Origin of the sequence: Pontibacter aydingkolensis, assembly GCF_019443125.1 — a bacterium.
GTDB lineage: Bacteria > Bacteroidota > Bacteroidia > Cytophagales > Hymenobacteraceae > Pontibacter > Pontibacter aydingkolensis.
Genome location: NZ_JAHYXK010000026.1, coordinates 1 through 42,309, shown reverse-complemented (window position 1 = coordinate 42,309; position 42,309 = coordinate 1). Strand labels below are relative to the sequence as shown.

33 protein-coding genes and 1 pseudogene are annotated in these 42,309 nt (G+C 44.5%); 13 read left to right on the top strand and 21 right to left on the bottom strand.

Going from position 1 to position 42,309, the window contains the following annotated elements; translation table 11 throughout:
• Positions 1–336: 336 nt before the first annotated feature.
• The 4 genes from K0O23_RS18655 to K0O23_RS18640 all read right to left on the bottom strand — a co-directional run bounded on the left by K0O23_RS18655 (position 337) and on the right by K0O23_RS18640 (position 5,940).
• Positions 337–849 (bottom strand): FKBP-type peptidyl-prolyl cis-trans isomerase, encoded by a 513-nt coding sequence (locus tag K0O23_RS18655; protein ID WP_219878972.1) that lies wholly within the window; start codon positions 847–849, stop codon positions 337–339.
• A 92-nt stretch (positions 850–941) separates the two neighbouring features.
• Positions 942–2,885, bottom strand: a complete 1,944-nt coding sequence (locus K0O23_RS18650; RefSeq protein ID WP_219878971.1) for an AAA domain-containing protein — start codon at positions 2,883–2,885, stop codon at positions 942–944.
• Positions 2,886–3,017: 132 nt separating this feature from the next.
• The gene (locus K0O23_RS18645) at positions 3,018–3,617 is read right to left on the bottom strand and encodes a hypothetical protein (RefSeq protein ID WP_219878970.1); all 600 of its coding nucleotides are present in this window, start codon (positions 3,615–3,617) and stop codon (positions 3,018–3,020) included.
• 55 nt (positions 3,618–3,672) lie between these two features.
• Positions 3,673–5,940, bottom strand: a complete 2,268-nt coding sequence (locus K0O23_RS18640; protein ID WP_219878969.1) for an efflux RND transporter permease subunit — start codon at positions 5,938–5,940, stop codon at positions 3,673–3,675.
• A 114-nt stretch (positions 5,941–6,054) separates the two neighbouring features.
• Here K0O23_RS18640 and K0O23_RS18635 point away from each other — a divergent pair, with 114 nt between their 5' ends.
• The 5 genes from K0O23_RS18635 to K0O23_RS18615 all read left to right on the top strand — a co-directional run bounded on the left by K0O23_RS18635 (position 6,055) and on the right by K0O23_RS18615 (position 11,496).
• Positions 6,055–6,318, top strand: coding sequence for a hypothetical protein (locus K0O23_RS18635; RefSeq protein ID WP_219878968.1), 264 nt, complete (start codon positions 6,055–6,057; stop codon positions 6,316–6,318).
• Positions 6,319–7,173: 855 nt separating this feature from the next.
• Entirely contained in the window at positions 7,174–7,968 is a 795-nt protein-coding gene (locus K0O23_RS18630; RefSeq protein ID WP_219878967.1) for a thymidylate synthase, read from the top strand.
• An 87-nt stretch (positions 7,969–8,055) separates the two neighbouring features.
• Entirely contained in the window at positions 8,056–8,706 is a 651-nt protein-coding gene (locus K0O23_RS18625; protein ID WP_219878966.1) for a tetratricopeptide repeat protein, read from the top strand.
• A 191-nt stretch (positions 8,707–8,897) separates the two neighbouring features.
• On the top strand, positions 8,898–9,692 hold the full coding sequence (locus K0O23_RS18620) for an MBL fold metallo-hydrolase (RefSeq protein WP_219878965.1): 795 nt from the start codon (positions 8,898–8,900) through the stop codon (positions 9,690–9,692).
• A 394-nt stretch (positions 9,693–10,086) separates the two neighbouring features.
• The gene (locus K0O23_RS18615) at positions 10,087–11,496 is read left to right on the top strand and encodes a hypothetical protein (protein WP_219878964.1); all 1,410 of its coding nucleotides are present in this window, start codon (positions 10,087–10,089) and stop codon (positions 11,494–11,496) included.
• Positions 11,497–11,587: 91 nt separating this feature from the next.
• Here the strand turns inward: K0O23_RS18615 and K0O23_RS18610 are convergent, their stop codons facing one another.
• The 4 genes from K0O23_RS18610 to K0O23_RS18595 form a co-directional block, all read right to left on the bottom strand.
• Positions 11,588–14,701, bottom strand: coding sequence for a M4 family metallopeptidase (locus K0O23_RS18610; protein ID WP_219878963.1), 3,114 nt, complete (start codon positions 14,699–14,701; stop codon positions 11,588–11,590).
• Between the two features lie 330 nt (positions 14,702–15,031).
• Positions 15,032–15,856, bottom strand: a complete 825-nt coding sequence (locus tag K0O23_RS18605; protein WP_219878962.1) for an aminotransferase class IV — start codon at positions 15,854–15,856, stop codon at positions 15,032–15,034.
• 137 nt (positions 15,857–15,993) lie between these two features.
• Entirely contained in the window at positions 15,994–17,118 is a 1,125-nt protein-coding gene (gene dprA, locus K0O23_RS18600; protein WP_219878961.1) for a DNA-processing protein DprA, read from the bottom strand.
• A 23-nt stretch (positions 17,119–17,141) separates the two neighbouring features.
• The gene (locus tag K0O23_RS18595) at positions 17,142–17,489 is read right to left on the bottom strand and encodes a MerR family transcriptional regulator (RefSeq protein WP_219878975.1); all 348 of its coding nucleotides are present in this window, start codon (positions 17,487–17,489) and stop codon (positions 17,142–17,144) included.
• A gap of 201 nt (positions 17,490–17,690) precedes the next feature.
• Between K0O23_RS18595 and alaS the strand changes: the two genes are divergently transcribed.
• Genes alaS through K0O23_RS18575 form a run of 4 tightly spaced genes read left to right on the top strand, consistent with a single transcriptional unit; the run spans position 17,691 to position 23,274 of the window.
• Positions 17,691–20,321 carry an alanine--tRNA ligase gene (gene alaS, locus K0O23_RS18590; protein ID WP_219878960.1) on the top strand — a complete coding sequence of 877 codons (2,631 nt, stop codon included), beginning with the start codon at positions 17,691–17,693 and terminating at the stop codon, positions 20,319–20,321.
• 15 nt (positions 20,322–20,336) lie between these two features.
• Positions 20,337–20,660: a hypothetical protein gene (locus K0O23_RS18585; RefSeq protein ID WP_219878959.1), complete on the top strand. Its 324-nt coding sequence runs from the start codon at positions 20,337–20,339 to the stop codon at positions 20,658–20,660.
• A gap of 31 nt (positions 20,661–20,691) precedes the next feature.
• On the top strand, positions 20,692–22,149 hold the full coding sequence (gatB, locus tag K0O23_RS18580; RefSeq protein ID WP_219878958.1) for an Asp-tRNA(Asn)/Glu-tRNA(Gln) amidotransferase subunit GatB: 1,458 nt from the start codon (positions 20,692–20,694) through the stop codon (positions 22,147–22,149).
• A gap of 9 nt (positions 22,150–22,158) precedes the next feature.
• Positions 22,159–23,274 (top strand): TlpA disulfide reductase family protein, encoded by a 1,116-nt coding sequence (locus tag K0O23_RS18575; protein ID WP_219878957.1) that lies wholly within the window; start codon positions 22,159–22,161, stop codon positions 23,272–23,274.
• 443 nt (positions 23,275–23,717) lie between these two features.
• On the opposite strand, the gene K0O23_RS18570 is transcribed toward K0O23_RS18575, so the two are convergent.
• The 3 genes from K0O23_RS18570 to K0O23_RS18560 form a co-directional block, all read right to left on the bottom strand.
• Entirely contained in the window at positions 23,718–24,398 is a 681-nt protein-coding gene (locus K0O23_RS18570) for a hypothetical protein (RefSeq protein ID WP_219878956.1), read from the bottom strand.
• A gap of 6 nt (positions 24,399–24,404) precedes the next feature.
• Positions 24,405–24,938, bottom strand: coding sequence for an acyl-CoA thioesterase (locus K0O23_RS18565; protein ID WP_219878955.1), 534 nt, complete (start codon positions 24,936–24,938; stop codon positions 24,405–24,407).
• A gap of 202 nt (positions 24,939–25,140) precedes the next feature.
• Positions 25,141–25,803 carry a protein-L-isoaspartate(D-aspartate) O-methyltransferase gene (locus K0O23_RS18560; RefSeq protein WP_219878954.1) on the bottom strand — a complete coding sequence of 221 codons (663 nt, stop codon included), beginning with the start codon at positions 25,801–25,803 and terminating at the stop codon, positions 25,141–25,143.
• 198 nt (positions 25,804–26,001) lie between these two features.
• Here K0O23_RS18560 and K0O23_RS18555 point away from each other — a divergent pair, with 198 nt between their 5' ends.
• On the top strand, positions 26,002–26,586 hold the full coding sequence (locus tag K0O23_RS18555) for a riboflavin synthase (protein WP_219878953.1): 585 nt from the start codon (positions 26,002–26,004) through the stop codon (positions 26,584–26,586).
• A gap of 138 nt (positions 26,587–26,724) precedes the next feature.
• On the opposite strand, the gene K0O23_RS18550 is transcribed toward K0O23_RS18555, so the two are convergent.
• The 4 genes from K0O23_RS18550 to hemF are packed head-to-tail and all read right to left on the bottom strand — an operon-like array spanning position 26,725 to position 31,568.
• Positions 26,725–27,660, bottom strand: coding sequence for a DUF4249 family protein (locus K0O23_RS18550; protein WP_219878952.1), 936 nt, complete (start codon positions 27,658–27,660; stop codon positions 26,725–26,727).
• A gap of 1 nt (position 27,661) precedes the next feature.
• On the bottom strand, positions 27,662–30,037 hold the full coding sequence (locus K0O23_RS18545; protein WP_246597214.1) for a TonB-dependent receptor: 2,376 nt from the start codon (positions 30,035–30,037) through the stop codon (positions 27,662–27,664).
• 51 nt (positions 30,038–30,088) lie between these two features.
• A complete protein-coding gene (locus tag K0O23_RS18540) occupies positions 30,089–30,661 on the bottom strand; it encodes a phosphatase PAP2 family protein (RefSeq protein ID WP_219878951.1) in 573 nt (190 codons plus the stop codon).
• Between the two features lie 7 nt (positions 30,662–30,668).
• Positions 30,669–31,568 carry an oxygen-dependent coproporphyrinogen oxidase gene (gene hemF / locus K0O23_RS18535; RefSeq protein ID WP_219878950.1) on the bottom strand — a complete coding sequence of 300 codons (900 nt, stop codon included), beginning with the start codon at positions 31,566–31,568 and terminating at the stop codon, positions 30,669–30,671.
• Between the two features lie 306 nt (positions 31,569–31,874).
• On the opposite strand from hemF, the gene K0O23_RS18530 reads away from it, so the two are divergent.
• The gene (locus K0O23_RS18530) at positions 31,875–33,941 is read left to right on the top strand and encodes an alpha-ketoacid dehydrogenase subunit alpha/beta (protein ID WP_246597213.1); all 2,067 of its coding nucleotides are present in this window, start codon (positions 31,875–31,877) and stop codon (positions 33,939–33,941) included.
• A gap of 400 nt (positions 33,942–34,341) precedes the next feature.
• On the opposite strand, the gene tamL is transcribed toward K0O23_RS18530, so the two are convergent.
• Positions 34,342–36,804, bottom strand: coding sequence for a translocation and assembly module lipoprotein TamL (gene tamL, locus K0O23_RS18525; RefSeq protein ID WP_219878948.1), 2,463 nt, complete (start codon positions 36,802–36,804; stop codon positions 34,342–34,344).
• Between tamL and K0O23_RS18520 the strand changes: the two genes are divergently transcribed.
• Positions 36,795–37,565: a TrmH family RNA methyltransferase gene (locus K0O23_RS18520; protein WP_317195712.1), complete on the top strand. Its 771-nt coding sequence runs from the start codon at positions 36,795–36,797 to the stop codon at positions 37,563–37,565. The two genes, tamL and K0O23_RS18520, sit on opposite strands and share 10 nt — an antisense overlap.
• Before the next feature lie 68 nt (positions 37,566–37,633).
• Here the strand turns inward: K0O23_RS18520 and K0O23_RS18515 are convergent, their stop codons facing one another.
• The 4 genes from K0O23_RS18515 to K0O23_RS18500 form a co-directional block, all read right to left on the bottom strand.
• Positions 37,634–38,761: an outer membrane beta-barrel protein gene (locus K0O23_RS18515; protein ID WP_219878947.1), complete on the bottom strand. Its 1,128-nt coding sequence runs from the start codon at positions 38,759–38,761 to the stop codon at positions 37,634–37,636.
• Between the two features lie 12 nt (positions 38,762–38,773).
• The gene (locus K0O23_RS18510) at positions 38,774–39,646 is read right to left on the bottom strand and encodes a hypothetical protein (RefSeq protein WP_219878946.1); all 873 of its coding nucleotides are present in this window, start codon (positions 39,644–39,646) and stop codon (positions 38,774–38,776) included.
• A 15-nt stretch (positions 39,647–39,661) separates the two neighbouring features.
• On the bottom strand, positions 39,662–40,195 hold the full coding sequence (locus K0O23_RS18505) for an RNA polymerase sigma factor (RefSeq protein ID WP_219878945.1): 534 nt from the start codon (positions 40,193–40,195) through the stop codon (positions 39,662–39,664).
• Between the two features lie 308 nt (positions 40,196–40,503).
• Positions 40,504–41,223: an arylesterase gene (locus K0O23_RS18500; RefSeq protein WP_219878944.1), complete on the bottom strand. Its 720-nt coding sequence runs from the start codon at positions 41,221–41,223 to the stop codon at positions 40,504–40,506.
• Between the two features lie 142 nt (positions 41,224–41,365).
• On the opposite strand from K0O23_RS18500, the gene K0O23_RS18495 reads away from it, so the two are divergent.
• The gene (locus K0O23_RS18495) at positions 41,366–42,064 is read left to right on the top strand and encodes an ABC transporter ATP-binding protein (protein ID WP_219878943.1); all 699 of its coding nucleotides are present in this window, start codon (positions 41,366–41,368) and stop codon (positions 42,062–42,064) included.
• Between the two features lie 143 nt (positions 42,065–42,207).
• On the opposite strand, the pseudogene K0O23_RS20630 reads toward K0O23_RS18495, so the two are convergent.
• Positions 42,208–42,309 (bottom strand): annotated as a pseudogene (locus tag K0O23_RS20630) (IS982 family transposase); the annotation flags it as partial.

Genomic DNA, 42,309 nt, shown 5'->3' with positions numbered 1-42,309 from the left:
CTCTTGCTGAGCTCAACGGCCATCAGCTTGAACTCCTTGTCAAATCTTCTTCTCTCTTGTGACATAGCGTTAAGGTATTAAATTTTCGCTTAACTTAATGTCCGGATAAAGGTAGCAACTCCAAAATGAGGCTATTGAATTGGCAGTATGAGTGGTAAGTAAAGTTCCCCGCCTTGGATAAGGAGGGGTTAGGGGTGGTTGGATACGTTACTGTGTAAAAACAAAAAGCACAGGCATTAAACCTGTGCTTTTTGTTTAAAATATTAACCAAGAGAAAATCCCACAAATCAATTTAATCCTGATTAATCTGCGGTCAAATCACTTTAATCCTAGTCCTTAGTGATGCACACCGCCTTCGCCGTGTACGTGGCCGTGGTCTAGCTCTTCCTGAGTTGCCTCACGCACTTTGGCTACTTTGCCCTTAAAGTATAACTCTTTACCAGCAAGCGGGTGGTTAAAGTCCATGGTAATGGCATCATCTTTCACTTCTTTCACGCGGCCCTGTAATTGGTTGCCTTCGCTGTCAGTCATAGGAATAAAATTACCTACTTCCAGCATGTTATCAGGTATAGCGCCTTCCACCTGGAAAACTGATAACGGAAGGTCAACAATAGCATCAGCGTTAACATCACCGTAACCTTCTTCCGAATCCAGTTTAAAATCAAATTCATCGCCTTCGCTCATGCCGGCAAGGCTGTCTTCAAACTGATCAGGCAAGCCGCTCATGCCATATATAAATACCATCGGATGCTCTTCATTGGCTGTTTCAACCAGGCTCTGCTCACCGTTCTCGTCTAAAATTCTTAGCTCGTAGGTGAGCGAAACCACTTTGTTTTTCTCTATTTTCATCTTTTAGAGTTTTGATTTCACGATTTCAGAAAGGTACTAAAAATATAGGCCTTCGTCTAATCTATATTATACTTTCCGGGTAATTGATATCGCTATGGCATTAATTCTGTTAATTCCCAGGCACTGCGATAAGCGTTTATACTTTCTGCATACGCCAGGAAGGCGGCATAGAACGGGTGCTGGCTTAGGGTCGCACTGTCGCCAACAATAACCAGCTTTTTCTTGGCACGAGTCATGGCTACATTCATGCGTCGGATATCAGCCAGAAATCCGATTTCGCCCTGCTCGTTGCTGCGCGTCATGCTTATGTAAATAATATCGCGCTCCTGCCCCTGGAAACTATCTACCGTACCAACCGACAAATGCCGCTTTTGCCTTAACTCGTGCAGGTGCGGAATATGCTCTACTTTATCCTCCAGGTAATTTATCTGGGCACGATAAGGCGCAATTACACCAATACGCAGGTGCTCTACTTCTTCATCGGCATGGGTGTAGTTTTTAAGCAGATGCACCAGGTGGTTCAGCAGCAGGTCGGCCTCGTCCGGGTTGGCAGAGCTTTGGGCCTCTGGGTTTAGTACTTCGTTATAGCCACAACCGGCAGTGTCTACAAATTCTACAGCCAGGCCGGGAGGGAAGTGTGCGTTAAATTCATGCAAATCGCTGCTGTGCACGCTTTCGTGGGCCATTAACTCGCTGTGGTAAAATTGCTGGTTAGAGAACTCCATAATATGGTGGTGCATGCGATATTGCGTTTTCAGCATCACGGCTACGTTGGACTGGCGATCAATGCATTTTTCAAAAAGTGTTTTACCTAAGCCACCTTTCTCGGCCTCAAACGATTTTACAGTAGGCGGCAACTGGCAATGGTCACCGGCCAGCACTACACGCTTTGCCCGGGTTATCGGAACCCAGCAGGCCGGCTCCAGGGCCTGTGCTGCTTCATCAATAAAAACGGTATCATACTCCAGGTGGCGGATGGCTTTATTTGCTGCGCCTACCAAAGTACAGGTAATTACCTGCACATGATTTAGCAGGTCCTCGGTAATGTATTCCTCAATACGATCCGCTTCTACCAGCATACGATGGCTTTCAGCTTTAAAGAACTGGCGCTGGGCACGCTCCTCACGTCCGAACTGGCGCTTGTACTGGTAGGCCATTCGCTTATATTCTTCGGCTGTTTTGCGGTAATCTTTCAGGCTTTTGTAAGAACGGTGACTCATGATCTGGGCATCCAGCGTATGCTCCAGCAGCACGTCAGACACCCTCGACGGATTACCAATACGAATGACGTTAACCCCTTCGTTAGCCAGTTTCTCCGTGAGCAGGTCTACAGCTGTATTGGAGGGGGCAGTTACTAAAAGTCGCTTCTGCGTTTCCAGTGTTTTAAGTATGGCCTGCACCAGCGTGGTGGTTTTGCCTGTACCCGGAGGCCCGTGTATGATCACCACATCCTTAGCCTGTACTATTTTGCGCACCGCCTCGTTCTGCGACGGGTTTAGTACAGGAATCGAACTCATGGTGTCGTCTGTAAAGCGGGCAGTGGAGTCGCCTAAAAGTATATCACGCAGTTCAGCCAGCCTGGTCTTGTAAGCTTCCATCACTTTACGCATGGCTATCTCCATTTCCCGATAGCTCATTTCATCAAAGGTCAGGTCAAGGCCCAGACGGCCGTCATCTACCCAGTCGGGAAGGTCTTCGCGGTTGGTGGCAAGTATAACTTTGTTGCGCTTTATACCTACAATCACACCATTAAGTGTTTGGCGCTCGCCGGTGTTACTGAACAATGCCGCCGTTTTACCCGCCTGAAACAGGTGCAGTTGGTCCCGGTCTTTGGTACGCTCCAGTTCAATGACCACTTTGCTGCCAAAGCCGATCTCTTCTTTGGCAATGGTAACAGGATACCAGCAAAAGCCCATGGCCTTACGCTCGGCAATCGTGCTTTTAAGGCTTTTGATCTTGTATTGCTGGCGATCTTCTTCCTGCTCTATCTTAAGCAGTTCCTGTACCTGCTTTAACTCTAATAATATTTCGCTCATGTATCCTAACAAAAAAAGGCTGGTTTGTAAACGCCAGCCTCTTTAACATTTTTTTTCTTGAATTGTGCTATTAATCTGCGATCAAAGTATACCAAAGCCGCCGCTAACAGCATTCAGCTTAGCAGTTTATACTTATACTTTTTTGCGTGCTCTTGGTTTTACAGCGGCAGCTTTTGCTTTACCTAAACGCACCTGCAGAAAAACAGCGTACAGCAGCAGTATAAAACATGCCACTGCCATTATAGATATAACCTTATCTTTACCATAACGCAGTTCTGATGATGATGCCAGTTGCTCTTCCAGATCCTTAATGGTGCGTTCACGCTTCTTTATCTGGGATTGTACGGTTTTTACCTGGCTCTGCAGGTTAGCAAAGCGGGCATCGATGATGCGCTGGTCTTCGCGTACTATTTTTCCTTCGCGCTGCGTTTCTACGGTGCTGGCAGCAATCTTTTTTATACTTGCCTCTTTAATGGCGGCAATAAGCTCGGTGTCTTTGTTAATGATTTTTTTGAGGGTTTCGATAATGCTCAGCAGGTCGTTCTTGGACTTTTTACCCCAGAAATTACTGTTCTGCTGGTTGTAGTACTGGTATTCCATAACCAACTGCTCTCGCTCTTCCATCAGGCGCGTCAGTTTATCGTCCTGTACCTGTTTTTTCTCCTGGTCCTGGGCCTGTACACTTACTATACTAAAGCAAAGCCATACTGCAACAAAAAACCGCTTCATCATACACTCCAAAAAATAAGTCTCACAAGTAACACGCAAATATGGGCATCTTATTCTGTTAACGCTCCTCTTTTTTGCGCGGATTGTAAAAATACAAAATCAGAACGGGCAACAAATATAAATCTGCCACAACTGCAAAAAGTAAGGTAAGGCTTACAAACAATCCAACATAATAAGTGGCATCGAAAGTAGAGAGCACAAGCGTCATGAAACCGCCCATAAGTATACAGGACGTAATGATGATGGCTTTACCGGCGGAGATTGTGGTTCGCTTAATAGCATACAGTAACGGACGGCCAGCGCTGAGCTCCAGTTTTAATTTGCTCAGGTAGTGGATGGTGTCATCTACGGCAATACCAAAGGCTATGGTAAACACAATAGATACTGAAACGGTCATGTTAATACCCATAAAACCCATTATACCGCCTATCATTAGCAATGGAATCAAGTTGGGCACCAGCGAAATCAACACCATCTTAACTGACCTGAATATAAAGCCTACTATCAGTGCTATCACCCCAAAGGCAATCAGCAGGCCCTGCATCATGTTTTTGGTTACGTATTCGTTGTTCTTGTCCAGCAGAAGAGCACTGCCTGTCAGGCGTGTCTGTAGATAGTTTGGGTTTATGTTCTGGTTGATAAAGCTTCTGAGGGAGTCGTTCAGCACGGTGGCTTTAGCGCTTCCGATGTCGGTCATTTTGCCGGAGAGGCGGCCTTCTGTGGCATCAGGAGTTATCATGCTGCGCAACTCGCTGCGGTTTTTGAAAGCCTGCAAGCGCCGCTTTATACTTTGCATCTGCTGCGGGCTTGCGGGTAATGTGTAATACTCGTTCAGTCCGCCGCTCTGAGCACGGTTTATGGTTTTTACAACAGTAGCAGGTGAGGTTATAAAATTTAGGCCATAGGTGTTGTAAAGATAAGTCTCCAATTTATCGATCTCCTGAAGTACCTCATAATCATATAAAGTATGTCCCGGGGCGGCCATCAGGTGTAACTCAAAAGGGCGTACGCCGGAGAATTTGTCTTCGAAGTACTTAAAGTCAAGTATAATGGGGTCTTCGTCGCCGAGGTCTTCCAACAGTGTTGTATCCACCTTTATCATACTAATGCCAACCAGGCTGACGATTGTAACCAGTGCACTAACTGAAAGTATAAACCCAGGTTTCCGGAAAACAAACATAAGCATGCGGCTAAGCAGCACAGGCCATGAGAGATTTACTTTGCGTGCTTTAACAGGGTTTGGCTTTTTGATGAGTAGCAAAATGGCAGGCAATACTGAAAAAGCGAGTATAAACGCCAGCCCGATAGAAATGGCCGTAAACAAACCAAAGTTGCGAATTGGTGTAATGGCAGTTGTAAGCAGCGTTAAAAAGCCGACAGCCGTGGTAACAGAAGTTAGCAGCGTAGCCAGGCCAACTTCTTTCAGGGTTACCTTGAGGGCAGGTATTTTCTCGGCTCCGTGGCTTATCTCGGTCATGTACCGCGATAGGATATGGATCACGTCTGACATGCCCACCACAAACATGATGGTAGGCAGCAGCACCGTCATGATATCAATAGGTTTATCAAAAAGGCCCATCACGCCCAGGCTCCAGATAACAGAGAGCAGCACAACCACCAACGGGACCAGCACACCCCAAAACGTCCGGAAAGTGATCCAAAGAAAAATTATAACCAGCAGGATAGAAGCCGACATGAAAATGGCCAGTTCTATTTTCATCTTCTCCACAAACACAGACTGTGCCAAGGCCTTACCTGCAATATGATGATCAGGTAAATCCAGTTGGGCCAGTTTCTGGTTAAGTGCGGCCATTAAGGTGTCGCTGTCCGGCTTGCTCAGGTTATCGGATGTCTGCACAAATAGCGATACTGATCTAGCATCTTCCGAAAAGATCGTACCGACCAGCTCCTTGGAAGTATAGATCATTACAGAATCCTGCGCATAACGCTCTGGCTCTTCTACGTGCAGGTATGGGATCTCAAAATAGCCAAACGCTTCGATTACCGGGCTCTTAACAGTAGTAGGAGAAAGCACCGACTCGACGTGCGGCTGGCGCTGCAAAAAGTAGGTAAGGCTGTCTACTTTGGTCAGAAACTGCTGGTCGAAAAGGCTTGAATTGTTGTTGTCCAGGCCGATCAGTAGGTAGTCGTTATCGTTGCCAAACTTATCGCGGTACTCAAAATAATAAGACAGGTCGGGGTCGCCTTTCGGGAAAAAGTTATCGAAATTATAATCGAAGCGTAACCGGGAGGCAAAGTATACACTTGCCACCGTAAGTATGGCTACGGCGAGCAGTACCAGGTAACTTAGTTTTCGGTAGTTCAAGGTAATTTAATAACTTATATTTATCATTTGGCGAAATGCACAATGTTTGTACATTTACGAATGAGAAACTAAAGGTAGTTTGTTTTGTTTAAAGGATATTTAACGCCTGCACGTATGAAGAAAGTTATTTTAGCATTAGCGGTAGTTGGTTTGCTAGGATCAGCTGCACCTGCCATGGCCTGTGAAGGCGGTAAATGCACTATGGAACACGCCACTAAAAAATCTAAAAAAGGCAAAAAAGCAGCTGCCAAAGATGAAAGCTGCCACATGACAAAAGAGGCGACAGCATCTACTGGTGCAACACCTGCAAAGTCTTGCTGCGTAAAGCCTGATGCTGCTAAAGCTGATGCAACGAAAGAAGTTAAAAAAGCGCAGTAGTTTATACTTTGATGCTATATGAGAAGCCTTTTGCCAAAGCAGAAGGCTTTTTTGTTTTTAGCTGTTGTTGCTGCTTCGTGTATAGTTTTCCTGCCTTCATTTCTAGCAGCCGCTGTTCCTCAGTCTTACTTGCTTATAGTTTTATAGCTGCCTTGGCTTGCTCCTGGGCCGCAAGGCCCCGTCTTTGGGCATCGCGCTGTGTATCTTTCCTTTGCTCCTAACGTCGCAATGCCTAGCGGCACCGGAAACCTACAAGGCGCTTAACCCATAGACTGATAGATTTCGATAGCTTGTTTATTAACTAAATTGAACCGACAAGCTTCGACTTTTTTTCGCAATAAATTTCAGTAGGGACAGGTCGCGACCTGTCCGCTCAATACAGTGAACTATAAAAATGTAAGGTTGCTAAAGCAACAGCAGAAAATTCCCCTCTTGAGAGTAGGGCCGTTTCATTCTGATAAAAAGAGGTCAAAAACTTCTGACATTCTGTAAAGAAAATTGGTTGCTAGGAGGTTAAGCTATACTCCCAGCAACCAAGATCCTTTCAGGATGACAGAATAAAAGAGAATGAAACGGCTCTGCTCTTGAGAGGGGTAGGGTTGTGTTAAAACTGCAACTATAGAACTCTATGCACCAGCTAAAGCAACGGTAGAATGTCCCCTTTGTAGGGGGCGAAGAGGGGTGTTTAACAGTTGCTAACAAACCCAAACTTTGGCAACAGGCTAACTTCTTATCCTCCACTGTTATTAGGGGAGGGCTATGGTAAGATAAGAAAACCTGCCCATACTCTTTTAATCCTGCTAATACTGGTCTATCTTTAACGTCTCACAAAAAACTTAACCCAGCAATAAACACATGAAGCAGTATTTAGACTTGATGCAGCACATTCTTGATAACGGAGTGAAGAAGGAAGACAGAACAGGAACGGGTACATTAAGTGTTTTTGGCTACCAGATGCGCTTTAACCTCGCTGATGGCTTTCCGTTGGTAACCACAAAAAAGGTGCACTTAAAGTCTATTATACATGAGTTGCTCTGGTTTTTGAAAGGAGACACAAACATAGCTTACCTGAAAGAAAATGGTGTAAGCATTTGGGACGAGTGGGCAGATGAGAATGGCAACCTAGGTCCTGTTTATGGCTCGCAGTGGCGTAGCTGGCCAACCCCTGACGGCCGCCACATAGACCAGATCACGCAGGTAGTCAACCAGCTAAAGAACAACCCTGATTCACGACGCATAATTGTAAGTGCCTGGAACGTTGCCGAGATCGAAAACATGAAGCTGCCGCCTTGCCATGCCTTTTACCAGTTTTATGTAGCTGAAGGTAAACTGTCGTGCCAGCTGTACCAGCGTTCTGCTGATGTGTTCCTGGGTGTGCCGTTTAACATTGCTTCATATGCCTTACTGGTACTGATGATGGCGCAAGTAACAGGCCTGGAGCCAGGCGAGTTTATCTGGACGGGCGGAGATACCCATTTATACTTAAACCACCTGGAGCAGGCACAACTACAGCTTACCCGTGAGCCACGCACTTTACCAACCATGCTTATAAACCCAGAGGTAAAGAATATTTTCGGATTTAAGTTTGAAGATTTTGAATTGGTAAACTATAATCCACATCCGGCAATTAAGGCACCAGTGGCGGTGTAGGTTTAAATAGATTGATTAGTACTCACATGGTTCAGATAAACATCATAGTAACATTTATACAATAAATTTAAAACAGCATTTATTAAAATGAAAAATAAACGCAATGTTGTAATTGGACTAATGATTTCATTAGGTATTGTATACCAAATCTATAAATATCCTGAAAAACAAAAGAAAAAGGAAATTGTAGAATTGTATTACAAAGGTGAATTTGAACAATGCAAAAAAGAGCTTGAGACATATTTAGAAGAAAATCCAAAAGCAGAGGGAATGAGGACATTCCTTGGATCAGTTAATATAGAATTGTATGACACCATCAATGCAGAGATAGCCTATATAAAAGGTCTTGAAATAAATCCAAATGATGATAGAGCATTAGTTGGGCTTGGTGTAATTGCTAGAATGAGGGGGGAATACGATAAAGCTAGAGAAAAATATTATGCTGCTTTAAAACTAAATCCTACAAACCCAGAAGCTTATTCGAGTCTGTTAATACTTGAATTAAAAGAAAAAAACTATTCAAAAGCTGTTGAATTAGGCGAAAAAGCAAAGCGCTCAATTAAGCCTAAAAGCTCTCTTGGGATTCTAGGTAATTTGGCTATTGCTTACCATTATAATAATCAAATAACAGAAAGAGATGAATTAATAAATCAGCTTGAAGAGGTGAATTATAAAGATTTATTATACCTAAAAATGATATTGAATGGTACAATTGAAATAGACGAACTATTTGAATAAGCTCTACATAAACTATATTGATATTAAACTATCGGCAGATACATTGATATAATGCTTAATCAAACTTTAAGAAATGAAGATATTTTAATTTCCTTTATACTTTTCTCTTTTTAAACTTATACTTACCGATATCTCCCTAAACTTTACGCTTAAATACCAGTTTAAGAGTATAAACTATACTTGATGTAACTATGAAGTTAAAAGCATTTTTATCGGTTATACTTCTGCTGGCTTTTATGCAGTTAAATGCCCAGAAGCCGCAAGCGCAGCAGCAAAAGAAGCCCTCTCCAGACCAAATAAAAACGAACAAAGGAGCCCTTTTGGTACAACCCATCACACATGGCTCGGTTGTACTTAAGTGGAATGGCAAAACCATTTACGTTGACCCTTATGGCGGAGCTGAAATGTATAAGGGCATCAGCAAACCAGACCTTATACTTATCACCGACATCCACGGCGACCACATGGACCCAAAGACACTGGATGCGATAGAAACATCCGGGGTAAAAATAGTAGTACCACAAGCAGTGGCCGATAAGCTACCTGAAAAGTATAAAGATCAGGCTGTTGTTATCAACAATGGCGAAACAACTTCGCAGCACAATATCCAGATTAAAGCCATACCCATGTATAACCTGCCCGAAACCGAGGATTCACGCCATCCGAAAGGCAGGGGTAATGGGTATATACTAACTATAGGAGGTAGGCAGGTATACATCTCCGGCGACACCGAAGACATAAAGGAAATGCGCGAACTGAAGAACATTGACGTGGCCTTTGTAAGCATGAACCTGCCCTATACCATGGACATTAACCAAGCAGCCAGTGCTGTGCTGGAGTTTAAGCCTAAAATTGTTTACCCATACCATTATCGAGGTACCGAGGGTCTGGCAGACGTGGCAGATTTCAAGAAAATGGTGAATGAAAAGGATAAGAATATTGAGGTGAGGCTAAGAGAGTGGTATCCGCAGAAGCAGAAGAAGTAAGCAAGTATTTTAAATTATACCAAAAGAGGCAGAGGGCTTATCCTTTGCCTCTTTTGGTTTTAATATAAGTAAGAGATTTCCGAAGCAATCATGGTCTATACTTCATACTTTAAATAACTTGTAACAGGATTAGGCTAATTTCTTATCTTCGAAGAATTTTTATACCAACTATCAGGGGAGTGAATCTTAAAGCGTACAACAGTCAAACTACATGTAAAGATTACATTATACTTTTTGGCTTCTTGCTACCGCAATAAATTTATTTAAGCCTTTCCACATCGACAATACCTTTCAGAGGCAGCCCAGTGGATAAAGCAAAATCTTGTAATAGTGTTAGATACACCAAAACAGCCAGAGCTTATAATTCTACCCATATTTATAAGTACACCTAAAATTGACAACTCTTAAGCAAACATTCCCATTCATTCTGTTCTTCATAGTCTTAACTTTTTTAGTCAGGAACAACGGGTTTTTCTGGGACAGCATCGTACTTGGCTCCGGCTATGCAAACTGGTACTATACTACAGATTTTAAGCACCTGTTTGTACCGGATGAACTGGCTGGTTACCCGCCTTTATTTGGTATGTACCTGGCTTTGGGTTGGAAACTTTTCGGCAAAACGCTTTTGGTTAGCCATGTGCTTATACTTCCTTTTCTAATAGGTATCGTTTTACAGGCTTATATACTTGTCAGCAGGTTTGTGAAACCACGTTATACTTTCTGGGTGTTACTGCTGGTGTTGCTGGAGCCTACGTTACTGGCGCAGGCCACCCAGGTTGCCCCCGATGTGATCCTTGTCTTTTTATACTTGTTGTGCCTTAATAGCATACTTGGTGGTAAAAGAGCAGTACTGGCTTTGGCTCTTATTTTTATTGCCATGATAAGCCCAAGGGGCACCATATTGGTAATAGCCTTGTATACTTCTGATGTGCTGGCAGGCCTTATAGGCAAAAAAGAACGTTTTACATTTAAACTACTGCTCTCTAGAATACCGGCCTATATCCCTTCCTTTATAGTTACGTGCATTTGGCTATTACTGCACTATCAGCATTTTGGCTGGATATTCTACAACAAAGATTCCGACTGGGGACAGGGCTCTCAACTTGTGTCGCTGGGCGGGTTTATTAAAAACCTGGTAGTTATCGGGTGGCGTTTTGCCGACTTTGGCAAGGCTGTGATGCTAATCCTACTTGCTATACTTTTAATAGTGGCCTATAAGTATAAAAAAGTGCAGCGTGATACCGTGCTGCTGTTGGCACTTATTTTTACTCCTCTGGTTATACTCAGCGGTGTGGTGGTGTTCTATCAAAACCCTATTGCGCACAGGTATTATATTGTTGTGTTTATGCTGATGTTGTTGCTGCTCGGACATCTGCTTCAGTTTATTTCATCAGTTAAACGCTTGGTTGCCTATAGTCTTACTGTTATATCGCTTTTGGCAGGCCATTATATTGTCGCTCTGTATCCGGATTGGTTATCTAAAGGCTGGGATGGGACGCTGGCTCATTTGCCATACTTTCACCTTCGGGATAAAATGATCAGCTATATCAAAGAGAATGATATTGCGGTGTCAGAGGTAGGTTCTGCTTATCCCAACCTCCGCACTTTTGAGCTAACCGATCTAAGCAACAGTTCTGAGAAGTTTGAGCCAAAAGATCTGAGTACACAAGACTACATTTTCTACTCAAATATCTTCAACGATTTTACCGATGAGGAACTAGAAGAATTAAATAGTAACTGGGTAGTTATAAAAGAGTTCAAGGATGAGGCTGTTTTTATCAGGCTATACAAGCGGAATAAATAACAATTCACAAGTTGTACATACAGTTTAAAACAAAACTCCCCAACCTGCATGGCCGGGGAGTTTGCTCATTAGCTTATACTTTTAATCAGGGTTATTCCTTCACAATTCGCTGATAAGTTTCCTTCTGGCCATCATGTATACTTACCATGTAAATGCCTGTTGGAAGTTTAGAAATATCCAGTCGTTGCTCACCGCCTTTTATATCGGCACGGATAAGCTCAACACCTGTTACACTCATCACCTTAACGGTAGCTTGTGCTGCAGGCGTGTTTACGCGGATATATGAGCTGGCAGGGTTTGGATATACTATCACCTCATTTCCGGACTCATCTCCAAGTGTTTCAGCTTTCATCACGTTGTTGGCCGTAGAAGCTGTAAGGGCATTCACGATATTTACGCTATAGTCCTCTACCTCGCCGTAGCTAAATGTTTCGCACGAAGTTTGGGCAGCGTTATACTTCATGGAAACTCGCATGTGCGTTTTGCCAAGCAGGGCAGTAGTTGGTACACTCACAGTAGCGCTTAGGGTACCGCTGCTCGAAGATGAACCACTCACAACTAACTCGCCGGCATCATCGAAGCTTCCGTTCTGGTTAAAATCGATCCATACTTTCCAGTATTCTGTGTAAGCAGTTCCGGAGAAGCCTGCGCTGATGTAAATAGTACTGCTGCCACCACGCGTGGCTGTTCCGGTTAAAGCAGTATTGTCTTTATAACCGCCATCGCTGCCGGAAGAATTGTTTATACCACCAAACTGAACCAGGTCTATCCATTCGTAACTGGCGTTGCTTCCTTTAGATGCACAGTAAGTTACCGAGGCCGCAGTGGTTGTAAAGGTAGCTGAAGCTGAGTAGGCAGAGCTGCTCCCGGAGCAAACGGTGCTAACCTGGAACTCATACTGTGTACTTGCTGCTAAACCAGTTGCATTGGCTGATGTGCTTGTAACGCTGCCCGTCGTCCAGGTAGAAGTACCTGTTGGTCTGAAACGCACGTTGTAGCTTGATGCACCCGACACAGCACCCCAGTTAAGCGTAGCTGAAGATGAACCAACGTTAGAAGCTGAAAGACTACCCGGAACGGCACAGGTTGCAGTTGCACCCGAGATGCTAATAGTGTAATCCTCTACCTCGCCGTAGCCAAACGATTCGCATGATGTCTGGGCACCATTATACTTCATAGATACACGCATGCGGGTTGTGCCTGATGCAGTGGACGGGATAACTATGGTACCGCTAACTGCAGTTTTGCTAAGCGCACCGGCATTAAACACCAGTTCGCCTGCATCATCAAAATCACCGTCTTTGTTATAGTCGATCCAGATCTTCCAGTACTCGTTATAGGCTGTGCCTGAAAAACCCGGCGTTAATGTAATGGCATATGAACTGCCTGCGTTAACGCTTACAGTAGTACCCGTAAAATCAGAGTATCCTGAAGCAGTGGATGTCTTGGTGAAGCTTCCTACTTTTACACTGGCGATCCACTCATAAGACGAGTTATTGCCCTGAGAAGTACAGTAGGATATTTCGCCATACTTGCCACCAATACCAACGGCATGCCAGGCGTTCGTAGTCTGAATTACTTGTGCAGAACCTGCTCCATAAAGGTCTATGGCAGCCTGTATAGAGTAGGTGCGGGCATCAGCATACACTGAGTTGGAAGTAAGGTAAACTGTTTCGGTGCGGTAAGCAATTCTGGCAGCCGCATCAATACCTATACCGGTCACGCTGTAGCTGTTTCCGATATCGTTGGTGCCTGACTTGCCTACAGAAAGTACGTAGAACCAATGGTTAAGTACACCGCTATTGTAGTGCACCCCGCCGTTGTCTCCCGTACCACTGTACCACATGTCGCCTTTGTAAGTATCCGGCTGGCCTTCTGAGTTAGGATCACTCATAGAGCGAAGGGCAGGGCGCTGCTTATCTATGTCTTCGCCTATCAGCCAGATTGATTTTTCAGGCGCGGCATAATATTCAACGGCAGCTCCCCAGATATCGGAGAAACCTTCGTTCATGGCGCCTGACTCGTTCTGGTATACCAGGTTGGCACTATTAGAGCAAACGGCATGGCCAATTTCGTGGGCACCCACATCCAGACTGGTTAACGCATCAAAGCGTGTGGCACCGTCGCCATAGGTCATTACAGAACCATTCCAGAACGCATTCTCGTAGTTTTTGTCGTAGTGTACATAACTTTTGATCTTGGCACCAGCATTATCAAAACTGTTTCGATTGTGCTTTAGCTTAAAGTAGTCGTAGGTCATCTGAGCAGCCCAATGTGCATCGAGTGCGGCATTGTCTTTGGCTGTGTTGTTAAACTCGCCGGATGTCCAGTTATTATCGTTATCGGTAAAGTCTACAGCCGAGGTATAGCTGGTACCTGTTTTACAGTTGTACGTTTCGATACCGTTGCCACGGGTAAACTCACGCAGGCGGTAAGATCCGTTGTAACTGTCCGTGGTAATAGACCTTGAGCCGCTGTAGCGCGTTGCAGCTGTACCTGTTGCGGTGGCGTGCTTGATGATAGCATCTTTGAAAACCACTTCACCGGTCTGCGCATTTACATACACATAATCGCGGCTTACCGGCTTATGGGCATAAATGTCAAACTTGTAAGCCAGCACAGGTTTGCCTTGCTTCTCTTTGGTATTGGCAAAATCATTCTTAATGATCACCAGTTCACCTTTTGGATAGAAGGTGGCGTTCGGATCGTTAGCGAGTTGTTTAGCCCATGCTTCCTGCTCCGGTACCTGCCACATGTACGTTTGGGCATTAACATACTGCAAAGCATTAGCCAGTGCAGCTTTTTCAGACAGGGTAGCCTGCGTGTTAAGGTTGCTGATCTTTTTAAAGTCGCCGTTAATAGACTGCACCACACCATTCTTACTGTGAACAATATAGGAAGCATGTTCAACTTTAATGCCTTTATAATATTGCTCAAAACGCTGGTGTGTAAATCCTATATCGTCCTTCTCTGTTTTTGCCTTTTTCATCACATCAGAAGGAGACAGGTCGAGGTAGGTTTTTAGAACTTCCGTGGCCTGGTCTGCACGATGGGCACCCGCTTGGGTGTTAAATTCAATAAAAGCAGGGGTACCATTGGCAGCTTCCAGCTTTTGCTTGATCTTGCTTTGGCCCTGGGCATCTGCAGACGGACTCCAGAGTAAACCACATAGAAAAACCGACGCATACACGTAAAAGTGTTTCATAATTGATTGTTTAAGGTGAGAAATATTTAATGTTTGCCTTTCGTTAGAAAGTGGATGCTTTCATAGCTAGGTATTATACATTATAATATTAATGTATTAATAAGAAAGGCAACAGGAAACTAGCATGCAAATGGTAACATGGGATATACTTAGGGCAGATATACTTTTACAAGTATTTATTTATCTGAATATAAGTTTATGAGAACCTCAAAAGTAGCATAAGACTAAGCTATAGACAGGAATGCAAAATTCAAAAACACTAGATGTATTACAGAAAGCAACTATATCTTGTGTTATTTTTCCATAAAGTAACAGAATAGACTGCTGATTTTATGCCTGGATAAAATGTTTATCCATAATTTTGTTAAAGATATCAGAAGATTCAGACTTTAAAATAACTCCTTTCAATAAATTTATTTTCCTGATACCTATAACATTTGCTGCAAACAAAACATCAGCTTCAAAAAGTCTTTCAGGGCTAAAGTATACTTCTTTCACTGGTACTCCAGCTTGCCTGCACCACCTGATAATGTTACGCCGGGCAATGCCATTTACACAACCTGTATCAAGAGCAGGGGTATAAAGTTTATCCTGTATTAACCAGAACAGGTTGGAAGAGATAAGCTCGGACACCACACCCTGCGGGTTAAGCAACAGCAAATCATCGTAGCTACTGTTCTTTTTCTCAATACCCGCCAAAGTATAAATAAGTGCATTAGGCCCTTTAAAATGGGATAGAGGCGAGTAGATTGTATTTATAATTTGGCAAATACCTATACTTATACTTTCAGAAGCAGTAGGTGCTGCAGGAGCCACCGTAGCAAGCCAATCAACTGAATTTACTTCAGGCGTGTAAAGTCCTGCTCCGGCACGCCATACTTTCAATTTTAACCGGCCATACTTTACAGCCTGGTTTTGTTCTGCCAATTGTAATAACTGTTGCTCTATAGTGCCTTCTGTAAAGTATAAGGGTAACTCTAACTTCAGGCTTGCTGCTGCTTCCTGCATTCTATCCACATGGTCCTGCCAGAATCGCAGCTTACCATCTACCACCATTACCGTCTCAAAAAAGCTATCATTGTACTGGAAGGCACGGTTAGAGATTGGCAATTTCAGATCCTTCTCAAGTATAAACTGGCCGTTGTAGAGCAGCATTTTTGTTAGTTAAGAGTTTTTGATTGTCGACTGCTTATTGTTGATTGTTAAATCTCACACGCTCCCGTAACATGTGTATAGGCATCATACAACAAATAACTAAAAACTAATTATAAATAACTAGCAACCAATAACTCTTAACTAATAAGCGCAAATTTCTTACCCGGTTTGGCCTTAACTATTCCTTTAAACTCCAAACCTAACAACACCGACGCCAGCATACTAACCGGAATCTGCGACTTCCAACTCAGGTTATCCATTTGCTCTTCGCCGTTCTGTTGCAGCACCTGTAGTACCTTGAGCTCATCGGGTGTAAATTCTTCTGGACTAAAGACTGAGGGTTGTTTCACCTTTTTGGCAGCTGCTTCATCCTGCAGGTCCCAGTTCAATAGCTCCACTAGGTCCTGCACCGAAGTATAGGCAACTGCTTTTAATGATTTAATGAGGTGATTGGTGCCTTCTGAAACCGGGGAGGTAATATTCCCTGGCACGGCCATTACTTCTTTGTCGTAGCCATGGGCCAGATCAGCAGTTATTAAAGTACCGCTTTTAAGGGCAGCTTCTACAACAATAGTGCAGTCCGACATGCCGGCGATAATGCGGTTTCGTGCCGGGAAGCGTGGAGCATCAGGTCTGGTGCCAAAGGAATTTTCGGTGAGCAATCCACCTTGCGTAAGCATGCGCTCTGCATACTTCCGGTGAACGGCTGGATAAACTGTTTCGGGTCCACTGGCCATAACGCCAATAGTTTGCAAGCCGGCCTGTATTGCAGCTCTGTGCGCCACTACATCCACGCCATAGGCAAGTCCGCTAACAATTAAGGCATTGTATGGCTTCAGGCTTTCGATGATCTTTTCTGTGACGGAGGTACCATAGTTTGTAATTTGCCTGGTACCAACTATACTTATAATGCGGCGCTGGTTCAGGTTTCCGTTGCCACGAAAGTATAAAAGGGCAGGGGCGTCGGCTATTTGTTTAAGCCTGTCGGGGTACTTTGGCGAAGTATAAAACAGTAACTGCACATCCTGCGCTTCAGCCTGTTTTACAATTTCCTCAGCATGGTATAGTGCCTGCTTCCTGCCTTCAAGTATATTCCTAAGCGATACGGTGCCAACCCCCGGAATCTTGCTCAGTTTAGCAGCATTAGCCTCAAAAACCGCTTTAGGCGAGCCGCAATAACTTACCAGTTGGCGTGTTAGTTGAGTGCCAACACCCGGCAGTTTTGTAATAGCTACCTCGTATAAATGCTGTTCCTCTACCATATGGTAAAGTGCTTACGTAGCTTTTATTCTTTGGTGTTCAACTGCGATTTAATTCCTACCAGAAAAGCCTTTACTTTCTCCAGCGACTCAATGATCTCGATCTTGTCTTTGGTCTGTACAGACTTGTTTTTAAGCACCTCCCTGGCACCCTGTATAGTATAGCCACGCTCTTTTACCAGGTGGTAAATGGTGCGGAGGGTCTCAATATCTTTTGCGGTGTACTGGCGGTTGCCTTTTTTATTTTTCTTTGGCCTAAGTTGCTCAAACTCAGTTTCCCAGAAACGTATCAGCGAGGCAGCTACGTCAAACATTTCGGCTACTTCGCCAATGGTGTAGTACTGCTTTTCTATTTCTCTTTCTTTATAAGGCATGGCTATGGTTCGGTTAAAGTATGGCACCTGTGTAATTTTCACACAGATGCTACTGAATAAGGCTAAAATATGCTACTTTTGCCTTAAATGTGCTTTTTGAGCTTCACAAAATCAATGTGTTTCTCTACAGCAAAAATTCTATATTTTTTGTTATTAAACAACAAGTATAGCCATAAGTATCTAAAGGCCTAATAATCATACATGAACTCAGCTGAGATTAGACAAAAGTTCCTGGATTTCTTTGCTTCGAAGCAGCACCAGATCGTGCCTTCGGCTCCGATTGTGGTAAAAGACGACCCAACCCTGATGTTTATTAACTCGGGAATGGCGCCGTTTAAAGACTACTTTCTGGGTAACAAACCTGCCCCAAGCAAACGTATCGCCGACACTCAAAAATGCCTTCGCGTTAGCGGCAAGCACAACGACCTGGAAGAGGTAGGCTACGACACCTATCACCACACCATGTTCGAGATGCTGGGTAACTGGTCGTTTGGAGATTACTTTAAGAAAGAGGCGCTGGAGTGGTCGTGGGAACTGCTGACGGAAGTATATAAGCTGCCTAAAGACAGATTGTACGTTTCTGTTTTCCAGGGCGACGATTCTGAGAACCTGCCAATGGACCAGAATGCTTTTAATATCTGGAAAAGTATGATCGCTGAGGATCGTATCCTGATGGGCTCTAAGAAAGACAACTTCTGGGAAATGGGTGATACCGGTCCGTGCGGCCCTTGCTCTGAAATTCACGTTGATTTAAGAACTGAGGAAGAACGCGCACAGGTTGATGGCAAATCACTTGTAAATAACGATCACCCACAGGTAGTGGAGATCTGGAACAACGTATTCATGGAGTTTAACCGCCTGGCCGATGGCTCGCTGGTAAAACTGCCTGCGCAGCACGTTGATACAGGTATGGGCTTTGAGCGTTTGTGTATGGCTATCCAGGGCAAACGTTCTAACTACGATACAGATGTTTTCCAGCCGCTGATCCAGTATGTGGCAAAAGAAGCAGGAGTAAAGTATGGCGAAAACGAGAAAACAGACATCGCCATCCGTGTAATTTCTGACCACATTCGTGCCATTGCCTTTACCATTGCCGATGGCCAGTTACCATCAAACAACAAGGCTGGTTATGTGATCCGTCGTATCCTGCGACGTGCAGTCCGTTACGGCTTTACTTTCCTGGATTTCAAAAAACCATTTCTGTTTAAATTAGCTGAAGTACTGGCAGATCAGATGGCGCATGTATTCCCTGAACTGAAGCAGCAGCTGGGTTTTGTGCAGCGTGTGATAGAAGAGGAGGAGAATGCTTTCCTGCGTACGCTGGAGAACGGCTTGAAACGCCTTGATGCCTTAGAGGAAAGCTTTAAGCAGAACAACAACACTATCGACGGCAAAACAGCTTTCGAACTTTATGATACCTTTGGTTTCCCGCTTGACCTAACTGCCCTGATTGCCCGTGAAAAAGGTTTTACGGTAGACGAGGCTGGTTTTGGTGTGGAAATGGAGCAGCAGAAAAACCGCTCACGCAACGCATCTGCCACTGAGCAAACCGACTGGATTATACTTCAGCCGGATGTGGTGAACGAGTTTATCGGCTACGACTGCGATACTTCGGCTTCTCATATTGTGCGTTACCGTCAGGTAAAGACCAAGAATAAGAGCGAATATCACCTGGTGCTGGACAAAACTCCTTTCTATGCCGAGAGTGGCGGACAGGTAGGAGATACCGGTTACCTGATTTCTGACAGTGAGCAGGTAGAGGTGATGGATACGAAAAAAGAGAACGACCTTATACTTCATATCACGCCTAAATTACCTCAGAACGTAGAGGCTGGTTTTAGGGCTGAGATTGATGCAGAACGTCGTAATATGATCCGTAGAAATCACTCTGCCACACACTTACTGCATGCTGCTTTACGTTCTGCTTTAGGTGAGCACGTACAGCAGCGCGGTTCATTGGTTAACGAAAAACTGTTGCGTTTCGACTTTTCACACTTTGCCAAAGTAGAGGAGGCTGAGCTGCGCCAGATCGAGCATATGGTAAACAAGCGTGTGCGCGAATCTATACCATTAGAGGAAAGCCGTAACGTGCCTATCGAGGAAGCAAAACAAATGGGAGCTATGGCCTTGTTCGGCGAGAAGTATGGCGACTTTGTACGTGTAATCTCTTTTGGTCGTGAGCACTCTGTAGAACTTTGTGGCGGTACGCATGTGCTGAACACCGGCAATATCGGTTACTTTAAAATAGTTTCGGAAAGCTCTGTAGCGGCAGGTGTACGTCGTATAGAGGCCATTACCGGCGACGCAGCGGAAGAATACATGCAGCAGCAGGTAAACGAACTGCATGCCGTACGCGAAGCCATGAATACGCAAAGCAATGTATCAGGTGCGGTGCAAAAGCTACAGGAAGATTATAAGGCGCTGCAGAAACAGTTAGAGCAATTTGAACTAAAACAACTAGGTAGCCTGAAAGATACATTGGCGCAAAATGCACAGCAGCTAAATGGCATCAACTTGGTAGCTGAAAGGGTAGATGTAAGTTCATCTGACTATCTGAAAAAGCTTGCCTTTGATATGCGCCAGGTAGTAGATAACTTAGTACTGGTACTTGCTGCTGAGATTGACGGGAAACCCCAAATCGCTGTGATGCTATCGGACAACCTGGTCTCTGAAAAGAACATGAATGCCAGCCAGATGGTACGTGAGCTCGCCAAGGAAATTCAAGGCGGTGGCGGTGGTCAACCGTTTTATGCCACTGCCGGCGGTAAGAATTCAGCTGGGTTAGCCACTGTGCCAGGCAAAGCAGTAGAGCTTGTTAAAAGCTTACTGTAATTGCAAATCATAGCTATGGAGACTATAAATTTGGATAAAGCGAGAACTTTGTATTATGTGATCTTTTATTCATTTATATTTTCAAATATAGGCTATTCATTAGCACGAGTTTCGGTTATAAAAGGCGACCTAGCTTCGTTTTTCCCCTTTTTCCCGGCTGTTATTGGGTTTATAGCTTCGCCTATTGGCTTATATTATATATTAAAGAGCTATTCAAGAAAAGAAGATAACCAAAAACAAAAGATGGTTTATCTGATAGGTATAGGGTTGGCCAACATAATCACTTTAGTAGTAATACTGCTATTGATCATTTTAGGCCCAGATTTTATGACATCATAATCTATACTAAACAGGTAATAGATAAATTAAAATGGATAAAGCGATAAGAGATAAATACCAGGCAATTATTGGTCTGGAAGTGCACGCGCAGCTGTTAACAGAGAGCAAGGCTTACTCATCCGACTCTACAGAGTATGGCATGATGCCGAACACTAACCTGAGTGCCATTACCCTTGGTCACCCGGGCACGTTGCCACGCGTGAACAAAAAAGTAGTGGAGATGGCTGCTAAAATGGGTATTGCCACTAACTGCGAAATTACGCGCCATAATATTTATGCACGTAAGAATTACTTTTACCCTGACCTTCCGAAAGGATATCAGATCACACAGGATAAAACGCCGATCTGTACGAACGGCCACCTTGTAATTAAGGACGCTGAGGGTAACGACAAGACCATCGGTATCACCCGTATTCATATGGAAGAAGATGCCGGTAAATCAATGCACCTGCCAGGCGAGATTGAGACATTAGTAGACTTTAACCGTGCCGGTGTTCCGCTTATTGAGATCGTATCGGAGCCGGATATCCGTGACTCTGTAGAAGCGTACAATTACCTGATCGAGATTAAGCGTTTGGTTAAGTACCTGGATATTTGCGACGGTAACATGGAAGAAGGCTCGCTGCGTTGCGATGCCAACATTTCTGTGATGCTAAAGGATTCTCCGCTTTGGGGCACGAAGGTAGAGGTGAAGAACATGAACTCTTTCCGTAACGTGCAGCGTGCTATTGAGCACGAGATAGAACGCCAGATCATGGTGCTGGAAAATGGCGGAAAAGTAGATGGCGAAACGCGCAATTTTGACGCTAATACTGGTTCTACTACAGCCATGCGTTCTAAGGAAACCATGAACGATTACCGCTACTTCCCGGAGCCGGACCTGCAGCCATTGGTGATCGAGCAGGAGTGGCTGGATAGCGTTAAGGCTGCTATGCCAAGTCTGCCACAGGTGCTTTACAACCGCTTTGTAAACGAGCTGGGCCTGCCAGAGTATGATGCAGCTGTATTAACAGACGCAAAAGAGATCGCTTTATACTTTGAGGAGCTTTGCAAAGAGACCACAAATTACAAAGCCGCTTCTAACTGGATGATGGGCCCTGTAAAGTCTTATCTGAACGAGTTGCAGCTGCATATAAATGATTTTCCGCTTGCACCTGAACAAATTGCCCAGATAATTTCGTTAGTAGATCAAAACAAGGTGAGCCACTCCATTGCCTCTAAGCAAATTTTCCCGTACATGTTGGAACATCCTGAAACCACTGCACAGCAAGTGGCAGAGGAGCAAAACTTGTTGCAGGAATCTAATTCAGACGAACTGGCACAGATTATAAACGAAGTGCTGGCGGCAAATCCTGCGAAAGTAGCAGAGTATAAAGCCGGAAAGCAGTCGCTGATAGGTATGTTTATGGGTGAGATCATGAAGAAGACGAAGGGAAAAGCAGATCCTAAAGTGGCGAATCAATTACTTCAAGCAGGTTTAAACGCATAACCCAAACCTATGAAACTTAAAAAGTTAGTTTTTGCTGCATCTGCCGCCGCACTTATAGCTGGCTGCCAGGGAAAAGAGTCTACCTCAAATGAGGCAGATGGATTCTTAATTCAGGGTAAGTTAGAAAATGCAACAGCGGGCAGTCCTATATACTTGCTTGAGCTGGGAGAGCAGCAGTTTGTACCCCGCGATACAGCTGAGATCGGCAAAGACGGTTCTTTTAACTTTAAAGGCACAGTATCAGAGCCAACCTTTTACCGCATCGCCATGGACCAGCAAAATGGTATTATGGTGGTGTTGGATAGCGGTAAAATAAAAGTAAATGCCGATGCAAAAGACTTGAACGGTACGGTACAGATTGAAGGGTCGGAAGAGTCTGCCTTATTTCAGAAGCTGAACAAGCTGGTAAACGAAAACCGAATGAAGCAGACTGAGATGGAGCAGCGCTTTAACCAGGCCATGCAAAACGGAAACGAAGCGGAGGCAGAGAAAATACGCCAGGAGTTTATGGCGATGCAGAAAGAGACGAAGAATTTCCTGGCACAGCACCCGGCGTCTGTGGTTTCAGCTTTTGGTACAGCCAGTCTGATAGACCCTATTAATGATTTCGCATTTGCTGATAGCATGGCTAACCTGTACACGCAAAATATCCCAAACTCCCAGTACACCAAAAGATTAAACGATCGACTAAAGCCTTTGCGCTCTACAGCTGTTGGCCAAATGGCGCCGGATATTTCACTGCCTACTCCGGCGGGTGGTTCTCAGTCGCTTTCATCGCTACGTGGCAAGTATGTACTTATCGATTTCTGGGCCAGCTGGTGCGGACCTTGCCGCGTAGAAAACCCGAATGTGGTAAAAATGTACAACAAGTATAAAGGCAAAGGCTTCGAAATTTTCGGTGTTTCCCTGGACCAGAACCGTGAAAAATGGTTAGCTGCTATCGAAAAGGACAAACTTACCTGGCCGCACGTTTCAGACCTCAAAGGATGGGAAAGCAGTGCAGCACAGCTATACAACGTAACAGCCATTCCTCAAACTGTATTGGTTGATCCGGAAGGAAAGATCATTGCGAAAGGTTTAAGAGGTCCTGAGTTAGAGGCGAAGTTGGCAACGTTGCTACAATAGACTAGGATTCTTAGGATGATGGGATTTTAGGATTCTGTAAATCCACAAAGTATCAAAAAGAGAGCGGCCTTTCTATTGTAGAAAGGCCGCTCTCTTTTGTTGCCTTATTAAAATTCTGAAATCACATCTTTTCTATGGCTCTTCCCTGGCGCAAGTCTTAAGCGAAGCGGTGACTTGTGACTTTTCATAAAGAGAAGTCTTCAGACTTCCGTGAACCATAAATTATACTTTCGCAAATCTGAAGACTTGCCACCATATAACAGCACAAGTGACACTTCGTTTAACACTTGCGCTATGGGAACAATAGGAATCAGGATCAAACAACGAATAACCAACAACGAAACCTACCGCCCTGTAGCAGAAAAGACGCAAAGTATTGCGTCTCTACAATGGCAAAATGCGCTATTATAAAAACACTGCAAAATTAATTAAATCAACATTAATCACCGGTTGAAGATTTTTTGCAATGCGCCCCACAACTGCTTTTTGTGCTCTACGTCATGCTCCAACATAGCCAACGATTGCGAGAATAGTACGGGCACTGAACCAACCAAAACAGGATTATAAAGTGTAAACTTATCGTGTGGAAGGTCGGTATCAAGACGGCTGGCGAAACTGATGATGTAATTTACCTGCAGTTCCTGCTGCATATCCTCAAATTTGGCAATGGCTCCTGAAACGTTGTTCAGGTAAGCTACATCCGTTGGTTGTAAGCCGATGGCGCCTAAAATCTTATTCAGGAATTCCAGCTGTGGCAGTTTTATAAATTGCTCTTCCGGAAGCGTTACAAGTATAACTACTCCTTTTTTGTTTTCGCCAATGGTTTTATACTTGCCTGGAGCTTTAGCAGCCTCATCTTTAGGAAGTTTGGGCAGGGTAGGTGTAGGCTTAGGTTTATGCTGTGCTGGCGGAACAGGTGCTTCTTCATTTGCAACTAGCGCCTCCGTTGGTTTTACAGTGGCAGTTGGAGCAGCAGCTGCAACCGGGGCTACAACTGCTGCTTCTGTCTCTTGGGGTAAAGCAGGTGCAGGCGCAGCGATATCTCCATCCACCAGGTAAATGGTTTCAGGTATAAAGTTCTTTAAAAACTCGCTGTTTAGTTGATCTGCCTGTAATCCTGCCATACTTTCTTATCCTTCTGCTCCTTCTTTTATGTCAAATATTGATCGTAGCTCATTTGCTTCGCTCGGCTTCATACGGCCAGCCAAAACAAGGCGTAGTTGCCTGCGGCGAAGTGCTCCGTCGTATAGCCTGATCTCTTCTTCTGTTTCAGGTAGCGCCTCAGGCACATCAATAGGGTTGCCTAACTGATCTACAGCCACAAAAGTGAAAAACGCCTGGTTTGATTTTACCTTTTTACCGCTAGGTATATCCTCGGCATAAACTACAATGTGCACCTCCATAGAGGAGTTAAAAGCACGGGTAACTTTTGCCTCCAGCGTTACAACATTTCCTAGTTTTATACTTTCAGAGAAAGATACGTTGTCTACCGATGCCGTAACCACAATGCGGTTAGAGTGTTTCTGCGCAGCTATAGCCGACACAATGTCCATCCAATGCATCATGCGGCCACCCATTAAGTTGTGTAGTGTATTGGTATCGTTTGGCAATACCAGCTCCGTCATGATGACGTATGAGTCCTGTACTTTTTTCTGTTTACGCATTACAATTATGCTTTTTTTGATGGCGCAAAGATACGTTCAGCAAGCCGAAGTATAAAATATACTTATAAAGTCAGCAAAAATTAAATATACATCGCCATTTCTGACCGCTTGGCTAAACTTTAGCTCATACTCGGTTATAGCCGGAAAAGCGTCGTAATTTTTCCAGTTATTATTAAATGGTCTGCACTATTAGCTGATAGTTCTAAAATCGCTCTGACTCCCAGCCCGATTTACCCAGCAGCGGCACGAATTTAAAGCTGGTGAATTCTTCTTTGGTAAACTCGTTTTCCTCTACGCGGGTAATGCGAACCATTTTCTGGCTGCTCTCGCTACCAACAGGTATAACAAGGCAACCACCTACATTTAGCTGCTGCACCAGTGCTTTAGGAACTCCCGGTGCACCTGCCGTTACGATAATTTTATCGTAAGGGGCATGTTGCAGTAAACCAAGTGAACCGTCGCCGTGAAAAGCATGCGGCTTTAAGCCATACTTTTTAAAGAAGAGCAGTGCTTTTTCGTAAAGGGCGCGGTTATACTCTATCGTATAAACATGAGGGGTGATCTGCAGCAGAACGGAGCATTGGTAGCCAGAGCCTGTGCCAATTTCCAGTACTTTGTCGGTGGGTTTTAGCTGCAGCAGCTCCGATTGAAATGCAACAGTGTATGGTTGGGAGATAGTCTGGCCTTCGCCGATTGGAAAGGCTTTATCCTGGTAAGCTTGCTCTAAAAACGCTTTTTCGAAGAAGAAATGCCGCGGTACGGCGCCGATGGCAGCCAAAACACGTTCATCGCGTATGCCTTTTTCGCGCAAATGGTTAACTAATGCACGGCGCATGCCACGGTGTCTGTATGAGTCTGTCTGCATTTTTGTTGTTATACTTTGGGTAATCACTACATCGTGTACTATCTCTTTTATCTTACTAAGTCCAGGTAAAAAAGATTTGGTTGCGAAAATAAGCATCCCAAATATAAATCGTGCATCAATTTCGCTTTATCTGTAGCACAAAGGCAGTAACTGACACATAAAGCTGTTAAATTTGAAGTATAAACAAGAAGCAGAACCATGTTTACAGGAATAATAGAGGCACTTGGCCAGGTTACCAATACACGTGAAGAGAACACGAACAAGCACTTTACGCTATCCAGTCCATTTACGCACGAGCTTAAGATAGACCAAAGTGTGGCGCATAATGGCATCTGTTTAACGGTAGTAAGTATAAACGGCGACAATTATACTGTTACGGCCATCGACGAGACGCTAAAAAAGACCAACCTGAACAGCCTTAAACCCGGAGATAAGGTGAACCTGGAGCGCTGCATGCAGGCAAACGGACGTTTCGACGGGCATGTGGTGCAGGGCCACGTAGACCAGACAGGCATTTGTGAATCGGTGGTGGATGAGAATGGCAGCTGGATATTTACGTTTAGCTACGACGCCAGCCAGGGCAATGTAACCGTCGAGAAAGGCTCTATCTGTGTAAACGGTATTAGCTTAACGGTATTTAACTCAAAAGAGAACTCCTTCTCGGTAGCAATCATTCCATATACGTACGAGCACACCAACCTGCACCAGGTAAAGCCAGGAGATAAGATAAACCTGGAATTTGATATTATCGGCAAGTATGTGGCGAGGTTACTGGGGAGATAGATTTTTCGTTATTAGTTATTCGTTGTTAGTTATTAGATTTTACACTTTGTAAGGTATTCAGCTTTTGTGAACAAGGCGCAAACCATTGCGTATCTACATCCTCATAAACGAATAACCAGTAACCAATAACCAAACCGCTCACTCAATAACCAAAGTATGGTATGTAACGCCATAACCGCCCCAGATGCCTAAACCGCCTTTAATGTTTGAGCGGGTAGTATTGGGTGAACCGATGGGGCTGCCGTTGCTGTTTTGCTCGCTCTCCAAAGTGCTCCAGAAACGGAAATGAGCCAGATCAATGGCTGCCCAGCGCACCGTAACAGTGTCTCCTTTTCCAAAATAGCCATATAACTCCTCATTTACTTCTGACTGCCCTCTGGGCTCACCGCGGTCTAAGGGAAAAGTAATGGTGCCGCCGTTTATCAGCTCATCATTAAAAACGGAGCCTAACAAGCCGGGATAAAATGGTTCCTGGTTGCGTTTTGTAAAGTAGCGCACGCTGTTGCCTAAGGTATCGGGGTCTGCGTAGCGGTACATCAGAATTTTAAGGCTGTCTTGTTCAGGGTTGGAGTGTGGGGCAGTCCAGAGTACATCAATGGGGTTTAAGTTTGGTATAGTTGTGTTAGACGTAAGCACTTTGCCCTGATGGCTGATGCGTAAGCCATAACTCTTACCTATCTCACCTTTCAGTTCATCAGAAGTATAAACATAGAAAGGAAAACCATTGCTGCCATTTAGTAAATTCTCGGAAACCCCAAACAGCAGCGCCACCTGCTCTTTTAACTCCTTTGTAAATGATGCCGAAGGAATCTCCCGCAAAGTATACACCTTTCCGCCTGAGTTAACTGTAACCTGAGCGTTATGCACAAAGGCACTTTCAAGGGTCTCGAAAGACACGTTGGCAAATACAGGCACAGACCTTGTAAGCACTACAATTGGAGGAGAGCCCTGCTCTATGTGACCCTCTACAACTAGTTGCTCTTCGCCCTCAGGAATATCTAGCGTAAGGTTTTCTTCGCAGCCTGCAAGTAGCATTAAACCCAGCAACGAAAGTATAAAATGAATGCTTTTCATGTTATTTCCAGCTAAAATTCCAGGTTACAGAGGGCAACGGAAAAGGTATGGTCGATACTTTTTTGGCCTGCAGCTTTATATCCTGGCTGTATGGCTCTCCCTGGTTGTCGATGTAGTATAAAAACGGGTTTCGGCGGCCATATACATTGTAAATCGAAAAGGTAAAGCTGTTTTGTATGTTTTTATACTTCTTTCCTTCCAAGGTAGCGGCCAGATCCAGGCGATGCGTGGGCTCCATCCTGAAACTGTTTCTGTCGCCATACTGGTATACTACGCTGCCCTCTATAAAATAACGGCGTACAGGCATGGTTGTAGCCTGCCCGGTACCGTAAACAAATACACCACCAAAGGTCCACTTATCGTTTAGTTTGTAATTGGCAACCACAGACAGGTCATGGCGCCTGTCGAAGCGTGCCGGGAAGGTACTGCCCTGGTTAAGGTCCGGGAACTTACGTGTGGTTCTAGACAAAGTATACCCAACCCAGCCCTGCAGGTCACCAAAGTTTTTGCGCAGAAATAACTCAACGCCATACGACTCGCCGCTTCCGCTCACGAATTCATATTCCAGGTCTCGGTTACTTGGGCCGGGTGCATAGCCTTCGCGGTACTCCAGCTGGTTCTGCATGGTTTTATAGTATACTTCCACAGAGCCTTCATACTCATTCTGAGCTATACTTTTAAAATAACCTAGGGCATACTGTGTAGCACGTTGTGGTCTTACAATGGCGGAACTGGGCACCCATACATCCAACGGTAAAGTAGTATAGGCATTCGATACCAGGTGCAGGTATTGTGCAGATTGCGTAAATGCAACCTTTACAGAGGAGTTTTGATCTAAAGTATAACGCAGCGATGCCCGTGGCTCAAGGTTATGATATGATTTTACCTTATCGCCACGCCCAAAGTTCACAGAATCCGAAACCTGCTCATTGTTATCAAAATTGTAAAAGCTAAATGGACCAACCTGCATAAAGTGGCTACTTCTCAGGCCCAGGCTTATTAAAAGTCTATCGGTCAGGTTCCAGTCGTCAGCTATATAAAGAGCTGTCTCGTGGGCATATTTAGGTTTTATACGATCTGTGCTGAACGCATCGCCATCTACACCCTCGGCTTGTCCTGTACGGGGCCTAAGCGTGTGGTAAGTATATTGTAAACCATACTGTATGTGATGCTTGACGCTGGGTGTATAATCAAAACCGAGATTAAAGCTGTAGTCGCGCACACCGGTTTCCAGAACAGTAGTATAACCGCCAAACTCCCAGGTAAACTCAAAATTATAGTTACTGAGCAGGGCAGAGGCATTCATGAACAGTTTATCGCTGAATAGGTGGTTCCAACGGGCTGTGGCACTGGCGTTTCCCCAGAAAAAATCAGAAGTAAAACGCCCATCCGATAGGTTTAAAGTGCCTTTGTCGCGGCCATAGTAGCCACTCAGGTACAGCCTGTCTTTATCTGATAAAGTATAAGTAATCTTGCCGTTAAGGTCGTAGAAGTAATAAGGTACGCCACCTTGCTCAGTATCTTTCAGAAACGGCTCTGTAAGCACATCTATATAAGTTCTGCGGCCAGAAAGTAGAAACGATGCTTTTTCTTTGGCAATAGGCCCCTGCAGCGTTAAACGAGAAGCAATCAAGCCAACACCGCCATCAGCCCTGAACTGAGACATGTCTCCGTCTTTCATCTCCACATCGAGCACCGAAGATAATCTGCCCCCGTACCTGGCCGGCATGTTGCCTTTCAGGAGCGTAGTATTTTCGATGGCATTGCTGTTAAAAACCGAAAAGAAATTGAGCAGGTGGCCGGGGTTGTAAATGGTAGCCTTATCCAGTAATACCAGATTTTGGTCTGCACCACCGCCACGAACATAAAAGCCCGTATTGCCTTCGCCGCCAGACTGTACACCCGGCATTAGCTGTACTGTTTTTAAAATGTCAGTTTCTCCAAAGAGTACTGGCAGGGTTTTAAGAGTTTCCAGGGGGATGTCAATTTGCCCCATGGTGGCAGTTTCGGTTATTGGGGGCTGTCGATTGGCAATTACCTCCACCTCCTGCACACCATAGGTTTTTGCTGAGAGTCTGATGGTTAATTGCTTGTTCTGATCTAATAGGAGGGGCTGTTCCTGGTCGTCGTAGCCAATGTAGCGGGTAACCAAAGTATAACTCCCTGCCTCTGCCGTAAAACTATACCTGCCGTTTGCATCTGTCACTGCACCGGCACTTGGCCTTTCTTTTAAGAAAAGCGATGCCCCAGCCAAAGCCTCACCAGATTCAGCATCCAGTACGCGGCCAGATAAAGTATAAAACTGCTGTGCCAGTGCATGATTGCCACAAGCCAGCAGCCAAACTAAAAGTATAAAACTGTAAAAATGATTGCGCAAAATCAATGCCTTTGAATAACCACAAAGGAAACAGCACTTACTGCTAATAGTTTAACGCACAAAACGGGGGTATTTGTTCAGAAGAATAGTGTAACCCAACGAGCATAAATAAGCAAGAAAAGAGCCAAGTATAGCACCACCTATTATATCCCCAGGAAAGTGAACACCCAGGTAAATACGGCTATACGAAACAACAACCGCCCATGCCACCAGTACAATCTTAAAAATAAAGTACCTGTCTGAAAGTATAAGGTTAAAGAAAACGGCCAGCGCAAAGCTGTTAGCCGCATGCGACGACATAAACCCAAACTGACCTCCGCAACCTTCTACAAGATTAACAAATTCCGAGAGTGATGCATCGTGGCATGGACGAAGGCGTGCAAAGTATGGCTTAAACAAACCTGAAGCTATAAAATCAGACAAACCGATTGCCACAAGCACTAATCCGATCATAGGTATACTTTGCCTGCGGTAGCGCCATACCAGGTAGGCTACCAAACCCAGGTAAAAAGGTATCCAAACCAGCTTTTCCGACACAAAAACCATTATAGTATTCCAAAATGGACTTTGAATGTCGTTTAAGTAGATAAACAGGTCCTTATCCAGTTGTTCCAGCGTCTCCATAGGGGGGTTACTGCACGTGAAGCCAGTCGATGTCTTTTTTCAGGTATTGCTGCGTCTTTTCTTCTGCGCTACCCGGCTCAGGTGTAAAGTTATAGTGCCACGAAGCATGTGTAGGAAGGCTCATAAGTATAGACTCTATTCTACCTTTGGTAAGCAACCCAAACTTAGTGCCGCGGTCATATACCAGGTTAAATTCCACGTAGCGGCCACGGCGTATCAGCTGCCATTGCTTTTCTTTTTCACCGTATGCCAGATCGCGGTTCTGGTTCATTATACTAGTATAAAAAGGAATAAAAGCATAGGCCACATCGCGTACAAAGGCAAATCGATCTTCCATACTTATCTCGTCGGTAGCCATTAGTCTGTCGAAGAAAATGCCACCTACGCCACGGGTTTCTTCGCGGTGCTCGTTGTAAAAGTAATCATCGGCCCACTTCTTAAACTCCGGGTAATAACTTGGGTGGTGCTTGTCGCAAACTTCTTTCATTTGCTCATGAAAAGCACGCGCCTGCTTCAGGTCCAGGTAAATAGGAGTAAGGTCAATGCCGCCTCCAAACCAGGCTTGTCCGTTCCCGGCCTCAAAGTAGCGTACGTTCATGTGGGTAATAGGCACCATCGGGCTGTGCGGGTGCATAACCACCGAAACGCCGGTTGCAAAGTATGCAGGATCGGGCATTTGCAGCATCTTCAGGAACTGTGGAGATAACTCACCCTGCACCGCAGAAAAATTGACGCCGCCTTTCTCCAACACATGGCCATTTTCGATAACCCGCGAAATACCGCCACCGCCGCCTTCGTGCTGCCACTCATCGGCTGTAAACGTTGCACCGCCATCGCAATTTTCCAACGCCTGGTACAGGTCTTTCTGGAACTGGCGCATAAACGCCTCTACTTTATCTCTGAACATAGTTTTTGACAAAAGATTATTTGACAAAAGACAATGGATTATTTAATTCAGGTAAATCCTCTGCCAGTTTCAAATCTATACTTCAGTTAAACAGTAAGAACATTTATACTTGACACCAACAGACTTCTAAGATTAAATCTAAAAAAGTATTTTGTCCTTTGTCAAGCAGTCCCTGGTCTAGGTAAAAGTATAGTTGGTGCAAAATTACCGATTATTGCCGGAGTAGCGAAGCATCAAGAAGGATTTTAGAAAAAGGGGATAAATTCGTATTTTCGGGCAAAAGAACTGCACTTTATGTCAAATGATATGCTAGAAGCGGTAAAGCTGGATATTGATCTGCTTAAAAAAGCTTACCGCCTGATGATTACTGCCAAAACCATGGCAGACACTTATGAAGAAAATAAAGCTATCTGCAGCAAGTATGTACACAGCACCTCCCGAGGGCACGAAGCGATACAGCTTGCCGCCGCTTTCCAGTTAAAGTCTTACGACTACGCCGCGCCATATTACAGAGATGACTCTATCCTTTTGGGTATTGGTATGCAGCCGTACGAGTTAATGCTGCAGCTGATGGCAAAAGCCGATGATCCATTCTCTGGTGGCCGCACTTACTATGGGCATCCATCTTTAAAAAGAGAGGGTTTTCCTACTATTCCGCACCAAAGCTCTGCTACAGGTATGCAAGCCATTCCGGCAACAGGTATGGCGCATGGTATAGCTTACCTAGAAGGACAGGGGTTACTGAAAGCAGACGAGAAAGCGGTTGTGCTGTGCTCGCTGGGAGATGGTTCTGTAACGGAAGGTGAAGTGGCAGAGGCTTTCCAGATGGCGATATTGAAAAATTTGCCGATTGTGTACCTGATACAGGACAACGACTGGGGAATTTCAGCTACGGGCAAAGAAATGCGTGCCATGGATGCCTATGAGTATGCTGCCGGCTTTAAAGGTATGGAACGCCTGCGTGTAAACGGCTCTGACTTCGAAGAGTCGTATGAGGGTATGCGTGTTGCTTTTGAATATGCCCGTAAAGTGCGTAAGCCTATACTGGTACATGCCAAGGTTCCGCTTTTGGGCCATCATACTTCAGGAGTACGCCGTGAATGGTACCGTGGCGATAACCTGAACCAGCATGCCGTAGACGACCCTATTCCAAAGCTGCGCCACGCCTTGTTAAATGCCGATGTGAGCCAGGATGAAATTGATCAGCTGGAGCAGGAAGCAGTTGCCTGTGTGGCTGCAGATTATCACCGTGCACTGGAAGCACCAAATCCTGAACCGGCAACTTTTGATCAGCATGAGTTTGCGCCAACACCGATAACCGAAGAGAAAGGCGAGAGAACCCCAGCCGGAGCAGAAAAAGCCATCATGGTGGATGCTGCACTGCATGCCGTGGATGATATACTTCGCACTTACCCGGAGGCTTTATTTTACGGCCAGGACGTAGGCGGTGAGTTGGGTGGCGTGTTCCGTGAGGCTGCTTTGCTGGCTAAAAAGTATGGCGATGCACGCGTGTTCAATACCCCGATCCAGGAAGCATACATTGTAGGCTCAACGGCAGGTATGTCGGCAGTAGGTGCCAAGGCTATCGTAGAGATACAGTTTGCCGATTACATCTGGCCAGGTATTAACCAGTTGGTAGAAGAGCTGTCAAAAAGCTGCTACCTGAGCAACGGCAAATTCCCGATTCAATCTGTTATTCGTGTGCCAATTGGTGCTTACGGTGGTGGCGGACCTTACCATTCCGGAAGCATAGAATCTACATTGTTGAATATCAGAGGTATAAAAGTAGTGTTCCCGAGCAATGCCGCCGATATGAAAGGCCTTATGAAAGCTGCCTTCCTGGACCCGAACCCTGTTGTTATGCTAGAGCACAAAGGCATTTACTGGTCAAAAGTGGCTGGTACCGAAGATGCTAAGACTATTGAGCCGGATGAAAACTACATTTTGCCACTGGGTAAAGCCAATATTGTACAAAAGGCCGATGAGGAGGAAATCAGAATGGGCAACAGCCTAACCGTTATCACTTACGGTATGGGTGTATACTGGGCCAAAACAGCTGCTAAGCAATTCCCGGGAAGTATAGAAATTGTAGACCTGCGCACACTTAACCCACTGGACTACGAAACAGTACGCACATCTGTAGAGCGCCATGGCAAAGCCCTTGTATTGACAGAAGAGCCGCTAATGAACTCTTTTGCTGAGTCTCTGGCCGGACGCCTGTCAAAGGACTGCTTTAAAATGCTGGATGCACCTGTTTATACTTTGGGGGCTGCTAACCTGCCAGCTATTCCGCTTAATGTGGAACTGGAAAAGATGATGTTACCTAACCCTGATAAAGTAGCTAAGGTGCTGGAGGAGTTGTTGAACTACTAGCAAGAAACCTAAAAATAGAACTTTAGACCAGGGACAAAAGAATTCTAAAGTATAAAGTTTAAAAAGCAGAAGCCCCGTCAGTTGATGGGGCTTCTTCATTTTGTCTGAATCAGGATTTGAAGGATGAAATTTGATACACTGGATTATTGGCCGCAGATCAATAGGGCTTGGATTGAATAGGTTAAAGGTGATTTGATTAGCATACTTCCCAGCGTTTTAAAACCCGTGAGCTTTTTGGCAGCTACAAAGTATAAGCTAATAATAGACACTCGCAGGACCTTCGAACGCTGCGAGGTCTAAAAAATCCTGCTTATCCGATTCTAATCAAGCAAATCCTGATTCAGAAAAAAATCAATTAAATCAATCAATCCCCTTTAATTACCGGTCCTAAGCTATGGTCCTAGAATGGATAGCCGATACCAATATTCAATGAGGTCTGGTTGTTTCGTGTAAAGATCTGTGAGAACTTGAAGTTGTCAAACACAAACTTATCGCTTCCTATGCCTGCCGGGTCGTATACTTTGGTGGCAATATCAAAACGGAGCACTACTACAGATAGATCGAAGCGAACACCGAATCCTGTACCTACGGCAATCTCTTTATAGAAACGGTTAAATTCGAAATTGGCACCTGGTTTAGAAGCATCTTTATCAAGCAGCCATACATTGCCTGCATCTACAAATACAGCACCGTTTATAAAGCTGAACATATTAAAGCGGTACTCTGCACTACCTTCCAGTAAAACCTCGCCAGGTTGTTCAGCATTAAAATTTCGCACCAGTACAGGTTCTCCATCATCACCTATTAATGGATTACCATTTTCGTCTTTTGCCGGGGTTGTAGCAAAGAAAGAACCAAGCCCTAAGCGCCTTGACTGCCAGGCCCGTACACTGGAGGCGCCACCAGCAAAAAAGTGCTTATCGTAGGGCAACACATCTGAATTAAATAGCGGCTTTGCAACACCTGTGTTAAGCCTGTACGCAAACAGGCGTTTGCCCCCAAGCGGAATGTAGCGGCGGTAGTCAGGGTTTAACCTGGCATACTGGAAAGTTCTTAGATCACCAACATTCATGTTAAGCCCGAGTTGCTGGCTTAAACCACCTATCTCTGCCTGCGTTCTGAAGTATCTGGCATTTCTGGTTTGGGCAAAATCGTTTGTGTTAAATATAAAGTTAAACGACATAAACGACAGCAAGGCACTCTCAAAACTCTCTGCTAAAGACCTGCTGTTACTAAAGTTTTCCAGGTAAGCCAGAAACGTAGGATCTAACCTGCTTACATTTATGATATTAAAATTTACAGGTGAGAAAATGTACTGCATCACAGGTGGCTGTGACGGGCTTCTATATTGCTGCCAGATATAATCAAGGCCCAACTGGTAACTTAGGCGCTTATACTCCGTCCGGTCTTCGGAAGTGATGCCGGTATAAAACCGGGTCCTCGGGTTAAAGTTAGAAAGCAGGCTCTTATTAGTGAAAGGCACTAGAATAACCGGAAAGGTAAGCGATACATTGCCCCCGTACTCCTTTATCATAACAGTTTCAGCAGTCTCAGATAGGGCTATCTGACCTTCCAGGCCACCATAAAGGCCAATGTCCAGGTTCTCGGCACCGCCAAAAATATTCCTTACCCGCAAGCGTATGCTTGTAAATGGCCCGGGTCTGCGCTCAGTAAAGTTTACACCTAACTCTGTTGTTTCCTGAAACTTTTTGGCTGGCACTGCATTAATGAACGCGTTTAGCTGGTAAACCGAATCATAAGGAGACAATACCTTGTTATACAACACGTTATTAAATTGAAACACATCCAGACTAGAAAGATTACGCTGCGTAATGGTAGTTTTTAACTGACTGTATGGCTGCCCTGACGCTATATCAATTTTCTGATCGAGAATATCTTTAGCATAACGGTGCTTGTAAGCCATGTAATTTATACCGTTATACTTTATGGTATCGCGGGGTATGCCAAACCGGTCTACATCAGATTTAAAGTATACATTTTTGATAGTATATACTTTATGCCGATCGCCTTGCTCTGGGTTTTGGATGATAGTATTTACCTGAGCAAGGTTACCAACTTGGGTAGTATCTACCAGAAACTCTATATAAGCCCGCGCAAAATCATAGTAGCCACGGTTACGGAGCAGGTTATAAATTCTGTCCCTTTCAGCAGACAGGGTGTTTTCATCATAAATTTCGCCAAGCTGTAAAAGAGACCTGTTTGAGCTACTCAGTACATGGCGCCTGATAGCAGTATCGGGTATAGTGTAGGTAAATTCGGAGTAACGATAGGGACTATGTTCATCAATATTAACAGTAATGTAAACAAGCTTATCATTTTTAACCTCTTTTGTGTAGCTGGTCTCACTGTTAAAGAAACCCTTTGAGTTAAGGTAAATATCAATCTGCTCTACGGTACGCTGCATCTGCACAGAGTCGTAAATAGCAGGTGGCTCACCGATCTGCATTAAAAAATTACCTTCTTTCAGCTTTGTTTCCAGGCGTTCTATCCGGTTATCAAACCTATTTCGAATTTTAACGATTTTTGTGGTATCTGTACCGGCTTCTGCAATCTTCTCCTCGCGCTTTGCTTCCTGCTCCTGTATCTTCTGCTGAATTTTTGGTGGGTCGTAAAACTTTTTACCGAAGTTATAAAGCGCCAGGTAAGGTGCAGACCCAAACACCAAACGATTTGGATCCTGCCGGTAAAGTGGCTGAATAGCAGTAGCATCTACCAGATCAAGCCCTTCAGGTTTTATACTTACAAGTAACTGCTCATTCTCGCCGAGGTACCTGGTAGGTACGCAACCCATAATGAGCAGAATTGTAAATGCAAGCGCGTATATGTATACTCGTGATTTCAAACGTTTATCCGGCTATGTTCTCTAAAGCAATTGTAAAATACGTTAAATCGTTGCAAGTAAAAAAATACCGCAGCCAACACCAAGCCTTTGTGGTAGAGGGCGCAAAAAGTGTGCTGGAGTTACTGCAGTCCGATTTTGAGATTCAGCACCTGTTTGTAACCGAATCTTTTAGGCAAGAACATGCCGCCCTGCTGCACAAAGGGTTTAAGTATGATATAGTTACAGAAAAAGACCTGGTGGCTGCAGGCACCTTCGCCAGTAATAACGCTGCGCTGGCAGTGGCAAGTATGCGAAAGCTTCCGCACCTTACGCTACAGGAAAAAGATTTTGTGATTGCGCTTGACGACATACGCGACCCGGGCAACCTGGGCACCATTATCCGTATAGCCGACTGGTATGGCATTGAGCATGTTGTATGTTCTGAGAGTTGTGCCGATTTTTATAATCCCAAAGTTATCGCTGCCACCATGGGTTCGTTTACCAGGATTAACGTACATTATGTAAACCTGACGGAATGGCTGGCACAGTATACAACTAAGTATAAAATTTACGGGGCCTCGCTTGCCGGAGAAAACCTGCATAAGATGAAGCTTAAGCCGGAGGGCATACTGGTACTGGGCAACGAAGCAAACGGTATACGCCCCGAAGTAGCAGGCCAAATAAATCAACTTATCAAAATTCCTGCATTCGGAAAAGCAGAGTCTCTTAATGTAGCCACAGCAACCGCCATCATCATTGATAATTTTAAACGGAACGCGTAACAAAAAAGAGGAGCTCCAGGGCTCCTCTTTTCGTTCACCTTAATCACAAACAAACTCTTTTATACTTTTTAGTTAAGCAGCCTTAATCCGAAGCTGATAACATTAGCCTGAGGGCCGCGGTTATCTTTGAACACATCGTTCATGTTATACTTTACGAACATGTTCAGGCTTCCGTATCCGATGACACCTTCCAGGCCATACTGAAAATCACTCAGGTTAAAGTTATCGCGGGTTTTATCTTTCTCAGTTTTGCCTTCTTCCTGGTATTTCAGTTTTGTATGGCTACCCAAACGATATCCGGCAAAACCACCTGCGCCAATTAAAAATCCATCTTTACCATTTTCGCGCTTAAACTTTAGCATTGGCATAATCGGGATGTTAACAGAAGAATAAGTCAGTTTAGATTTCTCGAAATTACGATCAGTCAGCTCTGTAAAAGTGGTTACCTTGTTTACATCAGTCACAACAATGTCATCGTCGAACATAAAGTTGTTGAAGGCAAACTCGAAACCTGACACGATGTAGAACGGGCTTTTACGGCCACCAATCTGGTTGTTCAGGTGCAGGTTAAGGCTCACATATCTTGATCCTAGTGTTTTAAGGTCTGGTACCTGGTTGTCATTTGTACTGAGGAAGTTGTTATAACCCAGGTCCACGTCAAAGTTAAACTTAGAGGCTTTATAATGGCTTTCTTTGTAAGCGGCACGTGTGCTGTCGCGCTGGGCTTTATCTGGCACGTTTACATTTACTTTGGTATTGTCGCCATCTTCTTCTACTTCCACATCAATTTTAAAAGATTTGTTAATGCGGATCTCGTGGCGCTCTTTTTTAACATCGCCGGTTTTCTTATCCTGCTCCTGTACAGTTACTGTTATTTCTTCAGATTTACCGTCGGCAGCCTTAGCTGTGTTAAATGTTACCGTGAGGTCCTTGTTTCCAGTAGTGTTCTCCATCTGATCAACCTGATCTACATACTTGTTCAGTTCACGCATCAGCGAGTCGAGGCTGTAAGTCTGAAAAGCCTTTAATTGCTCTATATTCTGCAGTTGAAGGATCAATTTGGCGCCGTTTGCCATTTTCACAACAATCGTATCCTGCTCAGAAGTTAGTCGCTCTTTCACGGTAAGACCGCCTTTGGCAGACACACCGGTCACGGTGGCCATGAATATGGCCATGATAAGTAGTACTCGTTTCATCGTTTTGTAGGGTTAGAGATTAATTACTTTTGAAAATTTTTGTTTCCCGATCTGTGTTTCCAGCGCCACTCTGTCGGCACGTATACCAAGGTCTGCCAATTGCACCTGCTCGCCATTAGCCAGGTTACGTGCCTGCTTAAAGATATTTTTAGCAAGCCTGGCTTTCTTGTCGAGACCACTTGGTTCGCTCTCTTCTACCTCTGCTGTTGCGACAGTTAGGGTAGCAGCGCGCTTAATCGTGATCTCTACAGGTCGGGCATTCATGTCGGAGCTGACAGCCAGGGCAGACGACATAACCGGTTTGCCAGTTGGCACTACCGTTGCTGTTTCTGCTGGTTTTTCAGTTACCGGGGTAGTAGCGGCAATGGCCTGCTGCACATTTGCCGTTGGTTGAGGAGCTTCTATAACTTGGGCCGCTTTTGTTTGCTGTACAGCTTTTGTTGCCTTTGCTATGGTAGCTGGTTTCTCAACCGGTTCTGCAATACTAGATGCAGGGGCTGCATCTTCGGTTGCCTGGGTCTCAGAATTTTTTTCAGATTTTATTTCTGCCTGTGCCAAAGTCTCTGTAGCAGGGGCTTTGTAAGCAGGCGATTCCTGAAGTAGAACTTTGTCTTTATCTGCTAACTGCTCGCTTATCTCTGGCGTGGTTTTAATGTTATAGAACACCACACCAACAGCAAGCAATAACGATAGCGAAGCCGCGATAGAAGAGTAGATCCACAGAAAGCTTTTCTTTTCTTCTTTCTTTTCCTCTGTCAGCAGGCTCTGGCGTGGCATCTCATCCTCCATTCTGTCCTGCAGTTTGCTCCACAGGTCTAGGGGAGGAGTGGGAGAGGTGTTGCCCAAACGCTCTTTAAATATTTTGTCTATGTCTTCTGGTTTCATGGTATCCTCCTTTTCTTAAACGGCTATGGCACTTTGTCCTTCTAATCTGCGCTGTAGCATGGCGCGGGCCTTGCTTAACTGCGATTTGGATGTGCCTTCGTTAATACCGAGCATGTCCGCAATTTCTTTGTGTGAGTATCCTTCAATTGCATAAAGGTTAAAAACTGCTCTGTAACCTGCAGGTAATGTATGCAACAACTCCATTAATTCTCCTTCAGCCAAATCATTGTCGGCACTACTTGCTCCGGCAACCTGTATGTGGCTGTCTTCTATGGCCAGGTGCAGCGGCTCTTTCTTTCTTAAAAAAGCCAGGGCTTCGTTTACCATAATTCGGCGTACCCATCCTTCAAAACTTCCTTTAGCCTCAAAGCGATCAATGTTCTGGTAAATTTTCATAAACCCGTTCAGCAGTGCTTCTTCCGCATCCATGTCGTTCTTGAGGTAACGCAAGCACACGCCGTACATTTTAGAGGCATACTGTTCGTACAGCATCTTCTGTGCTTTACTATCAGCCTTCTGGCATCCCGCTATTAACTCCGATTCCGACACGATTTGTAAAAAATTATCAAATGCTGCTGTTAGGTATACTTTACAATTTTAGAGCTTTATTTGGCTCTTTAACCCTTAGATGTAGAATACCATACTATAGGTTGCCTGAGGATATATAAATTTCTGTATTTTTTTCTCAACAGCCAATCTGCTTGCTATATATAATTGATTATCAACTATAAAATATTAAATTTATACTTCGGGAAAGTATAAAAAGTATAAAATAATATAACGAAACTTGAGTTATTTAACCAAAAAAATCGCCTGCACATGAATGAACAGGCGACTTTATACAAGTAAGGATAATTTTACTGGACTGCGGGAACCTTAAGCATATCTTCCATTACAGCCCATACATTCTCTGCCAGTATCTTTTGCCCCTCAACAGTAGGGTGAATACCATCTGCCTGGTTAAGTTTAGGCATACCGGCAACACCTTCCAGCAGAAAAGGGATTAAGGCAACATTCTCTTCTTCAGCGAGGTTTATAAATACATTCCGGAACTCGTTGGTATACTTCTGGCCCATGCTAGGCGGAATCTGCATACCGGCAAGTATGATCTGGGCTTCCGGGTTTTTTTCGCGTACTTTCTGTATTATGGTCTGCAGGTTTTTATAAGTTTCAGAAGGATCAATACCCCTGAGGCCGTCGTTTGCACCCAGTTCCAGCACAAATACATCGATAGGCTGTTTCAGTAGCCAGTTGATCCGGCTCTTACCGCCTGCAGAGGTCTCACCACTAACACCGGCATTTACTACTTTGTAAGGTAAATAAAGGGAGTCAATCTTATGCTGAATCAGAGCCGGGAAAGCCTGGTCCGGCTCCAGACCATAACCGGCGGTCAGGCTGTTGCCAAAAAACAGGATGTTTCTGGTTCTTTCTGATTTTTCATTTTTTGCTTCAGCCTCTGCAACTGTATCTGTTTCACGTTCTTCGGTTATAGCTGTAGACCTATCAGCCTCGCTGCATGCAGCAAAGCTGAACACAAAGGCCAAAAGGATGATGAAAAAATTACGTTTTAGAATCATAAATACACTTAGTTTCTTAAATTTATACTTGGCTCTATATTAAACAATAACGTAAAATACAGGTTTACCAGTTTTTACAGCATTGGCAACGTAAATAAAGTGCCAGTAATGTACGTTCCATACTACCTTAACATCTACATACGTGTCTGTCATACTAGAAATTAAAGATCTCGAAAAAACATACTACAGTGGAAATCACCCGCTAACAGTTCTGCAAGGTATAAATTTTTCGCTTCAGGCCGGTGATACCTGCGCCATTGTTGGCCCGTCGGGTAGCGGCAAAACCACGTTGCTGGGCCTTTGCGCCGGCCTCGACAGAGCTTCTTCTGGCTCTGTGGTACTTAACGGAATTAAACTGGATAACCTCTCGGAGGATGAACGCGCACAGGTACGCAACCAATACGTAGGCTTTATTTTTCAGAACTTTCAGTTGATTTCTACTTTAACAGCCGTAGAAAATGTAATGGTGCCACTGGAACTCCGCGGAGAGCGAAATGTACACAAACAAGCTATGGAGCTATTGGAGCGGGTAGGTCTGGCAGAGCGTTACGACCATTACCCGACACAGCTTTCCGGTGGCGAGCAACAACGCGTTTCCTTGGCAAGGGCTTTCTCAAACAAACCAACTATACTTTTTGCAGATGAACCCACCGGTAATTTGGATGAGGAAACAGGGCAGAAGGTAGAAAATCTGCTGTTCGACCTGAATCGCGAAGCTGGCACCACGCTGGTACTAGTAACACACGACCTGGAACTGGCCGAGAAAACAGATCGCATCATCCGCATTAAAGGAGGCGCAGTTGTCTCTGATCAGGTAACGTCTGTAATTAATAAGGATTAGAATAATGATTGAGTAACTAATAATGATGAATTCTTTACTTGAAACATTATTTTCAGGTACAGTTAATAAGCAGTCTGTGAACAACATTAGTTAATCATGATTATTTCCTCATTCACTCATTCATAATTAACTCAAGTTGCGAGCTACTCAATTACTTGAGCTAGCGTGTAGGCGAAGATAAAGAGGATTAGCTTTAGGATGAATCCTTCGGCTGTGACGGCATGGATCTTCCTGGGGAAGAAGCC

Excerpts from the sequence above, each read along its gene's own strand:
- K0O23_RS18540 (WP_219878951.1), bottom strand. The coding sequence starts at position 30,661 with ATGGAGACGCTGGAACAACTGGATAAGGACCTGTTTATCTACTTAAAC.
- K0O23_RS18650 (WP_219878971.1), bottom strand. The coding sequence starts at position 2,885 with ATGAGCGAAATATTATTAGAGTTAAAGCAGGTACAGGAACTGCTTAAG.
- hemF (WP_219878950.1), bottom strand. The coding sequence starts at position 31,568 with ATGTTCAGAGATAAAGTAGAGGCGTTTATGCGCCAGTTCCAGAAAGAC.
- K0O23_RS18645 (WP_219878970.1), bottom strand. The coding sequence starts at position 3,617 with ATGATGAAGCGGTTTTTTGTTGCAGTATGGCTTTGCTTTAGTATAGTA.
- alaS (WP_219878960.1), top strand. The coding sequence starts at position 17,691 with ATGAACTCAGCTGAGATTAGACAAAAGTTCCTGGATTTCTTTGCTTCG.
- K0O23_RS18570 (WP_219878956.1), bottom strand. The coding sequence starts at position 24,398 with ATGGCAGGATTACAGGCAGATCAACTAAACAGCGAGTTTTTAAAGAAC.
- dprA (WP_219878961.1), bottom strand. The coding sequence starts at position 17,118 with ATGGTAGAGGAACAGCATTTATACGAGGTAGCTATTACAAAACTGCCG.
- K0O23_RS18560 (WP_219878954.1), bottom strand. The coding sequence starts at position 25,803 with ATGCAGACAGACTCATACAGACACCGTGGCATGCGCCGTGCATTAGTT.
- gatB (WP_219878958.1), top strand. The coding sequence starts at position 20,692 with ATGGATAAAGCGATAAGAGATAAATACCAGGCAATTATTGGTCTGGAA.
- K0O23_RS18575 (WP_219878957.1), top strand. The coding sequence starts at position 22,159 with ATGAAACTTAAAAAGTTAGTTTTTGCTGCATCTGCCGCCGCACTTATA.
- K0O23_RS18555 (WP_219878953.1), top strand. The coding sequence starts at position 26,002 with ATGTTTACAGGAATAATAGAGGCACTTGGCCAGGTTACCAATACACGT.
- K0O23_RS18530 (WP_246597213.1), top strand. The coding sequence starts at position 31,875 with ATGCTAGAAGCGGTAAAGCTGGATATTGATCTGCTTAAAAAAGCTTAC.
- K0O23_RS18635 (WP_219878968.1), top strand. The coding sequence starts at position 6,055 with ATGAAGAAAGTTATTTTAGCATTAGCGGTAGTTGGTTTGCTAGGATCA.
- K0O23_RS18610 (WP_219878963.1), bottom strand. The coding sequence starts at position 14,701 with ATGAAACACTTTTACGTGTATGCGTCGGTTTTTCTATGTGGTTTACTC.
- K0O23_RS18565 (WP_219878955.1), bottom strand. The coding sequence starts at position 24,938 with ATGCGTAAACAGAAAAAAGTACAGGACTCATACGTCATCATGACGGAG.
- K0O23_RS18630 (WP_219878967.1), top strand. The coding sequence starts at position 7,174 with ATGAAGCAGTATTTAGACTTGATGCAGCACATTCTTGATAACGGAGTG.
- K0O23_RS18550 (WP_219878952.1), bottom strand. The coding sequence starts at position 27,660 with ATGAAAAGCATTCATTTTATACTTTCGTTGCTGGGTTTAATGCTACTT.
- K0O23_RS18655 (WP_219878972.1), bottom strand. The coding sequence starts at position 849 with ATGAAAATAGAGAAAAACAAAGTGGTTTCGCTCACCTACGAGCTAAGA.
- K0O23_RS18625 (WP_219878966.1), top strand. The coding sequence starts at position 8,056 with ATGAAAAATAAACGCAATGTTGTAATTGGACTAATGATTTCATTAGGT.
- K0O23_RS18595 (WP_219878975.1), bottom strand. The coding sequence starts at position 17,489 with ATGCCTTATAAAGAAAGAGAAATAGAAAAGCAGTACTACACCATTGGC.
- K0O23_RS18620 (WP_219878965.1), top strand. The coding sequence starts at position 8,898 with ATGAAGTTAAAAGCATTTTTATCGGTTATACTTCTGCTGGCTTTTATG.
- K0O23_RS18510 (WP_219878946.1), bottom strand. The coding sequence starts at position 39,646 with ATGAAACCAGAAGACATAGACAAAATATTTAAAGAGCGTTTGGGCAAC.
- K0O23_RS18500 (WP_219878944.1), bottom strand. The coding sequence starts at position 41,223 with ATGATTCTAAAACGTAATTTTTTCATCATCCTTTTGGCCTTTGTGTTC.
- K0O23_RS18585 (WP_219878959.1), top strand. The coding sequence starts at position 20,337 with ATGGAGACTATAAATTTGGATAAAGCGAGAACTTTGTATTATGTGATC.
- K0O23_RS18605 (WP_219878962.1), bottom strand. The coding sequence starts at position 15,856 with ATGCTGCTCTACAACGGCCAGTTTATACTTGAGAAGGATCTGAAATTG.
- K0O23_RS18515 (WP_219878947.1), bottom strand. The coding sequence starts at position 38,761 with ATGAAACGAGTACTACTTATCATGGCCATATTCATGGCCACCGTGACC.